The organism is Pseudomonas oryzihabitans (assembly GCF_014522265.1).
In the GTDB taxonomy this organism is placed as follows: Bacteria; Pseudomonadota; Gammaproteobacteria; order Pseudomonadales; family Pseudomonadaceae; genus Chryseomonas; species Chryseomonas aestiva.
The window spans coordinates 3,710,674-3,767,550 of the sequence record NZ_CP017024.1; the positions used below are offsets into that span (position 1 = coordinate 3,710,674).

A 56,877-nucleotide genomic window follows, 5' to 3' on the forward strand; every position below is an offset into this window, starting at 1 on the left:
GATGCGCTTGCTCATGTATTGCTCTCCTGTTGTCGTTCTTGTCGGGCGTGAGCCATGTAAGGCACGGTAAGACGAATCCAATTGTCTTGTAAATACACAAAATACAATTTAGGGATGAATGACCGGTCCAAGGTGGCTGTAGGGTTAGGGCCTCGGTGTACCGAGGCCCCTGGTTCAACTCCCTTGTTCGCCGAGGCTCTTGCGGATCACATAGGGCAGGATGCCGCCCTGACACAGGTAGAGCAGCTCCTGGCTGGAATCCAGCGGCAGTTCGAGGGCCACGCTGTCACTCCGGCCGTCCGGACGGATGATCTGCAGCGTGATGGAATTGATCCCTACCCGCAGTTCATCCAGGCCAGCGAAGTCCAGGCGCTCGTCGCCGGTCAGACACAGGCTCTCGGCGGTTTGCCCGGCCGGGAAGCGCACTGGAAAGATGCCCATGCCGATCAGGTTGCTGCGGTGGATCCGCTCGAAGCTCTGCGCCACCACCAGCCTGACGCCCAGGGTGGCCTGGGCCTTGGCCGCCCAGTCGCGACTGGAGCCGGCGCCATAGTTGATGCCGGCGAACACCACCAGCGGCGTGCCTTGGCGGACCCAGCTGAGGGCGGCGTCGTATACCGGCAATACCTCGCCGTCGGCTGCTCGCGCCCAGCCGCCCTGGCCCGGATGCGCCGGCAGCAGGCGATTCTTCACCGCGCGGTTGACGAAGGCACCGCGCATCATCACCTCGTGATTGCTGCGCCGGGTCGAGTATTGATTGAGGTCTTCCGGCGCCTCGCCATGGTCCACCAGCCAGCGACCGGCCGGGCTCTCCAGGGGAATGGCACTGGCGGGCGAGATGTGGTCGGTGGTGATGTTGTCGCCCAGCACCATCAGCGCCCGGGCGTCGCGCACGGCCAGCGACGCCGGCGGCTCCGGGGTTATGCCCTGCAGATAGATCGGACGGCGCAGATAGGTCGAGCTTGGCGACCAGGGAAAGCGCACGCTGCCCTCGGCCGACAACGCCTGCCAATGGTGGCTGCCGTCCCAGAGGGTGGCGTTGCGCTGGCGGAACAGTTCGGGCCGCACCGTTGCGCGAACCAGGGCCTGGACTTCGTCATCGTCCGGCATCAGGTCGCGCAGGTAGACCGGCTGCCCGGTTTGGTCCAGGCCCAGCGCGGCCTGTTCGAGATCGACGTCGATGCTGCCGGCGAGGGCATAGGCGACCACCAGAGCCGGCGAGGCCAGGTAGCCGAACTGCGCCTTGGGATTGACCCGGCCTTCGAAATTGCGATTGCCCGAAAGTACCACCACCGTCTTCAGGCCCTGGTCGGCGAAGGCCTCTACATGGGCTTCGAAGGTGCCCGAGTTGCCGATGCAGGTCATGCAGCCGAAGCCGGCCAGCTCGAAGCCGAGCGCGGCGAAGTCGCTCAGCAGATCGGCTTCACCCAGATAATCGGCCACCACCCGGGAGCCGGGTGAGAGCGAGGTCTTCACCCAGGGCTTGCGGGTCAGGCCGCGCATCCGTGCTCGTCGCGCCAGCAGCCCGGCCTGGATCATCTGGCTCGGATTGGCAGTGTTGGTGCAACTGGTGATGGCGGCGATGGAGATGGCGCCGTGGGTCAATGGCTGGCCAAAACTCGGCTCGAAGTAATCCGCTGCGGCTTGGCTGGAGCGGGCGATCAGTGCCGCAGCCGGTTCGGCGCGGAGCTCGGCGCGAAAGGAGTTGGCGGCTTCAGCCAGTGGCTGCCACTGGTGCGGCTGGTGCGGGCCAGCCACGCTGGGCTCTATGCTGGCGAGGTCCAGATGAATGACCTCGGTGAAAACCGGTTCGGGATCTCCGTCGTGGCGCCATAACGTTTGGGCCTCCAGGTAGGCGGCTACCCGCTCGCGCAGCTCGGGGCTGCGGCCGGTGAGCGCCAGATATTCCATGGTGACGGCATCGAACGGAAAGAACACCACGGTCGCGCCGTATTCCGGCGCCATGTTGGCCAGGGTGCCGCGGGCGGCCCAGCTCAGGCCCGACAGCCCCGGCCCGCAGAATTCGACGAACTTGCCCACCACGCCGCGCTGACGCAGCAACTGGGTGACTTTCAAGGAAAGGTCGGTGGCAGTCACTCCCGGACGCAGCGCGTTGGTCACGCGGATACCGATGACCTCGGGAAAGCTGATCGGTACCGGTTCGCCCAGCATGGCCGCCTGGCCTTCCAGACCGCCGACGCCCCAACCCAGGATGCCGATGGCATTGATCATCGGTGTATGGCTGTCGGTGGCGACCATGCCATCCGGGTGCAGCAGCGGCTGGCCGTCACTGGTCTCGCTCTCCCAGACCACGGTGCCCAAGGACTCCATGTTGACCTGGTGGATGATGCCGGTGCCTGGTGGCACCACCTTGAAGTTGTCCAGGCTCTTCTGTGCCCACTTGATGAACTGGTAGCGCTCGGTGTTGCGGCGATAGTCGATGTCCAGATTGGCTTCCACCGCACCTGGCTCGGCGAAGCGCTCGACGATCACCGAGTGATCGATGGTCAGCACCGCCGGGATGCGCGGATTCATCCGGCTCGGATCGCCGCCCAGTTCGGCCACCATGTCGCGCATGCCGGCGAAGTCGGCCAGGGCGGGCAGGCAGGTGGTGTCATGGAACATCAGGCGGTTGGGCAGGAAGGGCGCCTCGCATGGCGGGCCTTCACCGCGGGCCCGGGCCAGCACCGGCGGTAGCGCCTCGGGAAAGCAGCGGGCGACGTTTTCCACCAGCAGGCGCAGGGAATAGGGCAGGCGGGCCAGGGCGTCGGCGTCGAACAGGCGCTTGAGATCGGCATAGGCGTACTGCCGGTCACCGAGGGTGAGCTGGCCGGTATAGGCGGAATCCAGGGCAAACTTCATGGGCTATCCGGTCCAATTGCGAGAAGGTAGAGAGGTAGGGGAATGCTAGGAGAGCCGGCATCACCCAGAAATTGGTATCTGGCCAACGCAGCGTTCTCGGTCCGCGAACGCTGGATTTCAGGCTTGGCAAATATTGTTCTGTATTGATATAAAAGACAATATTAATGACCTGAAATCATTGCGGGCCGCTGCTGCCCAAGGGACGTCAGCCCCCAAATAGACGAGGTCCACCTTGCTTACCGCCCTGTCCGATCCGGTCTTCCTGACCAGTCTGCTCCAGATCGTCATCATCGATATCCTGCTTGGCGGCGATAACGCCGTGGTCATCGCCCTGGCCTGTCGGCGCCTGCCGGACGCGCAACGTCGCAAGGCCATCCTGGGTGGCGTGGCCGGGGCCGTCATCCTGCGCATCCTGCTGCTGTTCGTCGCCAGCTACGTGCTGGGCTGGCCGCTGCTCAAGGTGGTGGGCGGCGTGCTGCTGCTGTGGATCGGCATCAAGCTGCTGGTGCCCGAAGACGACGAGGCCGACGTCAAGGCCGGTACCACCCTGGGCCAGGCGATCTGGATCATCATGGTGGCCGATGTGGTGATGAGTCTGGATAACGTCATCGCCGTGGCCGGCGCGGCTCAAGGCCATCTGGGCCTGGCCGTCACCGGGGTGCTCATCAGCATCCCCATCATCATCTTCGGCAGCCAGCTCATCCTGAAGCTCATGGAAAGGTTTCGCTGGCTGGTGGTGGCCGGCGCGGCACTGCTCGGCTGGATCGCCGGCAAGCTGATTGCCAGCGATGAACTCCTGCAGGGGTGGCTCGGTACCGGTGACATGCACTGGGTCCCCTATGCCGCCGGCGTCCTCGGCGTCTTCATCGTGGTCGTGACCGGCCAGTTGCTGGCACGGCGAACGGTAACGGCCTGACCGATCTTTCGACCATCAAGGAGCACCACCATGACCTTCAAGACCACCGACCTCTGCGACGCGCATGGTGACCAGGCGCGGGTCCTGCAGCCGATCTTCCAGGACCTGGGCGGCCGCACCGATTTCGCCGGACCGGCGCTGACGGTCAGGTGCTTCGAGGACAACTCGCGTATCAAGGAACTCAGCCAGCAGCCGGGCGAGGGGCGCGTGCTGGTGGTCGATGGCGGTGGCAGCGACCGCTGCGCGCTGCTCGGCGACATCATTGCCGAGGACCTGGTGAAGAACGGCTGGGCCGGTGCGCTCATCTATGGTCAGGTTCGCGACAAGGCGGTGCTGACCGGGTTGCCGTTGGCCATCAAGGCGCTGGGCGTCTCGCCGCGCAAGTCGGTCAAGCGTAACGAAGGCCAGGTCGGCGAGCCGGTGACCTTCGCCGGGCAGACGATCCGCAGCGGCGATCAGCTCTACGCCGACGCCGACGGCGTGATCATCCTCGACGTCCGCTAGGCGCTTCCGCCAGCTACCCGTCGCCGTTCAGGCGGCCCTTCCTGGAGCGCTATCACCATGACCGCCGCCAAACGCATCTTTCTGATTCACGCCACCCGCATCGCCATCGAGCCCATCAACGCGGCCTTCGCCCAGGATTGGCCCCAGGCGCTGCGCTTCGATCTCTGGGACGATTCGCTGTCGAAAGACGCCAGCGCCGCTGGCGGCAGTACGCCAGCGCTGGACCAGCGCATTCAGGACCTGGCCGAGCATGCCTTTCGCGCCCAGGCCGACGCCGTGCTCTTTACCTGCTCGGCCTTTTCCAGCGCCATCGAAGCCTGCCAGCGCCGCTATCAGCGACCGATCCTCAAGCCCAACGAGGCCATGGTGCAGGAGGCCCTGGCCAGGGGCGGTCGCATCGCCGCCCTGACCACCTTCGGCCCGGCGGGCGCGGCCATCGTCAGCGACTTCGAGGTCGAAGCAAGCCGCCGCGGCCAGACGGTAGATATCTCACCAATCCTTTGCGAAGGCGCGCTGGAAGCCCTGCATGCGGGAGACCAGGCCCGCCACGACGCCCTTATCGCGGCGGCTGCAGAGCGGCTACGCGGCGACTATGACGTGCTCTGTTTCGCACAGTTTTCCATGACCGCCGCGCAATCGGCCAGCGAAGCCGCCTGGGGCGGCTCGGTGCTTACTACGCCGGCCAGCGCCGTGCGGCGCCTGCGACAGCTGCTTGAAGGCTAGGACCTTTCCAGCGGTCGAATTCACCCGGTCCTGCATCTCCGTGCATATGGTTAGTCAAATTCCGTCTTTACCAAAAGTTATAACAGCTCATTAGCCTATAACGCTTTCGGGTAGCCAGTCGGCACGGAGCGGGATGATGAGCAGGGTAGGGAAGGGATTGGCGGTTATCGCCGCGGTGGTGGGTGCCCTGGGTTTCGCGGGCAATGCCGCCGCCGAGGGCAGGATCAGCATCGCCCAGCAATTCGGCATCGGCTATCTGATCCTCGACGTGGTACGCGATCAGCAGCTGATCGAAAAGCACGGCAAGGCCGCCGGGCTGGACATCCAGGTGGACTGGAACAGCATCTCCGGCGCCACCGCCATGAACGAGGCGCTGCTGGCCGGCGCGCTGGACGTGGTCTCCGCCGGGGTACCGCCGATGCTGACCGTCTGGGATCGCACCCGCGGCCGGCAGAACGTCAAGGCCATCGCCGCCCTGGGCGCCATGCCCAACTACCTGTTGAGCAATCGCGCCGAGGTCAGGTCGATCAGCGACCTGACCGACCAGGACCGCATCGCCGTGCCGGCGGCGGGCGTGGGCTTCCAGTCGCGCACCCTGCAGATCGAGACGGCCAAGGTCTTCGGCGACGCCCAGTTCAAGAAATTCGACGCCATCAGCGTGAGTCTGCCGCACCCCGATGCCAGCGCCGCCCTGATGGCGGGCGGCGCGGAGATCACCACCCATTTCTCCAGCCCGCCGTTCCAGTACCAGGCGCTGGAGAATCCCCGAGTCCATCGCATCCTCAGCAGCTACGACGTCCTCGGCGGACCGGGCACCTTCAACGTGCTCTACACCACCGAGAAATTCCACGACGAGAATCCCAAGACTTATCGCGCCTTCTATGACGCCCTGGTGGAGGCCGCCGCCTTCATCCGCGCCAACAAGGCCGCGGCCGCCGAGGCCTATATCCGCGTCGAGCATTCCAAGCTGCCGCTGGCCCTGGTGCAGCGCATCGTCGAGGACCCGGAGATCGATTTCACCGTCGAGCCCCAGCGCACCTTCGTCTACGCCCAGAAGCTGCATGAGCTGGGCGTGCTGAAACACCAGGCTGCCGCCTGGCAGGACTACTTCTTCCCCGAAGCCCACGAGCGTCCCGGCAGCTGAGCTGGACCACCAAGGAGAACACTCCCATGACCCTCGCATCCCCCCGTCCGGCCGCCGGCGAGACTTTCGAGATCCGTCCCTTCGGCAACCTGGGGGCCGAGATCCTCGGCATCGATCTGGCCCAGCCGCTCAATGCCGAAGACTTCGCCCGTGTCCATCGCGCCCACCTGGACCACCATGTGGTGGTGTTCCGCGACCAGCGCATCACCCCCGCGGAGCAGATTGCCTTCAGCCGCCGCTTCGGCGAATTGCAGATCCATGTCCTCAAGCAATTCCACCTGGCCGGCCACCCGGAGATCCTCATAGTCTCCAACATCGTCGAGGACGGCCAGCCGATCGGCCTGGGCGATGCCGGCAAGTTCTGGCACTCGGACCTCTCCTACAAGGAGCTGCCGAGCCTGGGGTCCATGCTGCATGCCCAGGAGTTGCCGGAGGAGGGCGGCGATACCCTCTTCGCCAACATGCACCTGGCCTACGACACCCTGCCGGCGGCGCTGAAGCGCCAGGTAGAAGGTCTCCAGGCCGAGCATTCCTACACCGCCACCTACGCCAAACCCAAGTTCGAGGGTAACTGGCGGCCGACCCTGACCGCCGCGCAACTGGCCGAGGTCAAGGCGGTGGTGCATCCGGTGGTGCGCACCCATCCGGAAAACGGCCGCAAGGCGCTGTTCGTCAGCGAGGGCTTCACCACCCACATCGTCGGCCTGCCGGAAGACGAGAGTCGCGAGCTGCTGGCCGAGCTGCATGCCCACAGCGTCAAGCCCGAGCACCTCTATCGCCACCAATGGCAACCCCACGACCTGGTGTTCTGGGACAACCGCTCGCTGCTGCACCTGGCGGCCGGCTGCCCCAATTATCTGCGGCGCAAGCTGTATCGCACGACCATCCAGGGCGATGCACCTTTTTGAAAGCTTGCTCAAAGTCTGCTGCGCGTCGGCCAAACCGCGTTGAAAAGCCCGTCGGAATGCTCATTTACCACCCGTAAATTCCGCTTCCTCCGGTCTTTTCGCCTCGTTTGGCTCTAGCTCGCAAAACTTTGAGCAACCTTTAAATACCGGAGACGACCATGAATGCCCCTCTCGCTTCCCGTCCGCACCTGACCCTGGCGCAGACCCAGCCGCTGCTGCAGGTGCAGGATCTCGACCTCGAATACCACACCCGCGAGCGCCGGGTGCGGGCTACCCACCAGGTGTCCTTCGAGGTGCATGGCGCCGACCGTTTCGTGCTGCTCGGGCCGTCCGGCTGCGGCAAGTCGAGTCTGCTCAGGTCGGTGGCGGGTTTTCTGCCGCCGCTGCACGGCGAGATCCGCCTGGATGGCCAGCCGATCAGGGGCCCTGGACCGGATCGCATCGTGGTGTTCCAGGAATTCGACCAGCTGCCGCCGTGGAAGACGGTGCTGGAGAACACCATGTTCCCCCTGCTCGCCAGTCGCCAGGCCAGCCGTGGCGAGGCGCGCGAGCGGGCGCTGCATTACCTCGACAAGGTCGGCCTGGCGCGCTTCGTCGATGCCTATCCGCATCATCTCTCCGGCGGCATGAAGCAGCGGGTGGCCATCGCCCGCGCCCTGGCCATGCAGCCCAAGATCCTGCTGATGGACGAACCCTTCGCTGCGCTGGATGCCCTGACCCGGCGCAAGATGCAGGAAGAATTGCTGGCGCTCTGGGACGAGGTGCGCTTCACCCTGCTGTTCGTCACCCACTCCATCGAAGAGGCGCTGGTGGTGGGCAATCGCATCCTGCTGCTGTCGCCCCATCCGGGCCGGGTCCGCGCGGAACTCAACTGCCACCAGTTCGGCCTCGAAGACTTCGGCGGCGCCGAATTCCAGAGTACCGCGCTGCGCATCCACAACCTGCTGTTCCCCGACGACGTTCAGACCCTGCCACCGGAGGTCGCCGACGAGCGCCTGCGCCTGCAGCAGGCCATCGTCCAGGGGCGCATTTCCTACTAGTTTCGAGGTAGACCCATGACTCGACAGCCCCCGGTGCGGGCCGAATACCAACGCGACCTCGCGCCCCTCGACGACTTGCCGCTGGCGGTCGAACTGCCCCTGGTGACGCGCCTGTGGAGCCAGGCCTGGCTACGCAAGCTGGTGATTCTGGCGATCCTGATGCTGGCCTGGGAAGTGGCCGCCCGCTGGCAGGGCAACGACCTGCTGCTACCCAGCTTCCTGCAGACCGCCGCGGCCTTCTGGGATGGGCTGGTGACCGGCGAATTACCGGCCAAGGTCGCCATTTCCCTCGGCACCCTGCTCAAGGGCTATCTGCTGGGCGTGGTCCTGGCCCTGGCGTTGAGCGCCCTGGCCGTGTCCACCCAGTTCGGTCGCGACCTGCTCGGCACCCTGACCTCTATGTTCAACCCGCTGCCGGCCATCGCCCTGCTGCCCCTGGCGTTGCTCTGGTTCGGCCTCGGCGAGAACAGCCTGGTGTTCGTGCTGGTGCATTCGGTGCTCTGGCCCATGGCGCTCAACACCTACTCGGGCTTTCTCGGCGTTTCCGACACCCTGCGCATGGCGGGGCGCAACTACGGCCTCAAGGGGCTGAGGTACGTCGGGCTGATCCTCATCCCGGCGGCGCTGCCGGCCATCGTCTCGGGCCTGAAGATCGGCTGGGCTTTCGCCTGGCGCACCCTGATCGCCGCCGAGTTGGTATTCGGTGCCTCCAGCGGCAAGGGCGGCCTGGGCTGGTACATCTTCCAGAATCGCAACGAGCTCTACACCGACCGCGTCTTCGCCGGCCTCGCCGCGGTGATCATCATCGGCCTGCTGGTGGAAGGCCTGGTGTTCGCCACCCTGGAACGGCTGACGGTGAAGAAGTGGGGCATGCAGCGGTAGGGTCTTCCCCGGCCTGTTGGGCTTCGCTGCGCTCAACCCAACCTACGGGATAGCACCGTAGGTTGGGTTGAGACGGCTCCACCGTTGAAGGGCAACAGACCACCGGGTCTGCCGCGGTAGGAACGCCTCTCAAAGCTCGCTCGGACCGCCCTTTTTCCTTCTGGGAGAGGGCTGGGGTGAGGGCACCCTTCGCAGCGAAGTCCTCCAGTGGAAAAGGCTGCGCCGTTTTCCACACTACGGCGGCTGATCGCGGCCGTGGGCCGCTCCTACAGTAGCCGGATATCCCGTAGGAGCGGCCCATGGCCGCGATCAGCACAATGCTGAAGTCTCGTAGGAACGGCCACGTGCCGGACCGCCAAGACCGCGATAGAAAATCTAGTACTCCATGTCTTTAAATGCGCCTTATAAATAAATCTCGCATTAGGATATGCGCATAAGGAATTTCCTTCTTATGCCTTGCCTGCCTAAGGTGAACCCCAGCCAACGCCTTCCCGGAAGGCGTCCCCTTTACCTCGGCACGGGATTCACCACCATGAGCGTTCAGTTCCTCGGCATGATCGGCCATCGCCTCACCTCGGAGATCATCGCCCCCTCCGGTCCCATCTTCGACAAGGGCTATGTCACCCGCTTCGCCCAGGCCCACGAGCAGGCCGGCTTCGATCGCATCCTGGTGGGCTACTGGTCCGATCAACCCGATGGCTTCCTGGTCACTGCCCTGGCCGGGCAGGCGACGCAGACGCTCAAGTTCCTGCTGGCCCATCGGCCCGGGTTCGTCGCCCCGACCCTGGCGGCGCGCAAGCTGGCGACCCTCGACCATCTGCTCGACGGCCGCCTGGCGGTGCACATCATCAGCGGCGGCAGCGACGGAGAGCAGCGCAAGGATGGTGACTGGCTCGACCACGACCAGCGCTATGCCCGTACCGAGGAATTCCTCGACGTGGTGCGCCAGGAGTGGACCGCTACCCAACCCTTCGACCACGAGGGCGAGCACTACCGAGTGGCGAATGGCTTCTCCGCCATCAAGCCGTTGCAGCAGCCGAGCCTGCCGGTCTACTTCGGGGGCTCGTCGCCCGCCGCGCTGCGGGTGGCCGGCAAGCATGCCGACGTCTTCGCGCTGTGGGGCGAATCCCTGGCCCAGACCCGCGAGACCATCGCCGCGGTCCGTGCCGAAGCCGCCCGCCACGGTCGCACGCCCAGGTTCAACGTCTCCTTCCGGGTGATCCTCGGCGATACCGAAGACGACGCCTGGGCCAAGGCCGAGGTCATCCGCCAGCAGGCCAAGGCACGCCTGGCGGCCGACGGCGCCGTGCATCCGGCCAAGCCGGAAGCGGTCGGGGCCCAGCGTCTGCGCGACACCGTGGCCCTGGGCGACCGCGTGGATCGCCGCCTCTGGACCGGCATCGCCGCCCTGGTGGGCGGCGGGCACAACTCCACCGCTTTGGTGGGCACCGCCGAGCAGGTCGCCGATGCCCTGTTGGATTACTACGACCTGGGCGTCGACAGCTTCCTGATCCGCGGCTTCGATCCGCTCAACGACGCCGTCGAATACGGTCGCGAGCTGATCCCCCTGACGCGTGAGAAGGTCGCCGCGCGCCTGGCCGGCGCCCGTCGCACCGGCTGAAGCCTGCTGACCCACCCACCGCGCGACCGTACCCACGGAGCGCTCCCGAGCCCTTCGAGGAGACGCCTTCGTGATCAAGGGATTGCTACTCGCCGCCGGCCTGCTGGCCGGTACCTCCGCCAACCTGGCCCAGGCGGTCACCCTCACCATCGGTGACCAGTTTTACTACAGCAGTACCCTGCTGGAGCAGGCCGGCGAGCTGAAGGATCTGCCGTACCAGATCCAGTGGAAGAGATTCAACGCCGGGGGGGCCGGTGGTGGAAGCGCTCAATGTCGGCTCCATCGACCTGGGCATCGTCGGCGACACCCCGGTGATCGCCCTGGCCGCCCGCGGGGGACCGGTCAAGGTGGTGGCGGTGACCCGCAACCGCCCGGACGGCACCGCCATCGTCGTCGGCAAGGATTCGCCGATCAAGACGGTGGCGGACCTGCCCGGCAAGCGCGTGGCCATCTGGAAGGGCTCCTGGAGCCAGCAGCTGGTCTATTCGGCGCTGGAACAGGCCGGACTGCCCAGCGACGCCCCGCGCTACAGCTACCTGATGCCGACCGAGGCCGTGGCCGCCCTGAGCCAGGGCACCCTGGACGCCACCGCCACCTGGGAGCCCTATGTCAGCATGGTGGAACGCCAGGGCGGACGGGTGCTGGTCACCGCCAAGGACCTGATGCCGGGCCCGGTCTATGTGGTGGCCAATACCGGGCATCTGGAGGAGAACCGCGCCGCCATCGGCGATTTCGTCGCCCGCCTGCAACGCGCCCGCAGCTGGGCGCGGGACCACGTCGACGTCTATGCCCAGGCCTGGGCCAGGCGCAACAACTCCGATCCGGCCATCGCCGAACGCTGGTTCCGGCGCGACGCCACCTGGGTCGAACCAATCAGCGCCCAGACCCTGAGCGATGGCCAGAAGACCGCCGACTTCCTGGTCAAGGCCGGGGTGCTGCCGCAGCCCTATGACGTCAAGTCGCTCTATGACCAGAGTTTCAATCGCTACCTGCAAGCGCCCCGGGAGGCCAGCCGATGAGTCGCCACCTGCACCTCGCCGGCTTTCTGCTGGCCGGTCCTGTCGTCCATAGCCACGTCGTTTGGCGCCACCCCGAGACCCAGGGTGATTTCCTCGACCCGGCCTACTACGTCCGCGCGGCCAAGGCGCTGGAGGAGGGGCTGTTCGACTTCCTGTTCTTCGCCGACCGCCTGGCCGTGGGCGACCAGCTCGGCGGCTCACGGGAGACCGCCTTGTGCCTGGGCGCCCAGGACGCCACCCGACTCGATCCGCTGCCATTGCTGTCCTTCCTGGTGGCTCACACCCGCCACCTCGGGCTGGGTTGCACCCGCTCCACCACCTACTATGAACCGGCCCATGTCGCCCGGGCCTTCGCCACCCTGGATCACCTGTCCCGCGGGCGCGCCGCCTGGAACATCGTCACCTCGATGAACGACAGCGAGGGCCGGCTGTTCGGCAAGGAGCGCCACCTGGAACACGACCTGCGCTACGACCGCGCCGACGAATTCGTCGAGGTGGCCGTCAAGCTGTGGCGCAGTTGGGGACCCGCGGGGCTGCGCCTGGATCGGGACGCCGGCGTGCTGGCCGATCCCGCGCAGGTGCGCGCCCTCGATCACCAGGGCGACTGGTTCCGCGTGGAAGGCCCGCTCAATATCCCGCGCAGTCCCCAGGGGCGCCCGGTGCTGATCCAGGCCGGTTCCAGTGGTCGCGGCCGGCGCTTCGGCGCGCGCTGGGCCGAGGCCATCTTCACCATCCAGCCGAATCTCGCCGCCATGCGCGCCTTTCGCGACGACGTCCGCCGCCAGGTGCTGGAGCAGGGGCGGTCGCCGGATGGCTGCAAGATCCTTACCTCGGTCATGCCCTTCATCGGCGGCAGCGAAGCCGAGGCGCGCGCCAAGCAGGAAAGACACAACGCCCTGGCGCAACCGGAGGTGGGGCTGATCACCCTCTGCTCACAGCTCAATATCGACCTGTCGCGCTTCACTCTGGACACCGCCCTGGGCGAGGTGGTCGAGGTCGGCGACCTGCCGCCGGCCGCTGCCGAGAAGCTGCTGGCGCTGGGGCCGCGCATCACGCTGGCTGAACTGGGTCGTAGCTACGCCGCCAGCGTCCGGGTGCCGCAGCTGGTGGGTACCGCTGCCCAGATCGCCGACCAGCTGGCCGAGTGGTTCGAGGCCGGCGGCTGCGACGGCTTCGTGATTTCCCCCGGTTACCTGCCGGGTTCCTTCGTCGAATTCAGCGAGAGCGTGGTGCCGCATTTGCAGCGTCGCGGGCTGTTCCGGCGCCAGTACCAGGGTTCGACCCTGAGAGATCACCTGGGCCTCGGCCCCCTGGAGGACTAGATGAGCACGATCGAGGATGTCGCTGGCTGGCTGACACTGGCCCGCGAGATCGGCGCGGAATTCGCCGCGAGGGTGGTGGCCGACGAACGCGACCGCATTCGTCCCGACGCCCAGCTGCAACGACTCAAGGACAGCGGCCTGACCAACCTGGTCATACCCGTGCGGCTCGGGGGTGCCGGCCAGCCCTGGTCGCTGGCCATGCGGGTGCTGCGCGAGATCGCCGCCGGCGACGGCTCGGTCGGCCTGCTCTTTGGCTATCACCTGCTCAATACCGTGAACCTGCGCCGCGAACCCCAGCCGCGGCGCGATCGGCTGCTGGCGGAGATCGCCGAGGGACGGCTGTGGCTGGCCGGGGTGGTCAATCCACGCGACGACGACATCCTCGCCACGCCGAGCCCTGGCGGCGGTTTTCGCCTGACCGGGCGCAAGGGCTTCTGCAGCGGCGCCGCCTTTGCCGATCGACTCACCATCAGTGCCCGTGACCGGGAGCGCGGTGCGCGCCTGATGGTCACCCTGCCAGCGGACCGGCCCGGGCTGGCCTACGCCGGTGACTGGGACCACTTCGGCGTGGCCCGCAGCGACAGCGGCAGCTTCACCCTTGACGACGTCTGGGCCAGCGCGGAGGAGGTCCAGGTCTGCGACCTGGAAGACGCTGGCGATTTCGCCGCGGTCATCCGCACCCCGGTCAACCAGTCGGCCTTCACCCAGTACTACCTGGGCGCCGCCCAGGGCGCGCTGCGCGAGGCGCGGCGCTATCTGCATGCAGAAGCGCGACCCTGGGTGCATTCCCTGGCCGCCAGCGCCAGCGAGGACCCACTGGTGCTGGGCCAGATGGGCGAACTCTGGATCGCCCTACAGGGCGCCGTGGCCCTCGCCGACGTGGCGGCACGGCGGGTGGATGACCTGCTCGAGGCCGATGCCACCTTTACCGCCGACCTGCGCGGCGAGACGGCCATCGCCGTGGCCAGCGCCAAGGTGCTGGCTGCCCGTACCGCCCTGGACGTCACCACCCGGGTATTCGATGCCCTGGGTGCCCGCGCCACCCACAACCGCCTCGGTCTGGATCGCTTCTGGCGCGATGTGCGCACCCACAGCCTGCACGACCCCCTGGCCTACAAGGTGCTGGAGGTCGGGCGCTATGCGGTCAATGGTCAGTACCCTGCGATCCTTGCCTACACCTGACTAAAGCTGGTCTGCTCTGGATTCACCCATTAGCTGGCGCAACGCTAAACCCAAAACAGGCGAGGGGGGCTGCGTTATGCTTGAGGCGCATGTCCAGCCACGGGAAGTCAGACGCCTCCTCATGAAGACCGACGATATCGAAGCCTTTGTCGCGGTGCTCCGCAGCGGCTCCCTCAATGCCGCTGCCCTGTCCCTTGGGCTCACTCAGCCGGCCATCACCCGCCGGCTGCAGAGCCTGGAACAGGATCTGGGTGTCGAGTTGCTCGACCGCCACACCAAGCCGCTCAAGCCAACCCGTCTGGGTCAGGAGGTCTACGGCCACTGCCGCGCCATCCTGCGCGAGATGGACGCCCTGCGCGAACGGGTGGCGGGCGATGCCCCGCCGTCCGGGCTGTTGCGCCTGGGCGTGCCCCAGACCCTGGGCGATGCGCTGTTGCTGCAGGCGGTACGGGAGATCCGCGCCCGCTATCCGGAGTTGCGCCCCCAGGTGGCGACGGGCTGGGGCAGTGTGCTGGTCAGCCGTATCGAGCATGGCGAGCTGGACGGCGCCCTGGTGCTGTTTCCGGCCAACAAGGTGTTCCCCAACAACATCGAGGCCCAGGCCCTGGGCGCCATGCCGCTGCAGGTGGTCTGTGCCCGCGACCAGGCGCCGGCCAAGGCGCAGCGGCTGGCCGATATCCAGGGCCAGGGCTGGGTACTCAACCCCGACGGCTGTGGCTTTCGCGCCAGCCTGCAACGGACCCTGGCCGAGCAGGGCCAGGCGCTGCGCATCAACTTGGAAACCTATGGCACCGAACTCCAGCTCGGCCTGGTGGCGGACGGTCAGGGCCTCGGCCTGGTCCCGGCACCGCTGCTGGCCTGCAGCGCCCACCGCGAACGCCTGGCGGTGATCCCGCTGAAGGACTTCAAGCCGGAAATCCAGCTGTGGCTGATCCACCCACGCTTTCTCGGACCCTTGCAGGAGGTGGTCGAGGGGTTTGGGCGGGAGGCGAGTCAGCTGTTGGCAGCCTCCTGACAGCAGAACGCCCGGCAGCCAAGCTGCCGGGCGTCCGTTGACGCTGGCTTAGGCCGCAGGCTTCGCCAGGAACTCCCGCAACACGTAGTGCAGAATGCCGCCGGCCTTGAAGTAGCTCACCTCGTTGAGCGTGTCGATGCGGCAGAGCACCTCGACGCTCTCCAGGCTGCCATCCTCGCGGGTGACTTCCAGGGTTAGCGGCATGTGCGGTCGCAACTCGACGCCGTCGATGCCCAGCACGGCGATCTTTTCCTGGCCGGTCAGTCCCAGGGACTTGCGGTCCACGCCGTCCTTGAACTGCAGCGGCAGCACGCCCATGCCCACCAGGTTGGACCTGTGGATGCGCTCGAAGCTCTCGGCGACCACGGCCTTCACGCCCAGCAGATTGGTGCCCTTGGCCGCCCAGTCACGGGAAGAACCGGTGCCGTATTCCTTGCCGGCGATGATGACCAGCGGGGTGTTTTCCAGTTCGTACTTCATGGCCGCGTCATAGATCGACAGCTTTTCGCCCGTGGGGACGTGGAAGGTATTGCCGCCTTCCTCGCCACCGAGCATTTCGTTCCTGATGCGGATGTTGGCGAAGGTGCCTCTCATCATGACTTCGTGGTTGCCACGGCGCGAGCCGTAGGAGTTGAAGTCGGCATAGTCCACGCCATGCTCGGCCAGGTAGCGGCCGGCGGGGCTGTCCTTCTTGATGTTGCCGGCAGGGGAGATGTGGTCGGTGGTGACCGAATCACCCAGCAGCGCCAGGATGCGGGCATCGTGGATGTCGGCGATGCGTGGCGGATCGCCGGCTATGGTCTCGAAGAAGGGCGGATTCTGGATGTAGGTGGAGTCGGCATCCCAGACATAGGTCTCGGCGTCCGGCACCTGGATCGCCTGCCACTTCTCGTCACCGTCGAATACAGCGCCGTATTGCTTGTGGAACATGGCGGTGTCGAGCTTCTGCACGGCGTCGGCCACCTCCTGCTGGGTGGGCCAGACGTCTTTCAGATAGACCGGCTGACCGTCATTGCCGGTGCCCAGTGGCTCCTGGGTCAGATCGACCTTGACGCTGCCGGCCAGCGCATAGGCCACCACCAGCGGCGGCGAGGCCAGCCAGTTGGTCTTGACCAGCGGATGCACCCGGCCTTCGAAGTTACGGTTGCCGGAGAGTACCGAGGCTACGGTGAGGTCGGCGTCCTGGATGGCCTTTTCGATGGGATCGAGCAGCGGACCGGAGTTGCCGATGCAGGTGGTGCAGCCATAGCCGACCAGGTCGAAACCGAGGTCGTTGAGATAGGGGGTAAGGCCGGCGGCGTTGTAGTAGTCGGTCACCACCTTGGAGCCGGGGGCGAGGGACGACTTGACCCAGGGCTTGCGCATCAGCCCTTTTTCCGCAGCCTTCTTCGCCAGCAGACCAGCGGCCATCATCACGCTGGGGTTGGAGGTGTTGGTGCAGGAGGTGATGGCGGCGATCACCACGGCACCGTCCTCCAGCTGGAAGGTCTGGCCATCGAGCTGGACTTCCACGCCACTGCCAGCCTTGGGGGCCTCGGCTTTTTTCGGCGCCAGGGCAGTGAAATCGCCAAAGGTCTTGGCGACCTCGCCGAGCAGCACACGATCCTGCGGCCGCTTGGGGCCGGCCAGGCTGGACTGGACTTCGCCCATGTCCAGCTCCAGTACGTCGGTGAACACCGGCTCGTCACCGGGATTGCGCCACAGGCCCTGGGCCTGGGTGTAGGCTTCCACCAGTTGCACGGTCTCTTCGGGGCGACCGGACAGGCGCAGGTAATCCAGGGTGATCTGGTCCACCGGGAAGAAACCGCAGGTGGCGCCGTACTCCGGCGCCATGTTGCCGATGGTGGCGCGGTCGGCCAGGGGCAGGGTGGCCAGGCCATCGCCGAAGAATTCGACGAACTTGCCCACCACGCCCTTCTTGCGCAGCATCTGGGTCACGGTCAGCACCAGATCGGTGGCGGTGATGCCCTCGCGCAGCTTGCCGGTGAGCTTGAAGCCCACTACCTCGGGGATCAGCATGGACACCGGCTGGCCGAGCATGGCTGCCTCGGCCTCGATGCCGCCCACGCCCCAGCCCAGCACGCCCAGGCCATTGATCATGGTGGTGTGGGAGTCGGTGCCGACCAGGGTGTCGGGGAAGGCATAGGTGCGGCCGTCCTCGTCCTTGGTCCAGACGGTGCGGCCCAGGTACTCCAGGTTGACCTGGTGGCAGATACCGGTGCCCGGCGGGACCACGCGGAAGTTGTCGAAGGCGTTCTGGCCCCAGCGCAGGAAGGCATAGCGCTCGCCATTACGCTCCATCTCGATCTCGACGTTCTCGTGGTAGGCGTTTTCGCTGGCGTAGCGATCCACCATTACGGAGTGGTCGATCACCAGGTCGACGGGAGAAAGCGGATTGATCCGCTGCGGATCGCCACCGGCCTTGGCCACGGCTTCGCGCATGGCGGCCAGGTCGACCACTGCCGGTACGCCGGTGAAGTCCTGCATCAGCACCCGCGCCGGCCGGTACTGGATCTCGCGATTGGCGGAGCGGGTCTTGGTCCAGTCGGCCAGGGCCTGGAGGTCCTCGCCGGTAACGGTCTGGTTGTCTTCCCAGCGCAGCAGGTTCTCCAGCAGCACCTTGAGGGATTTGGGCAGCTTGTCGAGATTGCCCAGGGTCTGGGCCGCGTCGGGCAGGCTGTAATAGTGGTAGGTGCGCTCACCGACCTGCAGGGTCTTGAGGCTTTTGAGGCTGTCCAGGGCTGGCATCAGGGGTCTCCTTATCGACGCTTCGACGGTTGCCCGCTGGCCGTACGAGCCTCGAAACGTGAAGGAGACCCGTACCAGCGCTGGGCGGACTGATTTTTCTAGGTGTAGTACTGGACCGATAGGCGCCGCTGGCGTTCCCCAGCGGGCGCGCTGGGGTATAGTGCGCGCCCTGCGTGACCCCTTGAGGAAGCCCCGTCGTGAATACCCTGTTGCTGCTGTGCCGTACCGGATTCGAAGGCGAGGTCTGCGCCGAGCTCGGCGAGCGGGCGGCGCTGCTCGGCGTGGCCGGTTATGCCAAGGGCAAGCCGGGTGCGGCCTATGCCGAATTCGTCTGTGGCGACGCCGAGGGTGCCGCCCGGTTGATGCAGAACATCACCTTCGCCGAGCTGATCTTTCCCCGTCAGTGGTCCCGTGGCGCCTTTCTCAGCCTGCCCGAGCAGGACCGCATCGGCCCGCTGCTGGAGCTGCTGGCGGGCTATCCCGTCTGCGGCAGTCTGGCCCTGGAGATGCCCGACACCAACGATGGCAAGGCGCTCTCCACCTTCTGCAAGAAATTCGAGCGTCCCCTGACCCTGGCGCTGCGCAAGGCCGGCCGCCTGGTGGATGATGCCCGGGCGCCACGGCTGCAGCTGACCTTTCTCAGCGGGCGCGAGGTTTTCGTCGGCGTGGTCGAACCGGGCAACGCCGCGCTCTGGCCCATGGGCATCCCGCGGCTGAGGTTTCCCCGCGAGGCGCCCAGTCGTTCGACCCTCAAGCTGGAAGAGGCCTGGCACCACTTCATCCCGCGTGCCGATTGGGAAACCCGCCTGTCCTCCGAGATGCGCGCCGTCGATCTGGGCGCCGCCCGGGTGGCTGGACCTGGCAGCTGGTGGCCCGCGAGATGCTGGTGACGGCGGTGGACAACGGCCCCATGAACGAGGCGCTGATGGATACCGGCCTCGTCGAGCACCTGCAGGTCGACGGCTACGCCTTCGTTCCCAAGCGCCCGGTGGACTGGATGGTCTGCGACATCGTCGAGAAGCCCGCGCGCACCGCGGCGCTGATCGAACGCTGGATCGGCGAGGGACACTGCCGCGAGGCGGTGGTCAATCTCAAGCTGCCGATGAAGCAGCGCTATCGCGAAGTGGCCGGCATCCTCGAACGCCTGCACGCCCATTTCGCCGATCGCGGCCAGCGCGTCACCATCGGCTGCAAGCAGCTCTACCACGACCGCGAGGAAGTGACCTGTCATCTGCGCCGCCTGGATCGGAAACCCTAGGCCGCTATCAGGCTCTGAATGCAGATTGCTGTAACCGTTCTATCCCTGGAGACCCCATGACCCTCGAAGCCGATGCCACCCTCGACGCCAGCGGGCTGAACTGCCCGGAGCCGGTGATGATGCTGCACAACAAGGTGCGCGACATCGCCCCCGGCGCCCTGCTCAAGGTCATCGCCACCGATCCCTCCACCCAGCGCGACATCCCCAAGTTCTGCGTCTTCCTGGGCCATGAACTGGTGGAAAAGAGCGAAGGGGAAGGGCGTTATCTGTACTGGATTCGCAAGAAGGTGGAGTGAGGGTCGCGCGAAAGCTCGCTTTGCTAGCGAGATTCGGTTCACAATCAGCGATCTAGCAAGCAAGGAAGCCTCTTATGAAAGCCGGGATGCTGGGTGTTGTATCGCTCATTCTCGCGGGGTGCACGTCGGTACAGGTCCAGCCCGTCGCCGTACGCCCGGACTTGGTATGTATCCAGGAGAATCCTGCGGTTTGGGTGAAAGACTTTCTCCCCGTGGTCCGGGCCGGCTTTGCTCGGCACAGTGTGCCTACCGAAAGCTATACGCAGGTGCCACGCGAGTGCCCATACGTTCTTGAATACACTGCGCGGCAAACCTGGGACGGCGTACCTTACTTATCAGCTGCCGAGCTGACCCTGCGTGACGCCAGTGGGCGCCTGATGGGTCAGGCTGACTATCACCTGCGGGGTAAGGGCGGTTTCTCCCTTATGAAGTGGCAGGGGACCGCAACAAAGATCAATCCGGTGGTAGATGAGCTCTTGGGTCAGATGCGTCCCGCACCTGTAATCAGACCGATCACGACTGCTGTCCCGACCTCCGCACCTGCCGGGCTGACCTTTGAAGACGAATTGGCTGAGCTTCAGGCAAAAAACCTCAGCTATCAGGACTACAGCAATCGGTACCGTGCGCTTCGGCAGCGCTATGGTCTGGATCGCTGACTTCAATGTCGAGCCCGTAATGTTGGGCTTCGCCTGCGCTCAACCCAACCTACGCTGCCCCACGGCGCGGGCCCGGCTCTCGTAGGTTGGGTTGAGACGGCTCCATCGTCGAAGCCCAACGGACCGATGCCAAGGGAGCCGTAGCGTGGAAAACCGCGCAGCGTTTTCCACTGTGTGGTCTCGCGTCCGCGGACAAGGCTGCGCCGTTGTCCACGCTACGCTCAGGCGCTTGCGGCCGTTCTGACCACCCCCACCAGATGCTCCCCCAGCCGCCGATGCTGGTCCGCCTCGAAATGCACGCCGTCCACGGGACTCACTTGGATGATCTCGCCCGCATCGACGAAGGCCGCGCCCTGGGCCTCGGCCACCTGACGATAGCGCGCGGCCAATTGGCGGGACTTGGCCGCGCCGCCGGCGAAGATCTCGCCGAGAAAGCCCACTTCCTCGATGGGCGCCGGCGCCATGACAATCAGCCTGGGTGTGGCGCCGCCCGGGCCGGCATTGCAGCGCCTGATCTCTTCCAGCAGCACCTGCAACGCACTGGCGATGTCCGCGGGCGTCACCGACAGCCGCGCCTTGAGATCGTTGGTGCCGAGCATCAGCAGCAGGACGTCCACCGGCAGCTGACTCTCCAGGCAGGGTCGGAGATAGGTGAAGCCGTTCTTGTGGTGGCCGTCGATGGGATCGTCATGCACCGTGGTCCGTGCTGGCAGGCCTTCCTCGATCACCCGCCAATCGGCGCCCAGCCCGTGGGCCAGTACGCCGGGCCAGCGTTCGTCCCAGCCGAAGCGTTCGAGCACGCCGGGCTGGGTCAGGGGGCGGGTGCCATGAGTGTTGGAGTCGCCATAGCAGAGCAGGGTACGCAGGGGCATGTCGGGGACCTCGCCAGGACAGAGTAACGTCCACCCTAGAGGCTTTTCCGCAGCGCCGCGAGAACCGACGGTCGTGGCAGCGACTTCAGCCTTAGCTCGGCGCTTCTTTCCCCCGGGCCGCCTGATCCAGCGGCGAGCCGCCTACCTCGTAGCGCACGTTCATGCGCGGCGAGGCCAACTCGATGCCGGCGTCGTCCAGGTAGCGCTTGAGCCTGAGGTTGAAGGCCCGCGAGACCTCCCACTGCTTGATCGGCGCGGTCTTGAAGCGGAATCTCAGGATCGCCATGCCGGAATCGAAGCTCTCCACCCCCTGCAGCTCCAGCGGCGACCAGATGTCTCGGCCGATGAAGGGATCCTGGCGCAGTGTGCGACCCACTTCCTGGACCATCTCGATGGCCTTGTCCACCGACAGCGCCTGGGGAATCGGCAGGCGGAAGATGGCGTAGCCGAATTGCCGCGAGTAGTTCTGGATGCTCTTGATCTCGCTGAAGGGGATGGTGTGGACGATGCCATCGATATCCCTGAGTCGCACGGTGCGGATGGTCAGGCCCTCGACGGTGCCCAGGTGATTGCCGACGTCGACGTAGTCGCCGATGGCCAGGGAGTCCTCGATGATGATGAACAGCCCGGTGATGAGGTCGGCCACCAGGCTCTGGGCGCCGAAGCCCACCGCCAGGCCGATGACGCCGGCACCGGCCAGCAGCGGGGTGACGTTCACGCCCATGTTGGCCAGGGCGACGATCAGGGCGATGACGAAGATGGTCAGGAACAGCACGTTGCGGATCAGCGGCAACATGGTCTGGGCGCGGGCATTGTTCGGGCTGACGCGATGCAGATTGAGGCCGCGGTGGATGGCGGTGTCGGCCAGGATCCACACCAGCCAGGCCAGCAACAGGGTGCCACCCAGGCCAAAGAACTTGCTGGCGACCGCATGGCCGTCGCCCTGGCTGAATCTCAGCAGCGAGAGATTCCAGGCGCGCAGGGCCAGCTCGATCCCCACCAGCCAGATGACGATGCCCAGCACCAGCACGAAGAAGGCCCGCAGCCGTTCGGCATAGGCCTCCTGGATGCGGCCGTGCGGTCGCCGGCGCAGCAGCCGCGCCCGCACCAGGGCGTTGAGGCCCAGGGCGGCGCCCATGGTCACGGCGAACAGCAGCGCCCGGCGCAGGGCGTCGCTGGTATCGCCGGCGGAGACGAAGGTGGCCACCACCGAGACCGCCACCAGGATCAGCAGCGGCAGGTGCCAGAGGCGGGCGATCAGATGGCGCACGCCCTGCAGACCGTGCAGCGCCTGACGCTTGGCCAGCGGCTGGTTGCGGATCAGGTGGGCGATGGGCCGGCGGAATCTCAGGGCGAACTGGGCGGTGAGCAGCGCCGCGCAGATGTTGGCGCCGATGGCGATGACCGCCGCCAGGTGTGGCCCCAGGGTCTCGGCCAGGTGCGGATCGCTGGCGGCGCCACCCAGGGCGGCCAGGCTGCCGATGATCCATAGCGGGCGAAAGGCGCGGCGGCGCAGGATCAACAGCGCCCGGCTGCGATGGGCGCCGCTGGGCAGGGAGCAGATCACCACCACCGTTGCCGCGAACAGCGGGCCGATGACGGCGGCATAGGCCAGGGTGACGGCCACCGTCTTGCCCAGGGAGTCCGGCATCCACAGGGATACCAGCAGGGTGATGACGAACGCCAGCAGCCAGGGTGCCAGCTTGCGCAGGGCGAAACGCACCAGGTCCAGGGTCCGCGGTCTGAGCGGAAGCTCCTCGGAGAGCCTGAACCTGATGCGCAGCCGATGACTGATGCTTTTCAGGCCCAGGGCGCAACCGGCCCAGAAGGCCAGGGTGATGACGAAACCCGAAAGCAGGTTGAGGCGCTGCTCGGGCGCCGGCGCCAGGGCGGCCAGCTCGGCGCCCGCCTGGTCCAGCTGGTACTGCCAGCGCTCGCGCAGGTTGTCACGCTGCAGCTGTTGCTCGACCACCGTCATGGTGTCGGTGATCAACCCGATCACGCCCTGGGAGGCGCTGGGTTCGGCCTTGGCTTGGGCCGCCTGCAGCTTCTTGAGATCCGCCAGCAGACGATTGCGCTGCTGCTCGCTTTCCAGGGTCTTGATCACCTGGTCTAGGGACGGGCCGAATTGCGGATCGACCTGATCCTTCTGGGCGCCCGGCAGCCCGGGGAGGGCAGCCTGGACCGGGCCGATGAGCAGGAAGCAGAGGCAAAACAGCTGTAGCAGGCGAAAGATCATCGAAGCCGCACGCTCGCGAAAGGGGGAAACGCCCGTCCTGAACGGCCTGGGGCCGTCCGACGAGAGGGGGTCAGTGTAGCAAGGGCTTGGCGCTGTGGATGCGTCGCCGGGCACTGCGCGCCAGCCGCACCGACAGCAGGATGGCCGCGCAGGTCAGTCCCAGTACCAGACCCTGCCAGAGGCCGGCCGGACCCCGCGGTGCCCCGAACCAGTCGCTCAGCCCCAGCGCCCAGCCCACCGGCAGGCCCATGCCCCAGTAGGCCAGCAGGGTGATGACCATGGTCGCGCGGGTGTCCTGGTAACCACGCAGGGCGCCCGCGGCGGTCACCTGGATGGCATCGGAGAACTGGAAGATGCCGGCAAACACCAGCAGCGAGGCCGCCAGCTGGATCACCGCCTGGTCCTGGGAATAGAGGCCGGCGATAGCCGTGCGCGCGGTCAGCATCAGGGTGCAGGAAACGCAGGCGCAGAGCAGCCCGGCGGCCATGCCGACCCCGGCGGAAAAGCGCGCCTCGCGCGGCTCGCCGCGCCCCAGCGCCTGGCCAACCCGCACTGTCACCGCCATGCCCAGGGCCAGGGGCACCATGAACACCAGACCGGAGAAGTTGAGCGCCACCTGGTGCCCGGCGACCACGGTCGGACCCAGCTCGCCGATCAGCAGGGCCACCACGGAAAAGATGCTGGATTCGGCGAACACCGCGATGCCGATGGGCACGCCGATGGCCAGCAGGGCGCGCAGCGTTGGTCCGTGCGGTCGCTCGAAGCGGGCGAAAATGGCGCAGGCGCGATATCGCTCGGTGCGGATGATCGCCAGCATGGCCAGCAGCATCGCCCACATCACCGTGCCCGAGGCGAAGCCGCACCCGGCGCCGCCCAAGGCTGGCAGGCCCAGGTGCCCATGGATGAAGATCCAGTTCAGCGGCACGTTCAGTGCCAGCCCGGCAAGGCCCACCAGCATCGCCGGCCGGGTACGCCCGAGGCCGTCGCTGAAGCAGCGCAGCACATAGTAGAAGGCCGTGGCGGGCAGGCCCAGGGCGATGCCCTTGAGATAGAGCAGGGTCGGGCCGATCAGCTGGGCGTCGACATGCATCGCCACCAGCAGCGGTCGGGCATTGAGCAGCAGCAGGCTGGCGATGAGGCCACACCCCAGGGCCAGCCAGAGCGCCTGGCGCACCAGCGGACCGATCTCCTGGCTGCGCCCGCCGCCGTGGCGCTCGGCCACCTTAGGCGTGGTCGCCAGCAGGATGCCGGTCATCAGCAGGAACACCGGAATCCACACGGAGTTGCCCAGGGCGACGGCGGCGAGGTCCAGCGGGCCGACACGGCCGGCCATGACGGCGTCGACGAAGCCCATGGCCGAATGGGAGAGCTGGGCGATGACGATGGGCGCGGCCAGGGAGAGCAGGGCGCCGAATTCACGTCTGATGCGGGGCAGGGAGGAGGTCACTTGATCGTTCGGTCAGCTTCGGGGCCGATAGTCTAGTCCTCATGGCCCGAGTGGCAACCCTCGCGGCGACCGTTGCCGGCTGCCGCTGGCCTGCTAAAGTGCCGGTCCCCGCCCTTGCGAGTGCCCAGGCATGCACATTCTCGCCGACGAAAACATACCGCTGCTGGACGCCTTCTTCGGCCCCCACGCCACCCTCGAACGCCTTCCCGGTCGCGCCTTCGACCGCGCCGCCGTGAGTCGCGCCGATGCGCTGCTGGTGCGCTCCATCACCCGCGTCGACGAGACGCTGCTGGCCGGATCTCGGGTCGGCTTCGTCGGCACCTGCACCATAGGTACCGATCATCTGGACCTCGGCTATCTGGATCAGGCGGGTATCCGCTGGAGCAATGCGCCTGGCTGCAATGCCCGCGGCGTGGTGGACTGGGTGCTCGGCGCCTTGCTGGCGCTGGCCGATGGCGCTGGCGCCGACCTGGCCCGGCGCACCTATGGCATCGTCGGCGCCGGCCAAGTCGGGGGCCGCCTGGCCGAGGCGCTGCGCGGACTGGGCTGGACGGTGCTGGTCTGCGATCCACCACGTCAGGCGACCGAGCAGGGCGACTTCCACAGCCTGGACGAGTTACTGGAGCGCTGCGACGTGCTCTGTCTGCATACCCCGCTGATCCGTGACGGCGAACAGCGCACCCTGCACCTGTTCGAGGCGACGCGCCTGGCGAGGTTGCGTCCGGGCAGCTGGCTGCTCAATGCCTGCCGGGGCGAGGTAGTCGACAACGCCGCGCTGTGTGCCCATCTGGCTGGTGGCGCCGAGCTGGCGGTGGCCCTGGATGTCTGGGAAGGCGAGCCGGGTATCGATCCTGAATTGGCCCGTCTCTGTCAGCTGGTGACGCCCCATATCGCCGGGCACAGCCTGGAAGGCAAATGGCGCGGCACGGCGCAGATCTACGCGGCCTTCTGCGCCTGGACCGGGGAAACACCGCGGCTGGGTCTGAGCGACCTGTTGCCGCCGCAGCAGCTGGAGCGCCTGGTGTTTGGTGCGGATACGCCCGAGGCGACGGCCTTCAGGCGCGTCTGTCGTGCGGTCTATGACCCGCGCGACGACGATGCGGCGCTACGCGCGACCCTCGCCTTGCCGGCCCAGGCGCGGGCTCAGGCGTTCGACGCCCTGCGCAAGGGCTATCCTGTGCGTCGGGAGATTCCGGGGCTGGTGCTCGAAGGGACGGGCGTGGCTCGGCTGGCGAGGGCCCTGGGCTGCGACTGGCGACATGGCGACGACTCCGAAAGCGGCGGTGTCGCTTAGGACCGAGGCGAAGCGGAAGCGTTCAAGCGGGACAACGGACTCCCGCCACCCGGCCCACGCGGCCGAATGACGGAGCCCAAGACGAGGGAGCCGTACGGCTCCCCGAGCTTAGTGGTATTCGCAGAGATAGGCGGTGTCTTCCGCGACCTTGAGCTGGAACTTCGCATTGGCCGGCACGGTGAACTGGCTGCCCGCGGCGAAGGTTTCCCAGGTCTCGCTGCCCGGCAGCTTGACGGTCAGGGCGCCGGCCACCACGTGCATGACTTCCAGCTGGCTGGTGCCGAATTCGTATTCGCCGGGGGCCATGACGCCCAGGGTGGCAGGCTTGGACTTGAGGCTGAAGGCGATGGATTTGACGGTGCCGTCGAAGTATTCGTTGACCTTGAACATCGGATTTCCTTGTGCGAGAGCGGTTGGGACCGTCGGCGAGTATGCCCAAGGCCGAGGCCCACTGTCACCGCTCCAGACGAGGCTAGCGCGCGAGGGCCGGCAGGCTGGCGGGTATCAGCTTGGCGGTGTTGCGCGCGTCGGTCTCGGCGCGGTGCAGTACCCCGGTAAAGGCCAGTCCCGCCGATTCCAGGGCGGCGGTGAGGCCCAGCGGACGTGCCAGACCACGGGCCTTGGCGAAGGCCTGCTTGAGATTGCGATGCGGGACCCGGGCGAGGTGGGTGTGCAGATCGTATTCGCGCCAGGCCCGCTCCAGCAGACGGCGGTCGAAATCGCCCCAGCTGCACCAGCCGGCGAGAGTGGTCTCATAGGCGCCCAGCCAGGCCTCGAAGGTCGGCCAGGTGCTTTCCAGGGGCTCTGCGCTATCGACATCGGCCTGGCTGATATGGGTGAGATCGCGGCAAAAGGGCGTCAGCAGCGGCAGCCGCCGGGGCTGGACGAAACTCTGATAGCGATCGAGCTCCTGGCCCTCCGCATCCACCATCACCGCGCCGATCTCGATGATCTCCATCAACTCCAGTGGCCAGCCGCCTTCGTCGGTGGTCGCTTCCAGGTCCAGCACCAGCCAATGCTTCATCGTCACGCCCTCGGGCCAGCCGCCTCGCTCATCGCAGATAAGACGGTGGAAAGGCCGCGGGGTTGCGTGGCGAGGTGCGAATGAATGTTACATTCATGACTCGATGGCAGCATCTGGTCACGATTCGCTTGTGAGGCCCCGGCCTTGCTCTTAAGCTTGAAGCCTCTTTATCTGCGAGTTTCACCCATGGAGTGCCGTCCGGGTTGTGGCGCCTGTTGCATCGCGCCCTCGATCTCCTCACCGCTGCCACGCATGCCCCAGGGCAAGCCCTCCGGGGTGCGCTGCGCCCATCTGGACAGCACCAACCGCTGCGACCTGTTCGGCTCGCCGCTGCGCCCGGCGGTGTGCGGCGGCTTCCAGGCCGAGCTGGCGTTCTGCGGCACCAGCAGTGCCGAGGCCATGGCCATCCTGCTGCGCCTCGAAGGTGAAACCGCCGCCTGATCCGGTTTTGAATTGCGCTCTCCGACAACCACAACAACAAGGGACGTCCCATGCACAAGCCGCTTCGCTCCATCCTCGCCCTGACCCTGCTCGCAGCCACCGGCCTGGCCCAGGCCGAGGACTGGCAACTCGCCAAGCAGGAAGATGGCATCCAGGTCTATACCCGCGCCGTCGCCGGGTCCAAGTACAAGGCCTACCGCGGCGTGGTCCAGATCAAGGCCGATCCGGCCACCATCGCCAAGTTGCAGGACGATCCGCTGGGTTCCTGCAAATGGATCTTCCGCTGCCAGTCGCTGCAGGTGCTCAAGCGTCAGGACAACCAGGCCTGGACCTACATGCGCATCGACATGCCCTGGCCGGTGACCGCCCGTGACGTGGTGCTGCACATCACCGAGCAGAAGACTCCCGATGGCGGCTTCACCCGCACCCTCGAAGGCCAGCCGGACTATCGTCCCGCTGCCGACGGTTACGTACGGGTCGCGAGCTTCCAGGGCCAGTGGCGCGTGGTGCCGAAGAACGGCGGCTCGGAAGTGACCTACGAGGCCCAGAGCGAGCCGGGTGGCAGCGTGCCGTCCTGGCTGGCCAACAGCTTCGTGGTGGATGCCCCGCTCAACACCCTGAAGGGCTTGCGCCAGGCCGCGCAGCGCTGATCGACCGCCCTCGGGCAGCGGCCTGGCCCACTGGCGCCAGGCCCGTTCAATACCACCCCTTTGCCAAACCGTGGCTGTCCATCCGCATACCTCAACAGCTGTTTTTAATACCACCCCTTTAGATTCGAGGCATGGAGGGTCAACCCTCTGCCTGGGCGGTGGTAATCAGCGAGCAGGGACGGCCGCTGCCCGACTTCGCCTTTTACGGCGCCAGCCATCTACCAGGCGGAAGGCCAGCAGGGCGGCGCCGATAGCGGCGTAGAGCGCCCACTCTTCCAGGTCCGAGCGTACGATCCAGAGGTAGTGCAGCAGCCCAAGGCCCAGCACCAAGTAGGCCAGTCGATGCAGCTCCTTCCAACGCTTGCCCAGGCGGCGCATGGCGGGGCGGTTGGAAGTGACGGCCAGGGTCAACAGGATCAGCAGCGCTGCGGCACCCACGATGATGTAGGGCCGGCGCTGCAACTCCACGCCCAGTTGCGACAGGTCGAAGCCCAGCACGAACGCCAGGTAGCCGAGGAAGTGCAGCAGGGCATAGGTGAAGGTCCAGAGGCCGAGCTGGCGGCGGATCACCGGCCAGAGCTTCCAGCGGGTGAGGCGCGACAGCGGCGTCAGACTCAGCGTCAGCAGCAGCAGCACCAGGGCGCCGGTCCCCAGCTTGTCCACCAGCGCCTTGCCCGGGTCCGGACCTAGGGCGAAGATCCAGGCCTGGTACAGCCACCACAGCGGCGGGCAGAGTGCGGCGACAAACACCGCGACCCGCCAGAGCAGCAATCCCATCAGTAGTTTCTCCGCAGATCCATGCCGCTGTAGAGCGAAGCCACTTCCTCGCCATAGCCGTTGAACATCAGCGTCGGCCGCACGTTGGGGCTGAACAGGCCACTGGGCAGGCGCCGTTCGCGGGCCTGACTCCAGCGCGGGTGGTCCACTTCCGGATTGACGTTGGCATAGAAGCCGTACTCGTTGGGCGCCATGCCCTGCCAGGTGGTGCGTGGCTGCTCGGCCACCAGGCTGATGCGGACGATGGACTTGATGCCCTTGAAGCCGTACTTCCAGGGCACGATCAGCCGCAGCGGCGCGCCGTTCTGGTTGGGCAGCACGCGGCCGTACATGCCCACCGTCATCAGCGTCAGCGGATGCATGGCCTCATCCAGGCGCAGGCCTTCGACATAGGGCCAGTCCAGCAGGGCGAAGCTGGAATTCATGCCGGGCATGTGCTGCGGGTCCTTGAGCGTCTCGAACTTCACGTAGCGCGCCTTGCCGGTGGGTTCGACGCGCTTGAGCAGGCTGGCCAGCGGAAAGCCAAGCCAGGGGATGACCATGGACCAGGCCTCGACGCACCTCATGCGGTAGATGCGCTCTTCCAGGGTGTCGGGGCCGAAGAGGTCTTCCAGCCCGTAGGTGCCGGGCTTGCCCACCTCGCCATCGACTACCACGCTCCAGGGCTGGGTGGGCAACTGCGCAGCATGGGCGGCGGGATCGCTCTTGTCCGGCCCGAATTCATAGAAGTTGTTGTAGTGGGTAGCGTCCTTGAAGGGCGTGATGTCCTCGCCCTTGACCGTGGCCGCCTGCCAGCGGGTATCAGGCAGCTTGCGTTCGAACCAGTCCGGGCCCTTGGCGGCTTCGACGTCGCCATAGCTGGAAGCGGCCGCCAGCGCCCAGCCGGGCAGGGCGGCGCCGGCGAGCAGGGCGCCGCTGGCACCGAGGAGCTGGCGCCGGGACAGGTAGACGGCTTCGGGGGTGATCTCCGACCCCAGGCAGGCAGAGCGCGGAACGATCTTGATCGGCATGACGGACCTCGGTGGGGTGCGCTCCCAGGAGAGCGGCTGGCTAACAGCGTGAGACATCCCGGTCGTGAAAAGCTTCCGACGCCAACGATAGCCTGCCGTCCCGGTCCGGCGGAAGGCCGTTGCGCGCCTGTCAGCCGGCCGTTCAGGTCGCTGCCAGGCAGGCCCGGGACCCCGTGCCATACTGCGGCGACCTCTCGCCCTCAGGAGTCCCCGATGAAGAAGCTGATCAATAGCCCCACCGCTGTGGTTTGCGAACTGCTCGAAGGCCTCGTCAGCCTGGATCCCGGCCTGGCCCTGCTGGCCGAGGAGCAGGTCATCCTGCGCCAGCCCCTGGCCGCTACGGGAGATCGCCCGGTGGCGGTGATTTCCGGCGGCGGGAGACGTCTTCACCTCGCCCAGCGTCGATGCCGTGCTGGCGGCCATCCGGGCGGCGGCCGGTCCCGCGGGCGCCCTGCTGGTGGTCAAGAACTACACCGGCGACCGTCTCAACTTCGGCCTGGCCGCCGAACTGGCGCGCAGCGAAGGCATTCCGGTCGAGACGGTGCTGGTGGCGGACGACGCCGCCTTGCGCCATACCGTGGCGCCGGAAAGGCGCCGCGGTATCGCGGGTACCGTGCTGATCCACAAGCTCGCGGGCGCAGCGGCCGCCGCCGGGCGCCCCCTGGCCGAGGTAGCTGCGCTGGCCCGCGCCGCGAGTGCCGAATTGCGCAGCATGGGTGTCGCCCTGGGTGCCTGCACGGTGCCGGCGGCGGGGCATCCGGGTTTCCAATTGGCGGACGACGAGGTGGAATGGGGCCTCGGCATCCACGGCGAGCAGGGCGTCCAGCGCGGTCCCCGACTGGGCGCCGACGGCACCGTGGCGCGGCTGCTGGATACCCTCATCGAAGACGGCGGCTATCCCGCTGGCACGCGCCTGGCGCTGCTGGTCAATGGCCTGGGCGCGACGCCGCCGCTGGAACTCGCCCTGGTGGCGCGGGCGGCGCTGAGCCAGTTGCGCCAGCGAGGCCTGGTGGTGGAACGCGCCTGGACCGGTACCTTCCTCAGCGCCCTGGACATGCCCGGCTGTTCGCTGTCGCTGCTGCCGGTAGACGAGGCGCGCCTGGCGCTGCTCGATGCGCCGACCCGGGCGCGAGCCTGGCCGGGTGACGGCCGGGTCCCGGCGGCGCCCACCCTGTTGCCCGCACCCGCGGCAGCAGCCGAAACGACCCCTCGCACCCCAGGTCCCCTGGCAGAGCGGCTGCAGGCGACGGCAGATGCCGTCGTCGCCAGCCTGCTGGCCAACGGAGCCCGCCTCACCGAACTGGACAGCCGCGCCGGGGACGGCGACCTGGGCACCAGCCTGGCCCGTGGCGCTGAAGCCATGCGCGCCTTGCCCGCCAGCGTCTGGTACACCCCGGCCAGCGCCCTGGCAGCCACCGGCCAGGCACTGCGCCGGGCCATCGGTGGCAGCTCCGGACCCTTCTACGCCTGCGCCCTGATCCGCGCCGCTCAACTGCTGGACAGGGTGGAACGACCCACGCTGGCGCAATGGGCCCAGGCCCTGGATGGTGGCGTCCAGGCCCTGGCCGAACTGGGTGGCGCCCAGCCGGGCCAGCGCACCATGCTCGATGCCTTGCGCCCGGCAGCGGATGCCCTGCTGGCCGCTGCCCAGGCGGGCGCCAGCCCGGCACAGGCCTTTGCCGCGGCGCTCGCCGCCGCCCGCCAGGGCGCCGAGGCCACCGCGGAGATGCTGCCGGCCCAGGGCCGCGCCAGCTACCTGGGCGAACGCGTCCGCGGCATTCCCGATGGCGGCGCCGTAGCGGTGGTCTGTTGGCTGGAGGCCCTGGAGCCCGAGATCACCGGCTAGGCCATTTATCGCCCTGGCGGGTCGCGTGGCGATCGGGACAGCCAGGGCGCCCAGGAAGGTCGACACGCATCCCGGATCCACCTGGGCGCTCGGCCAGCCGCGCTATCCGGTCAGGCCCTGGAGCTCCTCGTGAAAAGCCAAGTGCCTCGCCTGGCGCCAGGTCAGCCAGGCCCCTGAGCGAACCGCTTATCAAAACATTTCAGCGCATCCTTAAAGCCCAGATGCAACATGCCGATAGTTAGTATGACGATAACCAAATGGTTACCGTTGGCGCCTGTGCCGGCAGTTGGCCACCATTGAACTGGTTGATGTCGCACGGAGTAGATAACCCGCTAGATAAGGCACCCGCATGCGCACGAATTTGCCGGTCACCCAGCAAGGCCGTACCTTCAAGCAAGAGGAACGACTCATCTCCACCACTGATCTGCAGGGGAACATCACCTACTGCAACGAGGCCTTCATCGCCATCAGTGGCTATACAAGGGAGGAGCTGATCGGCAGTCCGCACAATCTGGTGCGTCATCCCGACATGCCGCCACCGGTGTTCGGCCACATGTGGGCGACCCTCAAGGAGGGCAAGCCGTGGATGGGCATCGTCAAGAATCGCTGCAAGAACGGCGATTTCTACTGGGTGAGCGCCTATGTCACCCCGATCCTCGAACAGGGCCGGGTGATCGGTTACGAATCCGTGCGTTCGCTGCCCAGCACCAGCGAAGTCCGTCGCGCCGGCGAGCTCTATGCCCGCATCAATGCCGGCAAGGCCCCCGTGCCCATGACGCGCCGCCTGGGCAGCGCCATCGCCGCCTGCTGGTCGACGGTGGCGGCCACCGGGGTGATCCTGAGTGGCCACTTCCTGCTCGACGACACGACCCAGGCGGTCCTCATCGTCGCGGCGCTCCTGGGTATCAGCGGTCATCAGCTCTATCGCCAGCGCGCCAGCATCGAGCGCATCCTCGCCGATCATCCGAAGATGTTTTCCAGTGCCGTCGTGGCCCCGACCTACAGCGACCAGTGTGGTGCCCCGGCACGCCTGGATCTGGCGCTGCACAGCGAAGCCGCGCGCCTGCAGACGGCCCTGACCCGGCTGGCCGACGTGGGCGACAGCGTGCGCGTCAAGGCGCGCGAATCCTCCCAACTGGCCCAGTCCGAGGCCGAACTGCTGGATCAGCAGCGCCACGAGACCGACCAGTCCGCCGCGGCCATCACCCAGATGACCTCCACCATCCACGAGGTCTCGCAGAACGTCCAGGAGACCGCTCAGGCGGCGGCCAACGCCGAGAGCCTGGTGCACTCCGGGCGTGACAAGGCCGAAGAGAGCCTGACGTCCATGCGCGAACTCGGCGCGGCGGTCAGCGACATCGGCCAGGCCGTAGGCGAGCTGGCCAGTTCGACCCAGAGCATCGGCAGCGTCGCCGATGTCATCACCGCCATCGCCGAACAGACCAACCTGCTGGCGCTCAACGCCGCCATCGAGGCCGCCCGTGCCGGTGAGGCCGGTCGCGGCTTCGCCGTGGTGGCCGACGAGGTCCGCTCGCTGGCCTCGCGTACCCGTGAATCCACCGAGCAGATCCATCAGATCATCGCCAACCTGCAGGCCAATGCCGACCGCGCCGTGGCCACCGCCAGTCGCGGCGAAGAGACCTCGCGCCAGAGCGAACGCCATTCGGCGGCGGTACGCGAGTCTTTGGAAGGCATCAGCGAATCGGTCAGCCTCATCACCGCCATGAGCCAGCAGATGGCCACCGCGGTGGAAGAGCAGAGCCACGTCTCCGAAGACATCAACCGGCAGATCAGCCGCATCGCCGATCTTTCCGATCACAGCTCGGCCCAGGCCCGTCGCGGCTCGGAGCTGAGTCGTGAACTGGAAGGCATGGCCGACTACCTGCACGACCTCACCGCCCGCTTCAATCGCTGAGTCGGGGAGGGCGGCGGTGATCCGGTATGATCGCCGCCCCGATTCGCTCCGGAAGTCCCGATGTCCCGTCCCGCTTGCGCGCGCTGTCAGCGTCCCCTGTCACTCTGCCTGTGCGCGCTGATCCCGTCGCTGACCAGCCGCACGCGGGTGCTGTTGCTGCAGCATCCCAGCGAGCGGCGCCATCCGCTCAATACGGCGCGCCTGGCCGCCCTGGGGCTCGGCAATGCGCAGCTGGAGATTGGCGAGACCTTTCCCGACCTGCCGCTCTGGCTCGCCGATCATGACGCCTGGCTGCTGTTTCCCGGCCCCGAGGCGATCACGGTCGATCTCTTGCCGCCTGCTGCCGTGACCAAGGCACCACGGCTGCTGGTGATTCCCGACGGCACCTGGCGCAAGGCGCGCTTGCTGCTGCACGTCAATCCACTGCTGGCGGCCCTGCCCAGGCTCACCCTGCCGCCTGGCGCGCCCTCGCGCTACCGGGTGCGCAAGGCCCCGGCGCCGGATGCGCTGTCGACCGTGGAGGCCGTGGTCGCGGCGTTGAATGCGCTGGAGGCGCCGCGCCGCTTCGATGCCCTGCTGGCGCCGTTCGAGGCGCTGATCGACGGCCAGATCGCCGCCATGGGCCCGGAAACCTTTGCACGCAATCATGGCGGAGCAGAGCCGCGCGACTGAGGGAATTACCCGGGTGCCGGACCACTCTACCTAGAGAGTCAGCAGAGGAGTCACCCCATGTCCCGCTTTCCGATCCGCCAGCTCGACGCTTTCTCCCGCTTTGTCGCCCTTGCCATGCCCCGTGCCGGCGGCGAGCCCGATCAACCTGATCCGGCGCCCATCCAGCCCAGCGAGCCGGGCGAGCCCACCGTTCCCGATCAGGCACCGCCCACCCCCATGGCCAGGGCCGCCTGACGCCGCCAGCGTCACCCACGAAAAAGGGCGATCATCGCTGATCGCCCTTTTTCATGCCTGACGGTGGCTAGCGCCGGGTCTTCTGCCGGAGCAGGTAGACCGTTACCGCCGCGCAACTGGTGAAAGCCGCCACCCGGGCCCAGACGTAGGGCACCAGCCAGCAGGAAAACCCGACGCTGATCCACATGGCGACAATGGCGTAAACCTTGCCCTTGAGCGGGATGCCGTCGCCTTCCAGATAGGGTTTGACCCAGGGCCCCAGCCACCTGTGGTTAATCAGCCACAAGTAGAACCGCTCCGAACTGCGCATGAAGCAGGCTGCGGCCAGCAGCAGGAAGGGCGTAGTGGGCAGCAGCGGCAGAAAGGCACCGATGATGCCCAGGGCCACGCTCAGCCAGCCGATGCCCAGCAGCAGGTAGCGGACCCAGCCCTTGCGCTGGCGGGGTCTCGGAGTGGCCTCATCCATTGCTCAGTGACGCGGCTTCAGCAGCGCCGGCTTTTCATCGGGGGAATGGCAGAGCAGGAACAGCTGGGTCAGCAATTCCGGAATCTGCACCATCATGTCGGCAACCAGGCGGCGGTCCTGGGCGATCTCGGCGAATTCCGGCTGCTCATCGAACAGACCCGAACCCACCATGATCGGCAGCAGCAGCTCGCTGACTTCGTCTTCGGCGTCCTCGAACCACACGGCTTCGCGCAGGAACACCCCTTCCATGAAACCGATGCACCAGCCGCGCAACTCGGAATCGTCCGGCTCCGGACCGAGCTCCAGGTCGCACGGCAGGTCCAGCTCTTCGTCGCTGCCCAGCACGCGCAGGATATGCGCCTTGAGCTGCACCAGGGAGCGCTCGATCTCTTCCTGCTGGGCGGCATCGCGATACTGCGGTGGCTCGGCGAAGAGCGCATCGATCCACTCGCGTTCGGGAACCTCTTCCGGGCAGATGGACAGGGCGGTCAGGTAGCCATGGGCGGCTACGTAGTCGAGCGCTTCTTCGTGCAGATCGTCTGCATCGAGAAAATCGCGCAGACGGGTCAATTGTTCGGCGAAGGACATCGGCTACTTACCTCGGAAAGGATTCGAAAGGGCGGAACGGCCGGAATTGTAGACGAGCGCCCGGGTCACGTCGAACTCGACGGCCTGGGGCCGGCCGATGGAAAAGCACCGCCGCAGTGACCCCGGCATCCGTATAATGGCCTTTCCATTCGAGGAGGCTTCATGTCAGAACCCGCGCTGCGCATCCTTAAAGACGTCTTTGGCTACGACGCGTTCCGTGGCAACCAGGCCCGGATCATCGAGCGTGTGGCCAGCGGTGGCGATGCGCTGGTGCTGATGCCCACGGGCGGCGGCAAGTCCCTGTGCTACCAGGTGCCGGCGCTCCTGCGGCCCGGCGTGGCCGTGGTGGTCTCGCCGCTTATCGCGCTGATGGACGACCAGGTCGCCACCCTGCTGGAACTGGGTGTGTCGGCGACCGCGCTCAACTCCACCATGACCGGCGAACAGCAGCGAGCCGTCGCCGCGCAGCTGGAGCGCGGCGAGATCAAGCTGCTCTATCTCGCGCCCGAGCGCCTGGTCCAGCCGCGCATGCTGGACTTCCTCAAGCGCCTGCCGATCGCCCTGTTCGCCATCGACGAAGCCCACTGCGTATCCCAGTGGGGGCATGACTTCCGTCCGGAATACATGCAGCTCGGACAACTGGCCGAACACTTCCCCGGCGTGCCGCGCCTGGCGCTCACCGCCACCGCGGATTCCCGCACCCGCGAAGAGATGGCCAGCCGCCTGCATCTGGAAGAGGCCGAGCGTTTTCTCTCCAGCTTCGATCGCCCCAACATCTTCTACCGCATCGTGCCCAAGGAAGCGCCGCGCAAGCAGCTGCTGGCCTTTCTCGCCGAGCGTCGCGGCGATGCCGGCATCGTCTACTGCATGTCGCGCAAGAAGGTCGAGGAGGTGGCCGAGCAGCTCAGCAACCAGGGCTTCCCCGCCTTGCCCTATCACGCCGGCCTGCCCAACGACGTGCGCGCCGCCAACCAGAAGCGGTTCCTCAACGAGGAAGGGCTGATCATGGTCGCCACCATCGCCTTCGGCATGGGCATCGACAAGCCCAACGTGCGCTTCGTCGCCCACCTCGATCTGCCAAAGAGTCTGGAAGCCTACTACCAGGAAACCGGCCGGGCCGGTCGCGATGGCCTGCCCGCTGACGCCTGGATGGCCTACGGCCTGCAGGATGTGCTGCTGCTGCGGCAGATGATGCAGAACTCCGAGGGCGACGAGCGCCACAAGCGCATCGAGCGGCACAAGCTCGAAGCCATGCTGGCGCTGTGTGAGGAAACCCGTTGCCGGCGCCAGGTGCTGCTGGCCTATTTCGACGAGCACCTGCCCCAGCCCTGTGGCCATTGCGACAACTGCATCGACACCGTCGAGACCTGGGATGCCACCGAGCCGGCGCGCCAGGCGCTGTCGGCCATCTACCGCAGCGGTCAGCGCTATGGGGTAGGGCATCTGGTCGACATCCTGCTCGGTCGCGAGACCGAAAAGATCACCAGCCTCGGCCACCAGCGGCTGGCCGTGTTCGGCCTGGGCAAGGCCCGTGGCGAAGACGAGTGGCGCACCCTGTTCCGCCAGCTGGTGGCCCGCGGCCTGGCCGAGGTGGATGTCGACGGCTATGGCGGCCTGCGCCTGACCGAGAGTTGCCGGCCGCTGCTGCGCGGCGAGGTGCGCATCGAATTGCGCCGTGACCCCAAGCCCCAGCGTGGCCGGAGCGGCAGTGGCAGCGGCTCGGCCAGTGCCGCCAGCCAGCTGGTGCGCGCCGACGAGCGCGAACTCTGGGAGGTCCTGCGCACCCTGAGACGCAAGCTGGCCGAAGAGCATTCGGTGCCGCCCTATGTGATCTTCCCCGACGCCACCCTGCTGGAGATGCTGCGCAGCCAGCCGCGCTCGCTGGACGAGATGAGCCGCGTCAGCGGCGTGGGCGCGCGCAAGCTGGAGCGTTATGGCCAGGCTTTCCTCGACGTCCTCAATGACGGCGACGCCGCGCCGCCTCCGGTCGCTGACGTGCGCCACGAGGTGCTGACGCTGGTACGCGCCGGCATGACGCCCGAGCAGGCTGCGCGGCAGCTCAATTGCTCGGAAAAGAATGTCTATGCACTATTGGCCGAAGCCATCGCCGGGCAGCAGATCGCCCTGGAACAGGCCCTCGACCTGCCAGAGGATCTGCTGGCGGAAATCCAGGATGCCTTCCTCGAAGACGAGGGCGAGTTGCCGCCGGTCGCCCATGTCGCCGCGCGCTTCGAGGGGCGGGTGGCGAGTGGCGCGCTGTACTGTGTGCGGGCAGCCTTGCAGGCGGAATTGGCGGACTAGCGAGGCGCGGCGGTTGCCCCGCCCTGCCTGTAACCAGAATAATGAGAAAATCCAAGTACAAGGTTTAGCCTGAATGACCCCTACCGATCCACACCTGTTTGGCCGCCAGATCTTCCACGTCTCCCGTGCCTGGCGCGCCGAGCTAGACCGGCGCCTGAGCCACCTGGGGCTGTCTCAGGCGCGCTGGCAGGTGTTGCTGAACCTGGCCCGGATGAAGGGTGTCCAGCCTACCCAGCGTGAGCTTGCCCAGAGCATCAGCATCGAGGGGCCGACCCTGGCACGGCTGCTGGACGGCCTGGAAAAGCAGGGTCTGGTCAAGCGTCTGGCGGTCACCGAGGACCGTCGCGCCAAGCGCATCATGCTGACCCAGGAAGCCGGTCCGCTGATCGAGAAGATCGAGACCATCGCCGAAGCCCTGCGCAAGGAACTGCTCAGCGGCCTCGATGATGAAGAGATCGCCATCTGCCAGCAGGTGCATCAGCGCGTCCTGGCCAATCTCGAGCGCGGCTGACCGCCGTCTGGCGGCTGGCGTCGCCCGGGTGCCTCCGCCCAGCCCCGGGGTCGGATCTGGCCGGAGCGTCTGGCATCGCTACTGGCGCCAGACGCCACCCCCCGGCCGCTTTATTGCGTGCGGGGCCATCGGTTTGCCGTCTGTCGGTATCGATGCTACGTTCCAGCGTAGCGGAGGCGATTTTTGTGAGCCACCGCGCTAAAACACCGGTTTCCTCGAATACCTGACGCAGCGGTATCCATGGTCGCGAAACGCCGTCCCCTTGCCTTTGTTCTTCTGTCGGCCGCCGCGCTGACCCCTCTTCCTCAAGCGGCGTTCGCGCTCGGCCTGGGGGCATCACCCTGCAGTCTTCGCTCAACGAACCTCTGCGTGCGCGGATCGAGCTGGTCAACATTGGCGATGCCGGTGCCGAGGACTTCCGCATCCATCTGGCGGCGAACGAGGCCTTCGCCCAGGCCGGCGTGGATCGCACCCAGTTCCTCGACGATCTGAAGTTCACCCCACACCTGCGCACGGCGGCGGGCAGCTATGTCGAGGTGACCTCGCGCCGCTCCCTGGTCGAGCCCTATCTGGGTTTCATCGTTCAGCTGGAACAGCCGGGCGGCAAGCAGCTGCGCGAGTTCACCCTGCTGGTGGATCCGCCGCGCAGTGGTGGCGCACCCACCAGCGTTGCCAGTACCGCCCCGGCGCGCGTCCCGGCGGCACCCGCTCGCGCCGCCGCCCCGGCCGCCGATCCGGTGGTCCGCCAAACCGTATCTGCACCGCGCCAGGGGCTGACGCCTTCGCCAGACCTGGCCGCCGGGGAGGGCTTCTACCAGACGCGTTCCAGGGACACCCTCTGGAGCATCGCCAAGCGCCTGGGGCCAATGGCCAATCGATCGGCCGAGCAGCTCATGGCCGATCTGTTCGCCCTCAATCCGGCGTCCTTCGCCAACAATGATCCCGGACGGCTCAAGGCTGGCCAGCGCCTGCGCCTGCCCGTGGGTGTCAGCGAACCTGCGCCGCGACAGTCGGTAGCGGCCAGGACCACGCCGCCCGCGCCCAGCCCGGTACCCGCCGCACCGGTCGCCACGGCACCCGCCTTGGCACCGGCACCGGCACCTGCTGCGCCAGCGCCTGCCGCAGCACCTGTCGCTGCGCCGGCACCGGCACCGGAATCAGTGGCGCCGCCAGTAGCGGCGCCGCAGCCGGCCGGAAGCTCTGCGGAAGCCACCAAGCCCCTGCTGGTGACGCAGGATCTCGGGCGTCAGGTCGGCGATCTGGAAGGTCAGCTGACTCAGCTGCAGGAGCGTTACGACGCACTGCTGGCCCAGAAAGAGGTGATGATCGAGCAGCTCCAGCAGGACCGTGAAGGTCTGCAGCAGCAATTGAAGCAGGCGCGTTCGGTGGCCCTGTCCACGCCGACGCCCGCCCCCGCGCCGCCGTCACCGGAAAGCCCTGCCGCTCAGGCGGCGCCCGCCGCCTCCAGTCCTGCCGCGGGCAGTACCGACGAAGGTCTGTTGTCACTGCGCTCGCTGTTGTTGGCGGGTGGCGCGGCCCTGCTGGCCCTGGCCGGTGTGCTCTGGTGGCGCCGGCGGAAGGCGGAAGGCGTCGTCTTCGACGACGCGGATGACGTCGAAAATGTCGAAATGGTCGAGCCATTGCCCGAGCCGGTGCTGGCCGCTACCCAGCCGGTGGTTGCCAAGTCCAGGGCCAAGCCTGCAGCCGTCGCCGCCACCCCGGCGCCGGTCGACGATCATGCCGGTCGTGCGGAGATCTACATCGCCTATGGCCGCTACGGCCAGGCGCGGGAAGTGCTGGAAAGCGGCCTGGCCGAAGATGATCGGCGGCAGGATCTGCGGCTGCTGCTGCTCCGGGTGCTGGCCACCCTGGGCGAGGCTCCGGCATTCAGGGAGCACGAACAGCGTTTTCTGGCGCTGGGAGGCGTGGCGGCGAGTCTGGCGGTGCTGCACGCCCAGTTTCCCGGGATGTCCGCCGATCCGGTGGAGCCCCTGCTGGAGGACGATCTGGATCTCGACCTGCCGGCCTTCGATGCGCCGGCCAGTGGATGGTCGGCGGAATTGCAGTTTGCCGAGCCGGCGGTACCTGCGCCGGTGACCGAAGAGCACTACGATCTGGATCTGGCGGATCTGAGTCTCGATGAGGCCATCGCCCTGACCGAAGAGCTGGACGCCGATTCCGGGTGGAAGCAGGTCGATGCCCTGGAAGTCTCCCTGGAAGACGACTTCCCTGAAGGCCTGGGCGAGTTGCCGGCGGTCATGGAGCTGGACCTGAGTCTCGACGAGCACTTCATGGCCGATGCCATTGCCCGGCGGTTTGCCGAGGCCGAGGCCTGTCTCGATCAGGGCGACGTCCAGCACGCCACCTCGCTGCTGCAGGAAATCGTCAGCGAAGGCAGCGACAGCCAGCGCGAGCGGGCCGAGATCCTGCTCTCGCGCATCGCCTGATCAGAAGCTATTGCCCAGGTTGATGTAGAAGGCATGTTCGCCCTGGTCGCTCAGGCCATAGGTGAACCTGAGTGGTCCCAGCGGCGTGTCCAGTCCGAGGAACAGGCTGGCCGCGCTGATGTTGCCGCTGTCGTAGTCGTCATCCCGATTCCAGATGCGTCCCTGTTCCAGGCTGCCGCCCAGATAGACCGGGGTGTCCAGCGGGAACAGCGAGCGCTGCGTAAGCTGGTGGTAGTAGATCAGCCGCGCCAGGCCGTAGTTCTGGCCGGACAGGGCATCCTGCCGATAGCCCGAGAGCTGCCAGGCACCTCCCAGCAGGAAGCTGCTGGTTACCACGTTGGTGTCGCTGTCCGTCGACAGGGTGCGCCCCAGGCCGCCCCCCAGCACGAAGGTGTTGTAGCCATAGCTGAGCGCCTTGTTCAGGTGCAGGTCCAGCTGCCGGTAACGCGAATCCGAGCCCAGACTCGGATCGAACTGCTTGAGCGTCAATGCCAGGTCCTGGCCCTCCCGCGGGAAGTTCACGTCGTCCAGATCGTCCAACGAATAGCGCAACTCGTAGAAGCCTTCGGTGAAGGATTCCTCCGGCGTGTCGCGCGGTCCGACATGCACCTTGGTACTGCCCCAGTCATGGCCGATACCCAGGCGCACCTCGGCCTTGTTGCCGATCTGCCGACCCACGTTGAGGCCGAAGCCATAGCGCTCGCGGCGGTATTCGGCGATGGGGTCGTTCCGCTCCAGTTGCTCGATGTTGCGGGCCTCGCCGCCGACGTAGGGTGCGATGAAGTAGCGTGAGCCCACATCCAGGGGTTGGTAGAACTCGCTGTAGAGCTCCTGGTGATCACCGATCTGCATTCGGGTCAGCCATTCGCCGCCCAGGCGGTTGAGCCCATTGATGCGATAGCTGGCGCCGAAGTTGAAAGCGCTGTCGCCCCGCAGGTCGTCAGACAGATTCAGGCCCAGCCGCAGGAAGTCCGTACCGCTGCGCTTGCCGCGGGCATAGATCACCAGCACGTTGTCGCCAGGGCCGTCCCGGCGGATGCGGTATTCCACCTGGTCGAAATAATCCAGCCCGTAGAGGGTGCTCATGTCGTCCTGCAGCCGCTCGACATTGAGGGGTTCGCCCAGGCGCTGGCGGATGTAGTGACGAATGACCTCGTCTTCGACCTTGGAGTCGTTCTCGATGCGGATGGCGTCGATGACCGGAGTGCGGCTGCTGGGCGCGCGAGCCGCTGCCACGGCCGTGGAACGCTCGCTTTTCGCGTCCTTGCGCAACACCGCCAGTTCGCTCGCCATGGCCATGGTCGCCCGATAGCCGGCATCGATCAGCGCCCTGACCTCGGTGAAGTCGGCGCTGGTGTAGCTGGCCAATGGCGGCTGGATCAGCAGGTCCTGCTTGCCCAGAGTCGCCAGCTGCGCCTGGGAATTGTTGCGCGTCATCAGGGTGGTGGACTGATTGAGCACGTCCAGCACCGTGGTCAGGTCCCGGCGCTTGAGCAGGGGAGTGCCGATGTCGACCACCACTACCCGCTGCGCGCCCATGTCCCGCGCCACGTCGATGGGGATGTTGTCGACCATGCCGCCATCCACCAGCAGCCGACCGTCGATTTCCACCGGCGCGAATACCGCCGGAATCGACATGCTGGCGCGGATCGCTCGGGGCAGATGACCATGATCGAAGACCACCTTCTCGCCGGTGGTGATGTCCGTGGCCACGGCGCGGAAGGGAATGGCCAATTGGTTGAAGTCCCGGGTATCGCTGGTATGCACGAACAGCTTTTCCAGCATCATCCCCAGGTTCTGGCCCTGGATCACCCCGATGGGCAGGCCCAGGGTGCCGTCGTCACGAAAGCTGAGCTTCTGCTTGACCAGGAAGTCCCGGTCATCCTGCTTGCGCCGGAAGGGCACGTCCTTGCGTGGCGGCTGGTCGGACAGTACCTGGCCCCAGTCCATGTCCAGCGCGATGCGTTCCAGTTCCTCAACGCTGTAGCCGGCGGCATAGAGGCCGCCGATTACCGCACCCATGCTGGTGCCGGCAATGGCGTCGACCTGGATGCCCTGTTCCTCCAGCGCCTTCAGCACGCCGATATGCGCCAGTCCCCGGGCGGCACCGCCAGACAGCACTAGGCCGACCTTCGGCGGCGGAGCACTCCAGGCCAGGGTGGACAGGAGAAGGCAGGCTACCAGCAGCAACAGGCGCATAGGACGGACCACATGGCGGATGGAATCGGGGGCTGCGTATTATAGGGAGCCCAGGCCTTGTGAGGTGTACCGTGGCGGACGCCAGACCTATCATCACCATCCACTACTGCACCCAGTGCCAATGGCTGCTGCGCTCGGGCTGGTTGGCCCAGGAGCTGCTCAGCACCTTCGGTACCGATCTGGGTGGAGTGACGTTGCTACCGGGAACCGGTGGCGTGTTCGAGGTCGCCTGTGGCGGAGAGGTGCTCTGGGAGCGGAAGAGGGATGGCGGCTTTCCCGATGCCAGAGCGCTGAAGAATCGGGTCAGGAACCTGCTGTTTCCGGAGCGCGACCTGGGGCACAGCGAAGGTCAGCGGCGCGAAGGGGGAGATGGCGCCCCCGAAGGGGCGTGAGATCAGGCTTCCGTACTGACCGTATCCCGCACATCGAGGGTATTGGTGGCCGGCGCTGCGGCGGGTGCGCTCACTTCGGCCGCGCGAATCTCGACCGCGTGCAGGCCCTTGGGGCCCTGCACGATATTGAAGTTGACCGCCTGGCCCGCCTTCAGCGTGCGGTAACCGTCCATCTGGATGGCCGAGTAATGAGCGAATAGGTCTTCATCACTGTTATCTGCAACGATGAAGCCATATCCTTTGGCGTTATTGAACCATTTGACCTTGCCACTGAGCATACCGGCTCCCTCTGCAAAGGACTCCAAGCCTGGAGTATCATTCGACTACAGTTCCAGTGAATCCACACAGACGCCACTACAACGGAACCCTTGGTACCTCGTCGGTACAGGATGTTTGTAACACCCTTTCAGCCTTAGTCAAGGCAAGGCACTAGGCGGCTGAGACGTGGATCAAGCTCTTTTTTTCCTGCTATTCATCCCGTAATTCGGAATCGATCAGAATGCGTGTAATCGACCCCATCCGACTGGCGGCGGACGACAACGAACATCAGGACGGCGACAACGGCGGCCTGGCGGTGCAGGAGGCAAAACCTGCACTAAAACGGCCAGCCAGATATCGAGTTCTGATGTATAACGATGACTACACCCCGATGGAGTTCGTCGTCGAGGTGCTGGAGCGCTACTTCAGCATGAACCGCGAAGCGGCTACCCAGGTGATGCTTACTGTGCATACTCAGGGAAAGGCAGTCTGCGGAACATTTACTCGCGATGTCGCTGAAACCAAGGCCATGCAAGTCAATCAATATGCCAGGGAGTGCAACCACCCGCTGCTGTGTGAAATCGAAATCGAAAGTTAGATCTGTGCTGCTTGGGCTACTGTGCTGCTTGGGCTATGAGGTGAAGCTATGTTGAATCGTGAGCTCGAAGTCACCCTGAATCTCGCCTTCAAGGAGGCGAGGACGAAGCGTCATGAATTCATGACCGTTGAGCACCTCCTGCTGGCGCTGCTGGATAATGAAGCGGCGGCCACCGTGTTGAGAGCCTGCGGCGCCAACATCGATCGTCTGCGACGCGATCTGTTGGAATTCATAGATTCCACCACACCCCTGATCCCACAGCAGGACGACGAGCGCGAAACCCAGCCGACGCTGGGTTTTCAGCGTGTCCTTCAGCGTGCGGTCTTCCACGTGCAGAGCTCGGGTAAGCGCGAAGTGACCGGGGCCAACGTCCTGGTCGCCATCTTCAGCGAGCAGGAAAGCCAGGCGGTGTTCCTGCTCAAGCAGCAGAGCGTGGCGCGGATCGACGTGGTCAATTTCATCGCACATGGCATCTCCAAGGTGCCAGGGGCAGCACCCGAAGCCGAGCAGGATCAGGACGCTGCCGAGGAGGAGGGTGCCGAACCCAGCTCCTCCAACAATCCGCTGGAAGCCTATGCCAGCAACCTCAATGAGCAGGCTCGCCAGGGCCGTATCGATCCGCTGGTGGGGCGTGAGTCGGAAGTCGAGCGCGTAGCCCAGATCCTTGCCCGGCGCCGCAAGAACAACCCGCTGCTGGTGGGCGAGGCTGGCGTCGGCAAGACCGCCATCGCCGAAGGTCTGGCCAAGCGCATCGTCGACGGTCAGGTCCCTGATCTGCTGGCCGACAGCGTGGTTTATTCGCTCGATCTCGGCGCGCTACTGGCCGGGACCAAATATCGCGGCGATTTCGAAAAGAGATTCAAGGCTCTGCTGGCGGAGCTGAAGAAGCGGCCCCATGCCGTGCTCTTCATCGACGAGATCCATACCATCATCGGTGCCGGCGCGGCCTCGGGTGGGGTGATGGATGCCTCCAACCTGCTCAAGCCGCTGCTGTCCTCCGGTGAGATTCGCTGCATCGGCTCCACCACCTTCCAGGAATTCCGCGGCATCTTCGAAAAGGATCGGGCACTGGCTCGGCGCTTCCAGAAGGTCGATGTCGTCGAGCCTTCGGTAGATGATACCTACGGCATCCTGCGCGGCCTCAAGGGGCGCTTCGAGCAGCATCACCACATCGAGTACACCGACGAGGCGCTGCGTGCAGCAGCCGAGCTCGCTGCGCGCTACATCAACGACCGGCACATGCCCGACAAGGCCATCGACGTCATCGACGAAGCCGGTGCCTACCAGCGCCTGCAGCCCGAAGACCGTCGTGCCGAGCGGATCGACGTGCAGCAGGTCGAGGACATCGTCGCCAAGATTGCGCGGATTCCCCGAAGACCGTCAACAGTTCCGACAAGGAGCTGCTGCGCAACCTGGAGCGCGACCTCAAGCTGACCGTCTTTGGTCAGGACCTGGCCATCGAATCCCTGTCCACCGCCATCAAGCTGTCCCGTGCGGGCTGAAATCACCGGACAAGCCGGTTGGTTCCTTCCTCTTCGCCGGCCCTACCGGCGTGGGCAAGACCGAGGTTGCCCGGCAGCTGGCCAAGGCCATGGGTGTCGAGCTGGTGCGCTTCGACATGTCCGAGTACATGGAGCGGCATACCGTGTCGCGCTTGATCGGTGCGCCTCCCGGCTATGTCGGTTTCGACCAGGGTGGTCTGCTGACCGAAGCCATCACCAAGACGCCGCACTGCGTGCTGCTGCTTGATGAGATCGAGAAGGCCCACCCCGAGGTCTTCAACCTGCTGCTGCAGGTCATGGACCACGGCACCCTGACGGATAACAATGGTCGCAAGGCCGACTTCCGCAACGTGATCCTGATCCTGACCACCAACGCCGGTGCCGAGACCGCTTCCCGTGCCTCCATCGGTTTCACGCTGCAGGATCACACCACGGATGCCATGGAAGTCATCAAGAAGAGCTTCACGCCCGAGTTCCGCAACCGTCTGGATACCATCATCCAGTTCGGCCGCCTGAGCACGGAAGTCATCAAGAGCATCGTCGACAAGTTCCTCACCGAACTCCAGGCGCAGCTCGAGGACAAGCGTGTCCAGCTCGAAGTCACAGATGCCGCCCGCAGCTGGCTGGCGGAGCGTGGCTACGATGTGCAGATGGGTGCTCGTCCCATGGCGCGCCTCATCCAGGACAAGATCAAGCGGCCGCTGGCCGAGCAGATCCTGTTCGGGGAGCTGGCCGACCACGGCGGTATCGTCCACATCGACGCGGTGAACGACGAGCTGGAATTCGAGTTCGAGACCACCGCCGAACCTGCCTGAGGGCAGGTCGCGATTTACCATCGCTCATGAAAAAGCCCGGCATAGCCGGGCTTTTTCATGAAAGGATTCGCTTAACGCGCGCGGTAAGTGATCCGGCCCTTGCTCAGATCGTAAGGCGTCAGCTCCACGCGAACCTTGTCGCCGGTCAGGATGCGGATGTAGTTCTTACGCATCTTTCCGGAGATGTGCGCGGTGACGACGTGCCCATTTTCCAACTCCACGCGAAACATGGTGTTGGGAAGGGTGTCGACGACAGTACCTTCCATTTCGAAGCTGTCTTCTTTCGACATATATAGAAAAGCCCTCGGTGACAAGATAGGCCCAGAGCAGTCCGGGCGAAAAAGGCCCATATTCTGACAGAAATTCAGAAAAAGCGCTATTTCGTCAGGCCAGGGCAACCCAGCGCTGATTGACGAAGAGCTCAATGGGGCGATACTCGGTCTTATAGGACATCTTGCGACACCCTTTGATCCAGTAGCCGAGATAAACCGCATCGAGACCGAGGCGGCGGGTTTCGGCGACCTGCCAGAGGATGCCGAATACACCCAGGCTGCGCTTCTCTTCGCTAGGGTCGTAGAAGGTGTAGACCGCCGACATGCCGTTGGGCAGCACATCGGTCACCGCGATGCCGATCAGGCGGTCTTCCACCCGCATCTCGTAGAAGAAGGCGTAGGGCAGGTGGCTGACCAGGAAGGTGGAGAACTGGCCGCGGCTCGGCGGGAACATGTCGCCGTCGGCGTGGCGTTCGCTGATATAGCGGGCGTAGAGCTGATAGCGCTCTTCGGTAAAACCCGGGTCGCAGCGCGTGACCCTGATGTCAAGATTGCGCTTGAGTACGCGCGTCTGCTTGCGGCTGGGGCGAAAGCGAGCGACGGGGATGCGGGCGGGAACGCAGGCTTTGCAGAGCTGGCAGTGGGGGCGGTAGAGGTGATCGCCGCTGCGGCGGAAGCCCAGTTCGGACAACTCGGCGTAGATCTGACCGTTCATGGGCTGCGAGGGGTCGAGAAACAGCGTGGTCGCCTGCTCGTTGGACAGGTAACTGCAAGCGTGAGGCTGGGTTGCGTAAAACTTGAGTCTCGCCAGCTCGGTCATGTCGAATCTCTACATAAGCCTGGCTTGAGTGTAAGTCACCCGTGGAAGGTAGGCCAGGCGGCCATGCTGGCCTGATCCAGGTATTTGGCCAGGTATTCAGCAAAGCGTTCCCGAGAGAGACTGCTCGCGCCGAGACTCTCCAGGTGCGCGGTTTGCATCTGGCAGTCGATCATCACGAAGCCCCAGGCGGCCAGGTCCCGTACCAGGGTCACGAAGCCGATCTTGGAAGCGTTGTCAGCGTGGCTGAACATGGACTCGCCAAAGAACAGCTTGCCCATGGCGATGCCGTAGAGACCGCCGACAAGCTGGTCGCCGTCCCAGACTTCCACGGAATGAGCCCAACCCTGGGCGTGCAGCTCCTGGTAGGCCTGGCGCATCTCCACGGTGATCCAGGTGCCGTCGGCATCGCGTCGCGGACCGGCGCAGGCCTGGATTACCCTGGCGAAGGCCTGATCATAGGTGACGCGCAGCGGCGTCTTGCGCAGCGTCTTCGCCAGGCTGCGGGAGACGTGCAGGTCCGGCGGGAACAGTACCGTGCGGGGATCCGGCGACCACCAGAGCAAGGGCTGACCGGCCTGGTACCAGGGAAAGCAGCCGTGACGATAGGCGCCGATCAGGCGTGCCGCGCTCAGGTCGCCACCGATGGCCAGGAGGCCGTTGGGTTCGCGCAGCGCCTGCTGCAGGGGCGGGAAGTCAGGGCTTGCGCGGGTCAGCCATTTCACCATGGTAGGGGAGGGCGCCTTCTGATGGGTGGAGCCGAAGGGGTGCGGCTTGTGCGTAACAAGCTCAAGAAATCGTCATAACTCTTTGTCAGGACAACGAAAGAATGCTCCAATGTTGTGCCTGAAGGCGGTTCCGGTACGGCCGTCCGCTATCGTGCCATGTTTCGCCGCGGGACTGTAGAAGCAGGGCCCGGGCGATCTAGAATGGCGCACTGTTTTTGATTCACGGTCACACGTTCCGTGTGCGGGAAAAGCGCGCTTGAAGCAATCCAGTTCTGTCAGCCACGTCAACCAATGGCGTGAGCATCTGCATTATCGTCTCAAGGAGGTGGTGCTCATCGCACTGGCCGCCTTGTGCCTGTATCTGCTCATGGCTCTGCTGAGCTACGACCCCTCCGATCCGGGCTGGACCCACACCAGCCGCATCGATCAGGTCCATAACACCGCAGGCCGCGCCGGCGCCTGGCTGGCCGACGTGCTGTTCATGGCACTCGGCTACTTTGCCTTCGTGTTCCCCGTCCTGCTCGCCGTCAAGACCTGGCAGATCTTCCGCAAACGGCACCTGCCCTGGGAGTGGAGCGGCTGGCTGTTTTCCTGGCGGCTGACCGGTCTGGTCCTGCTGGTGATCTCGGGTTCGGTACTGGCCTATATCCATTTCCATGCGGTCTCGGCGCTGCCGGCGTCCGCTGGCGGCGCGCTGGGCGAGAGCCTGGGGCAGCTGTCGGTCGCCGCCCTCAATGTCCAGGGCAGCACGCTGCTGTTCCTCGCGCTCTTCCTGCTGGGATTGACAGTCTTCACCGATCTGTCCTGGTTCAAGGTGATGGATTTCACCGGCAAGGTCGTACTCGACTTGCTGGACCTGGTGCAGGGTGGCTTCAGCCGCCTGGCCGGCGGTCGCCGTCAGGCTCCGGAACTTGACGTCTTCGACGAGCCGGTGTCGCCGCCGGTTGCGCGCAAGAGCAAGGCCCGCGAGGTACCGATTCCCGTCGCCGATGAAGACCTCGACGATCTGCTCGATGTCGCGCCGCCGCCACGGGTGGAGCGTGCTGCGCCGCGCATCGAGATGCCCGCGCCCAGTCGCTTTGTCGCCGAAGCACCCGAGTCCGCGCCTGTGGCTGCCGCGCCTGTCCCAGCGCCGGCCAGTGTCGCCATGCCCACGCCGCCGCCGCGCAAGGCGGCGCCTGTACCGGCTGCGGCGTCCTATTCGCCCGCGGCTGTCGTGGTCCGGGTCGACGCGGATCTGGAAGGTACCCTGCCGCCGCTGTCGATCCTGGATCGCGCGGAGAAGAAACAGCAGAGCTATTCGCCGGAATTCCTCGAGAACATGTCGCGCCTGCTCGAGGTCAAGCTCAAGGAGTTTGGTGTCGAGGTCATCGTGGAGAGCGTGCATCCCGGTCCGGTGATCACCCGCTTCGAGATTCAGCCGGCGGCCGGCGTCAAGGTCAGCCGCATTTCCAACCTGGCCAAGGACCTGGCGCGTTCGCTCGCCGTGTTCAGTGTCCGGGTGGTGGAAGTCATTCCCGGCAAGACCACCGTGGGTATCGAGATCCCCAACGAGGATCGCCAGATGGTGCGCTTCTCCGAGGTCCTCGAATCGCCCGAGTACGCGGCGGCCAAGTCGCCCGTCACCCTGGCCCTGGGTCATGACATCGGTGGCAAGCCGGTTATCACCGACCTGGCGAAGATGCCGCACCTGCTGGTGGCCGGTACCACGGGTTCCGGTAAGTCGGTGGGCGTGAACGCCATGCTCCTGTCGATCCTGTTCAAGTCGAGCCCGGAAGACGCTCGCCTGATCATGATCGATCCCAAGATGCTGGAGCTCTCGATCTACGAGGGCATTCCACACCTGCTGTGTCCGGTGGTCACCGACATGAAGGAGGCCGCCAACGCCCTGCGCTGGAGCGTGGCGGAGATGGAGCGGCGCTACAAGCTGATGGCGGCCATGGGCGTACGTAACCTGGCCGGCTTCAACCGCAAGGTGAAGGACGCCGAGGACGCGGGTACGCCGCTGACCGATCCGCTCTATCGTCGCGAGAGCATGGACGACGAGGCACCGCTGCTGAAGACGCTGCCGACCATCGTGGTGGTGGTGGACGAATTCGCCGACATGATGATGATCGTCGGCAAGAAGGTCGAAGAGCTGATCGCGCGGATCGCGCAGAAGGCGCGGGCGGCCGGCATCCACCTGATCCTGGCCACCCAGCGGCCCTCGGTGGACGTCATCACCGGTCTGATCAAGGCCAACATCCCGACGCGGATGGCCTTCCAGGTGTCGAGCAAGATCGACTCCCGGACCATTCTCGACCAGGGCGGCGCCGAACAGTTGCTCGGGCACGGTGACATGCTCTATCTGCCGCCGGGTACCGGCCTGCCGATCCGCGTCCATGGCGCCTTCGTGTCCGACGACGAGGTCCATCGCGTCGTCGAGGCCTGGAAGGAGCGCGGCGCCCCCGACTACATCGAAGACATCCTCAGCGGTCCGGACGAGGGCGGTGGTGCGGGCTTCGACGGCGGCAGCGGCGAGGGTGGCGACAGCGACGAGGACGATCCGCTCTATGACGAGGCCGTGCGCTTCGTCACCGAGAGTCGTCGGGCCTCGATCTCCGCGGTCCAGCGCAAGCTCAAGATCGGTTACAACCGGGCGGCACGGATGATCGAAACCATGGAAATGGCCGGTGTCGTATCGCCCATGAACACCAACGGCTCGCGCGAGGTCACAGCGCCTGCCCCGGTGAGAGACTGACATCCATGAGGACCTCGATGCACAAGCTGCGTTGCTTCGCCCTGGCCGCCCTGGCCGTAAGCTTTTCCGCCCATGCCGACCAGGCGTCGGTGGGTCGCCTGTCGCAACTGCTGGACAAGGCCCAGACCCTGACCGCGCGCTTTTCGCAGCTGACCCTGGATGGTTCGGGTACTCGCCTGCAGGAAACCGCCGGCAACATGAGCCTCAAGCGTCCCGGGTTGTTCCGCTGGCATTCCGATGCGCCCCAGGAGCAGCTGCTGGTGTCCGACGGCAAGCAGGTCTGGCTGTACGATCCGGACCTGGAACAGGTCACCATCCGCAAGCTGGACCTGCGCCTGACCCAGACGCCGGCGTTGCTCTTGTCGGGTGACATTTCCAAGATCGAAAGCAGCTTCGACGTCACCAGCAAGGATGCCGGCAACGTCGTCGACTTCGTGCTCAAGCCCAAGACCAAGGACACCCTGTTCGACAGCCTGCGGCTGTCGTTCCGCAACGGCGTGATCAACGACATGCAGTTGATCGACGGTGCCGGTCAGAGAACCAACATCCTTTTCTTCAACGTCAAGCTCAACGAGCCGGTGGCCGCGTCCCAGTTCACCTTCCAGGTGCCCAAGGGAGCCGACGTCATCCAGGAGTGATCGCACCCCATGGATCTCTTCAGCAGCGCACCCGTCGGGCAGCCCTTGGCTGCCCGCATGCGTCCCGCGAGCCTCGATGAATACGCGGGTCAGCAACACCTGCTGGCGCGGGGCAAACCCCTGCGCGAGGCGCTGGAGCAGGGCGCGCTGCATTCGATGATCTTTTGGGGGCCGCCAGGGGTGGGCAAGACCACCCTGGCGCGGCTGCTGGCCCAGGTTTCCGATGCCCATTTCGAAACGCTCTCGGCGGTGCTTTCCGGGGTCAAGGAGATCCGCCATGCGGTGGAGGTGGCCAAGCAGCAGGCCGCGCAGTATCGCCGCCGCACCATCCTCTTCGTCGACGAGGTGCATCGCTTCAACAAGTCGCAGCAGGATGCCTTCCTGCCCTATGTCGAAGACGGCACCCTGATCTTCATCGGGGCGACCACCGAGAATCCCTCCTTCGAGCTCAACAACGCGCTGCTCTCGCGGGCGCGGGTCTATGTGCTCAAGAGTCTGGACGACGAGGACCTCGGCGGCCTGGCACGCCGGGCTCTGACCAGTGCCAAGGGGCTGGGTGAGCGACGGCTGAGTCTGCCGGACGACGCCCTGGCGCTGCTGCTGGCCGCCGCCGACGGCGATGGCCGGCGGCTGCTCAATCTGCTGGAGAATGCCGCGGACCTGGCCGAGGACGGTGGCGTCCTGGACGCCGAACTGTTCCAGAGTCTGCTGGGCGATCAGCGCCGCCGCTTCGACAAGGGCGGCGAAGCCTTCTACGACCAGATCTCCGCGTTGCACAAGTCGGTGCGCGGCTCCAATCCCGATGGCGCCCTCTACTGGTTCGCCCGGATGATCGACGGCGGCTGCGATGCGCTGTACATCGCCCGGCGCGTGGTGCGGATGGCCAGCGAAGACATCGGCAACGCCGATCCGCGCGCCCTGAGCCTGTGCCTGGACGCCTGGGATGTCCAGGAGCGCCTGGGCAGTCCGGAAGGCGAGCTGGCCATCGCCCAGGCGATCGTCTATCTGGCCTGCGCGCCCAAGAGTAACGCCGTCTATATGGGCTACAAGGCCGCCCTGGCCGACGTGCGCCAGAACGGCTCGCGCGAGGTGCCACTGCACCTGCGCAATGCGCCGACCAAGCTGATGAAGAACCTCGGCTATGGCGACGAATACCGCTATGCCCACGATGAGCCCGAAGCCTATGCCGCGGGTGAGGACTACTTTCCCGAAGAACTCGAGCCGCGCCGCTACTATGAGCCGGTTCCCCGTGGGCTGGAGCTGAAGATCCGCGATAAACTGCAGCATCTGGCGGACCTTGACCGGTCCAGCCCGCGCCAGCGCCGACCGCGTTCCTGACGCCCCGCCCGCGCGGCTGCCCCCATTCCTAAGCAAGAGACACGGACATGCTTGATTCGAAACTGGTTCGCACCCAAACCGAGGAGGTGGCCGCACGTCTGGCGACCCGTGGCTACGTTCTCGACGTCAGCCTGGTGGAGTCGCTGGAAGCCCGTCGCAAGGCCGTGCAGACCCGTACCGAGACCCTGCAGGCCGAGCGCAATGCCCGCTCCAAGGGGATCGGCCAGGCCAAGGCACGTGGTGAGGACATCGCGCCGCTGCTGGCCGAGGTCGATCGCATGGGCAGTGAATTGGAAGAAGCCAAGCGCGAGCTGGATCTGGTCCAGGGCGAACTGGATGCCCTGCTGCTGGGCCTGCCCAACCTGCCCGATGCCTCGGTGCCGGTCGGCAAGGACGAAGACGACAATGTCGAGGTCCGTCGCTGGGGCGCCCCGCGCGACTTCGATTTCGAGATCAAGGACCACGTTGCCCTGGGCGAGACCCACGGCTGGCTGGATTTCGAGACCGCTGCACGGTTCTCCGGCGCCCGCTTCGCCGTGATGCGCGGCCCCATTGCCCGCCTGCACCGAGCCCTGGCGCAGTTCATGCTCAACCTGCACACCGGTGAGCATGGCTACGAAGAGACCTATACCCCCTATCTGGTGCAGGCCGAGACCCTGCAGGGCACCGGTCAGCTGCCCAAGTTCGAGGAAGACCTGTTCAAGATCGGCCGCGAAGGCGAGAGTGATCTCTACCTGATCCCCACCGCCGAGGTGACCCTGACCAATCTGGTCGCCGGCCAGATCCTCGATGCCAAGCGCTTGCCGCTGAAGTTCACCGCCCATACCCCGTGCTTCCGCAGCGAAGCCGGGGCCTCGGGTCGCGACACCCGCGGCATGATCCGTCAGCACCAGTTCGATAAGGTGGAGATGGTCCATATCGTCGAGCCGAGCACCTCCTTCCAGGCCCTGGAAGAGCTGACCGGCCACGCCGAGACCGTGCTGCAGCGGCTGGAACTGCCCTACCGGGTGCTGTCACTGTGCACCGGCGACATGGGTTTCGGCGCCACCAAGACCTACGACCTGGAAGTCTGGGTGCCGAGCCAAGGCAAGTATCGCGAGATCTCGTCCTGCTCCAACTGCGGTGACTTCCAGGCGCGCCGCATGCAGGCCCGCTACCGCAACGCCGAGGGCAAGCCCGAGTTGGTGCACACCCTCAACGGCTCCGGCCTGGCCGTGGGTCGTACGCTGGTCGCCGTGCTGGAGAACTATCAGCAGGCCGACGGCAGCATCCGCGTCCCCGAGGTGCTCAAGCCCTACATGGGTGGCCTCGAGGTCATCGGCTGATGGATTACCTGCCGCTCTTCCACAAGCTCGATGGTCGTCCGGTACTGGTGATCGGCGGGGGCGATATCGCCTTGCGCAAGAGCGTGCTGCTGGCCGAAGCCGGCGCACGCATCACCCTGGTGGCGCCGGAAATCGAGCCGGAGGTACGTGCCTTCGTCGAGGCGCGGGGCGGCAGTTGCCGGGTCGAGCGCTATGCGGCTGGCCATCTCGCCGGGCATTGCCTGGTGATTGCGGCCACCGACGATGACGAGGTCAACGAGACCGTGTCCCACGACGCCCAGGCCCTGGGCCTGCCGGTCAACGTGGTGGATGCGCCCAAGCTGTGCACCGTGATCTTCCCGGCCATCGTCGATCGCTCGCCCCTGGTGATCGCCATTTCCAGCGGCGGTGACGCCCCGGTGCTGGCGCGCCTGGTGCGCGCCAAGCTGGAGAGCTGGATTCCAGCGACCTATGGCCAGCTGGCACAACTGGCCCAGCGCTTTCGCGCCCGGGTGAAGACCCGCTTCGCCGATCTGCAGGCGCGGCGGATCTTCTGGGAAGAGGTGTTCCAGGGCGAGGTCGCGGAAAAGGTCTTTTCCGGCCAGCCCCAGGCTGCCGAGCAACTGCTGGAAGCCAAGCTGAGCAGCGAAACGGCCAGTTTTCGCGGCGAGGTCTATCTGGTCGGCGCCGGTCCCGGTGATCCGGACCTGCTGACCTTCCGCGCCCTGCGGCTGATGCAGCAGGCTGACGTGGTGCTCTACGATCGCCTGGTGGCGCCGACCATCCTCGACATGTGCCGGCGCGATGCCGATCGCATCTATGTCGGCAAGCGGCGCGCCGAACATGCGGTGCCCCAGGACGATCTCAATCGCCTGCTGGTCAAGCTGGCCCGGGAGGGCAAGCGGGTGCTACGGCTGAAGGGAGGTGATCCCTTCATCTTCGGCCGCGGTGGCGAAGAAATCGAAGAACTGGCAGCCGAAGGCATTCCCTTCCAGGTGGTGCCGGGCATCACCGCGGCCAGTGGTTGTGCCGCCTATGCCGGCATTCCCCTGACCCACAGAGACCATGCCCAGTCGGTGCGCTTCGTTACCGGCCATCTCAAGGACGGCTCGGCCGATTTGCCCTGGACCGATCTCGTGGCGCCGGGGCAGACCCTGGTGTTCTACATGGGCCTGGTGGGGCTGCCGACCATCTGCGCGCAACTCACTGCCCATGGCAAGGATCCGGCGACGCCGGCGGCGCTGGTGCAACAGGGCACCACGCTCAATCAGCGGGTGTTCACCGGTACCCTGCAGGATCTGCCGCAACTGGTGGCCGAGCACGAGGTCCACGCGCCGACCCTGGTGATCGTCGGCGAGGTGGTCGCGCTACGCGAGAAGCTGGCCTGGTTCGAAGGCGACCAGGCGGCGGTCTGATCTCAGGCTGCGCCCTGGATGCCGGCACTGCTCAGGGCCTCGCGGCCATGGGGAAGGTCCAGCTCCAGGGCCGGCCCCTTGGGCACGATAGCGGTCGGGTTGATCTGCGCATGACTGCCGTAGTAGTGGTGCTTGATGTGCTGGAAGTTCACGGTCTCGGCGATACCCGGCCACTGATACAACTCTCGCAGCCATCCCTGTAGCGCCGGATAATCCCGAATGCGCCGCAGGTTGCACTTGAAGTGGCCGTGATAGACGGCGTCGAAGCGGATCAGGGTGGTGAACAGGCGCCAATCGGCTTCGGTCAGCCATTCGCCGGTGAGATAGCGCTGGGTCTGCAGCAGCTTTTCCAGGTCGTCCAGGGTGGCGAAGACCTCGTCGAAGGCCTCTTCGTAGGCCTCCTGGGTGGTGGCGAAACCGGCCCGGTAGACACCATTGTTGACCGTCGGATAGATACGGTCGTTGAGGGCATCGATGCGACCGCGCAGGGCCTGTGGGTACAGATCCAGGCGATTGCCGGTCAGGTCATCGAAGGCGCCATTGAACATGCGGATGATCTCGGCGGATTCGTTGCTGACGATGCGCTCTTGCTGGCGATCCCAGAGCACCGGGACGGTAACCCGCCCGGTGTAGTCGGCCTGGTCGCGCTGATAGAGCTGGTAGAGGCGGTCGAGGTGATAGAGATCGTCACCACTGGCGCCCCTGGCCAGGTCGAAGGTCCAGCCTTCCTCACGCATCAGCCAGCTGACCACCGAGACGCCGATCAGATCTCTGAGGCCCTTGAGCTGGCGATAGATCAGGGTGCGGTGCGCCCAGGGGCAGGCCAGGGACACATAGAGGTGGTAGCGACCGGCTTCCGGGGCATGGCGTGCGGCGCCTTGCGGAATGGCTTGCTCAGGGCGGGCGATCCAGTCGCGACGCTGCGCTTCTTCCCGTTTGAAATGGCCATCCTTGCCATTGTCATACCACTGGTCCTGCCACTGTCCATCGACCAACAAGCCCATATCGTCATCCTCCGCTGCGTTGCGGTT

General features: G+C 66.0%; 49 protein-coding genes and 3 pseudogenes (1 of these 52 only partly in view). 34 read left to right on the forward strand and 18 right to left on the reverse strand.

Going from position 1 to position 56,877, the window contains the following annotated elements; translation table 11 throughout:
• A protein-coding gene (gene phbB / locus BGI51_RS17225) for an acetoacetyl-CoA reductase (protein ID WP_187979117.1) crosses the window boundary here: on the reverse strand, positions 1-15 show its beginning. 729 nt of this gene lie to the left of the window's left edge; the window shows 15 of its 744 coding nt (coding positions 1-15); its start codon is at positions 13-15; the stop codon falls past the left edge of the window.
• 159 nt (positions 16-174) lie between these two features.
• Positions 175-2,862, reverse strand: a complete 2,688-nt coding sequence (gene acnA, locus BGI51_RS17230) for an aconitate hydratase AcnA (RefSeq protein ID WP_187979118.1) — start codon at positions 2,860-2,862, stop codon at positions 175-177.
• Between the two features lie 232 nt (positions 2,863-3,094).
• On the opposite strand from acnA (BGI51_RS17230), the gene BGI51_RS17235 reads away from it, so the two are divergent.
• From BGI51_RS17235 to BGI51_RS17290, 12 genes are all read left to right on the forward strand, one after another.
• Positions 3,095-3,778, forward strand: coding sequence for a TerC family protein (locus BGI51_RS17235; RefSeq protein ID WP_187979119.1), 684 nt, complete (start codon positions 3,095-3,097; stop codon positions 3,776-3,778).
• Positions 3,779-3,808: 30 nt separating this feature from the next.
• Entirely contained in the window at positions 3,809-4,282 is a 474-nt protein-coding gene (gene rraA / locus BGI51_RS17240) for a ribonuclease E activity regulator RraA (RefSeq protein ID WP_187979120.1), read from the forward strand.
• A gap of 57 nt (positions 4,283-4,339) precedes the next feature.
• Positions 4,340-5,005 (forward strand): aspartate/glutamate racemase family protein, encoded by a 666-nt coding sequence (locus tag BGI51_RS17245; protein ID WP_187979121.1) that lies wholly within the window; start codon positions 4,340-4,342, stop codon positions 5,003-5,005.
• A 136-nt stretch (positions 5,006-5,141) separates the two neighbouring features.
• On the forward strand, positions 5,142-6,149 hold the full coding sequence (locus BGI51_RS17250; protein WP_252977110.1) for an ABC transporter substrate-binding protein: 1,008 nt from the start codon (positions 5,142-5,144) through the stop codon (positions 6,147-6,149).
• A gap of 26 nt (positions 6,150-6,175) precedes the next feature.
• Positions 6,176-7,057 (forward strand): TauD/TfdA dioxygenase family protein, encoded by an 882-nt coding sequence (locus BGI51_RS17255; protein ID WP_187979123.1) that lies wholly within the window; start codon positions 6,176-6,178, stop codon positions 7,055-7,057.
• A gap of 158 nt (positions 7,058-7,215) precedes the next feature.
• A complete protein-coding gene (locus tag BGI51_RS17260; protein ID WP_187979124.1) occupies positions 7,216-8,097 on the forward strand; it encodes an ABC transporter ATP-binding protein in 882 nt (293 codons plus the stop codon).
• Between the two features lie 15 nt (positions 8,098-8,112).
• Positions 8,113-8,979, forward strand: a complete 867-nt coding sequence (locus BGI51_RS17265; protein ID WP_158896882.1) for an ABC transporter permease — start codon at positions 8,113-8,115, stop codon at positions 8,977-8,979.
• Between the two features lie 532 nt (positions 8,980-9,511).
• A complete protein-coding gene (locus BGI51_RS17270) occupies positions 9,512-10,600 on the forward strand; it encodes an LLM class flavin-dependent oxidoreductase (RefSeq protein WP_187979125.1) in 1,089 nt (362 codons plus the stop codon).
• A gap of 257 nt (positions 10,601-10,857) precedes the next feature.
• On the forward strand, positions 10,858-11,619 hold the full coding sequence (locus BGI51_RS17275) for an aliphatic sulfonate ABC transporter substrate-binding protein (RefSeq protein ID WP_356592796.1): 762 nt from the start codon (positions 10,858-10,860) through the stop codon (positions 11,617-11,619).
• Positions 11,616-12,941 (forward strand): LLM class flavin-dependent oxidoreductase, encoded by a 1,326-nt coding sequence (locus BGI51_RS17280; protein ID WP_187979126.1) that lies wholly within the window; start codon positions 11,616-11,618, stop codon positions 12,939-12,941. The genes BGI51_RS17275 and BGI51_RS17280 overlap by 4 nt, the downstream gene beginning before the upstream one ends.
• Positions 12,942-14,123, forward strand: a complete 1,182-nt coding sequence (locus tag BGI51_RS17285) for an acyl-CoA dehydrogenase family protein (protein WP_187979127.1) — start codon at positions 12,942-12,944, stop codon at positions 14,121-14,123. It abuts the gene before it with no gap.
• 121 nt (positions 14,124-14,244) lie between these two features.
• The gene (locus tag BGI51_RS17290) at positions 14,245-15,138 is read left to right on the forward strand and encodes a LysR family transcriptional regulator (protein ID WP_187979128.1); all 894 of its coding nucleotides are present in this window, start codon (positions 14,245-14,247) and stop codon (positions 15,136-15,138) included.
• Positions 15,139-15,186: 48 nt separating this feature from the next.
• Here BGI51_RS17290 and acnA (BGI51_RS17295) read toward each other — a convergent pair whose 3' ends face one another.
• Positions 15,187-17,886 carry an aconitate hydratase AcnA gene (gene acnA / locus BGI51_RS17295; RefSeq protein WP_187979129.1) on the reverse strand — a complete coding sequence of 900 codons (2,700 nt, stop codon included), beginning with the start codon at positions 17,884-17,886 and terminating at the stop codon, positions 15,187-15,189.
• Positions 17,887-18,083: 197 nt separating this feature from the next.
• Between acnA (BGI51_RS17295) and rlmM the strand changes: the two are divergent.
• From rlmM to BGI51_RS17310, 3 genes and pseudogenes are all read left to right on the forward strand, one after another.
• Positions 18,084-19,144, forward strand: a pseudogene (gene rlmM / locus BGI51_RS17300) (23S rRNA (cytidine(2498)-2'-O)-methyltransferase RlmM).
• 56 nt (positions 19,145-19,200) lie between these two features.
• Positions 19,201-19,440 (forward strand): sulfurtransferase TusA, encoded by a 240-nt coding sequence (gene tusA / locus BGI51_RS17305; protein ID WP_027597771.1) that lies wholly within the window; start codon positions 19,201-19,203, stop codon positions 19,438-19,440.
• A 74-nt stretch (positions 19,441-19,514) separates the two neighbouring features.
• Positions 19,515-20,096 carry an Sbal_3080 family lipoprotein gene (locus BGI51_RS17310; RefSeq protein ID WP_187979130.1) on the forward strand — a complete coding sequence of 194 codons (582 nt, stop codon included), beginning with the start codon at positions 19,515-19,517 and terminating at the stop codon, positions 20,094-20,096.
• 221 nt (positions 20,097-20,317) lie between these two features.
• Here the strand turns inward: BGI51_RS17310 and BGI51_RS17315 are convergent, their stop codons facing one another.
• The 3 genes from BGI51_RS17315 to BGI51_RS17325 form a co-directional block, all read right to left on the reverse strand.
• Complete coding sequence (locus BGI51_RS17315) at positions 20,318-20,968, reverse strand: SGNH/GDSL hydrolase family protein (RefSeq protein ID WP_187979131.1); 651 nt, start codon at positions 20,966-20,968, stop codon at positions 20,318-20,320.
• 91 nt (positions 20,969-21,059) lie between these two features.
• Positions 21,060-23,207, reverse strand: coding sequence for a mechanosensitive ion channel family protein (locus tag BGI51_RS17320; RefSeq protein WP_187979132.1), 2,148 nt, complete (start codon positions 23,205-23,207; stop codon positions 21,060-21,062).
• A gap of 70 nt (positions 23,208-23,277) precedes the next feature.
• Entirely contained in the window at positions 23,278-24,654 is a 1,377-nt protein-coding gene (locus BGI51_RS17325; protein ID WP_187979133.1) for an MATE family efflux transporter, read from the reverse strand.
• 130 nt (positions 24,655-24,784) lie between these two features.
• Here BGI51_RS17325 and pdxB point away from each other — a divergent pair, with 130 nt between their 5' ends.
• A complete protein-coding gene (gene pdxB, locus BGI51_RS17330) occupies positions 24,785-25,948 on the forward strand; it encodes a 4-phosphoerythronate dehydrogenase PdxB (protein WP_187979134.1) in 1,164 nt (387 codons plus the stop codon).
• Between the two features lie 108 nt (positions 25,949-26,056).
• Here pdxB and BGI51_RS17335 read toward each other — a convergent pair whose 3' ends face one another.
• Both BGI51_RS17335 and BGI51_RS17340 read right to left on the reverse strand, forming a co-directional pair.
• Positions 26,057-26,338 carry a pyrimidine/purine nucleoside phosphorylase gene (locus BGI51_RS17335; protein ID WP_027597776.1) on the reverse strand — a complete coding sequence of 94 codons (282 nt, stop codon included), beginning with the start codon at positions 26,336-26,338 and terminating at the stop codon, positions 26,057-26,059.
• An 82-nt stretch (positions 26,339-26,420) separates the two neighbouring features.
• Positions 26,421-26,972, reverse strand: a complete 552-nt coding sequence (locus BGI51_RS17340; RefSeq protein WP_187979135.1) for an exonuclease domain-containing protein — start codon at positions 26,970-26,972, stop codon at positions 26,421-26,423.
• Positions 26,973-27,158: 186 nt separating this feature from the next.
• Here BGI51_RS17340 and BGI51_RS17345 point away from each other — a divergent pair, with 186 nt between their 5' ends.
• A complete protein-coding gene (locus BGI51_RS17345; RefSeq protein WP_027597778.1) occupies positions 27,159-27,413 on the forward strand; it encodes a YkgJ family cysteine cluster protein in 255 nt (84 codons plus the stop codon).
• Positions 27,414-27,463: 50 nt separating this feature from the next.
• Positions 27,464-28,063, forward strand: coding sequence for an START domain-containing protein (locus BGI51_RS17350; protein ID WP_187979136.1), 600 nt, complete (start codon positions 27,464-27,466; stop codon positions 28,061-28,063).
• 165 nt (positions 28,064-28,228) lie between these two features.
• Here the strand turns inward: BGI51_RS17350 and msrQ are convergent, their stop codons facing one another.
• Positions 28,229-28,840, reverse strand: coding sequence for a protein-methionine-sulfoxide reductase heme-binding subunit MsrQ (gene msrQ, locus BGI51_RS17355; RefSeq protein ID WP_187979137.1), 612 nt, complete (start codon positions 28,838-28,840; stop codon positions 28,229-28,231).
• Entirely contained in the window at positions 28,840-29,850 is a 1,011-nt protein-coding gene (gene msrP / locus BGI51_RS17360; protein WP_183630263.1) for a protein-methionine-sulfoxide reductase catalytic subunit MsrP, read from the reverse strand. The genes msrQ and msrP overlap by 1 nt, the downstream gene beginning before the upstream one ends.
• A gap of 409 nt (positions 29,851-30,259) precedes the next feature.
• Between msrP and BGI51_RS17365 the strand changes: the two genes are divergently transcribed.
• The 5 genes and pseudogenes from BGI51_RS17365 to BGI51_RS17380 all read left to right on the forward strand — a co-directional run bounded on the left by BGI51_RS17365 (position 30,260) and on the right by BGI51_RS17380 (position 34,517).
• Positions 30,260-31,696: a dihydroxyacetone kinase family protein gene (locus tag BGI51_RS17365; RefSeq protein ID WP_252977111.1), complete on the forward strand. Its 1,437-nt coding sequence runs from the start codon at positions 30,260-30,262 to the stop codon at positions 31,694-31,696.
• Positions 31,697-32,045: 349 nt separating this feature from the next.
• Positions 32,046-32,375, forward strand: a pseudogene (locus BGI51_RS24125) (PAS domain-containing protein); the annotation flags it as partial.
• 93 nt (positions 32,376-32,468) lie between these two features.
• Entirely contained in the window at positions 32,469-33,611 is a 1,143-nt protein-coding gene (locus BGI51_RS17370; RefSeq protein ID WP_405046469.1) for a methyl-accepting chemotaxis protein, read from the forward strand.
• A 60-nt stretch (positions 33,612-33,671) separates the two neighbouring features.
• Positions 33,672-34,283 (forward strand): tRNA-uridine aminocarboxypropyltransferase, encoded by a 612-nt coding sequence (locus tag BGI51_RS17375; RefSeq protein ID WP_187979139.1) that lies wholly within the window; start codon positions 33,672-33,674, stop codon positions 34,281-34,283.
• A 57-nt stretch (positions 34,284-34,340) separates the two neighbouring features.
• Positions 34,341-34,517 (forward strand): hypothetical protein, encoded by a 177-nt coding sequence (locus BGI51_RS17380; protein ID WP_187979140.1) that lies wholly within the window; start codon positions 34,341-34,343, stop codon positions 34,515-34,517.
• Between the two features lie 67 nt (positions 34,518-34,584).
• On the opposite strand, the gene BGI51_RS17385 is transcribed toward BGI51_RS17380, so the two are convergent.
• Entirely contained in the window at positions 34,585-34,983 is a 399-nt protein-coding gene (locus tag BGI51_RS17385; RefSeq protein ID WP_133859233.1) for a YbaN family protein, read from the reverse strand.
• Positions 34,984-34,986: 3 nt separating this feature from the next.
• A complete protein-coding gene (locus BGI51_RS17390; RefSeq protein ID WP_133859232.1) occupies positions 34,987-35,571 on the reverse strand; it encodes a YecA family protein in 585 nt (194 codons plus the stop codon).
• Between the two features lie 162 nt (positions 35,572-35,733).
• Between BGI51_RS17390 and recQ the strand changes: the two genes are divergently transcribed.
• The 3 genes from recQ (at position 35,734) to BGI51_RS23795 (ending at position 40,830) form a co-directional block, all read left to right on the forward strand.
• Positions 35,734-37,872, forward strand: a complete 2,139-nt coding sequence (gene recQ, locus BGI51_RS17395; RefSeq protein WP_187979141.1) for a DNA helicase RecQ — start codon at positions 35,734-35,736, stop codon at positions 37,870-37,872.
• Positions 37,873-37,945: 73 nt separating this feature from the next.
• Positions 37,946-38,383, forward strand: a complete 438-nt coding sequence (locus BGI51_RS17400; RefSeq protein ID WP_007162293.1) for a MarR family transcriptional regulator — start codon at positions 37,946-37,948, stop codon at positions 38,381-38,383.
• Positions 38,384-38,844: 461 nt separating this feature from the next.
• Complete coding sequence (locus tag BGI51_RS23795) at positions 38,845-40,830, forward strand: FimV/HubP family polar landmark protein (protein ID WP_187979142.1); 1,986 nt, start codon at positions 38,845-38,847, stop codon at positions 40,828-40,830.
• On the opposite strand, the gene BGI51_RS17410 is transcribed toward BGI51_RS23795, so the two are convergent.
• Positions 40,831-43,029 carry a patatin-like phospholipase family protein gene (locus tag BGI51_RS17410; protein ID WP_187979143.1) on the reverse strand — a complete coding sequence of 733 codons (2,199 nt, stop codon included), beginning with the start codon at positions 43,027-43,029 and terminating at the stop codon, positions 40,831-40,833.
• A gap of 71 nt (positions 43,030-43,100) precedes the next feature.
• Between BGI51_RS17410 and BGI51_RS17415 the strand changes: the two genes are divergently transcribed.
• On the forward strand, positions 43,101-43,421 hold the full coding sequence (locus tag BGI51_RS17415) for a SelT/SelW/SelH family protein (RefSeq protein ID WP_133859228.1): 321 nt from the start codon (positions 43,101-43,103) through the stop codon (positions 43,419-43,421).
• 2 nt (positions 43,422-43,423) lie between these two features.
• Here the strand turns inward: BGI51_RS17415 and cspD are convergent, their stop codons facing one another.
• Positions 43,424-43,699: a cold shock domain-containing protein CspD gene (cspD, locus tag BGI51_RS17420; RefSeq protein ID WP_133859227.1), complete on the reverse strand. Its 276-nt coding sequence runs from the start codon at positions 43,697-43,699 to the stop codon at positions 43,424-43,426.
• A 221-nt stretch (positions 43,700-43,920) separates the two neighbouring features.
• Between cspD and clpS the strand changes: the two genes are divergently transcribed.
• Together clpS and clpA are read left to right on the forward strand one after the other, a co-directional pair.
• On the forward strand, positions 43,921-44,277 hold the full coding sequence (gene clpS / locus BGI51_RS17425; protein WP_007162298.1) for an ATP-dependent Clp protease adapter ClpS: 357 nt from the start codon (positions 43,921-43,923) through the stop codon (positions 44,275-44,277).
• Positions 44,278-44,325: 48 nt separating this feature from the next.
• A pseudogene (gene clpA, locus BGI51_RS17430) lies at positions 44,326-46,594 on the forward strand (ATP-dependent Clp protease ATP-binding subunit ClpA).
• 71 nt (positions 46,595-46,665) lie between these two features.
• Here the strand turns inward: clpA and infA are convergent.
• From infA to aat, 3 genes are all read right to left on the reverse strand, one after another.
• On the reverse strand, positions 46,666-46,884 hold the full coding sequence (infA, locus tag BGI51_RS17435) for a translation initiation factor IF-1 (RefSeq protein WP_002553999.1): 219 nt from the start codon (positions 46,882-46,884) through the stop codon (positions 46,666-46,668).
• Between the two features lie 94 nt (positions 46,885-46,978).
• Positions 46,979-47,686 carry an arginyltransferase gene (locus tag BGI51_RS17440; protein ID WP_133859225.1) on the reverse strand — a complete coding sequence of 236 codons (708 nt, stop codon included), beginning with the start codon at positions 47,684-47,686 and terminating at the stop codon, positions 46,979-46,981.
• Between the two features lie 35 nt (positions 47,687-47,721).
• Positions 47,722-48,411, reverse strand: a complete 690-nt coding sequence (aat, locus tag BGI51_RS17445) for a leucyl/phenylalanyl-tRNA--protein transferase (RefSeq protein ID WP_158895064.1) — start codon at positions 48,409-48,411, stop codon at positions 47,722-47,724.
• Between the two features lie 256 nt (positions 48,412-48,667).
• Here aat and BGI51_RS17450 point away from each other — a divergent pair, with 256 nt between their 5' ends.
• Genes BGI51_RS17450 through cysG form a run of 5 tightly spaced genes read left to right on the forward strand, consistent with a single transcriptional unit; the run spans position 48,668 to position 55,846 of the window.
• Positions 48,668-51,151, forward strand: a complete 2,484-nt coding sequence (locus BGI51_RS17450) for a DNA translocase FtsK (protein WP_187979144.1) — start codon at positions 48,668-48,670, stop codon at positions 51,149-51,151.
• A gap of 17 nt (positions 51,152-51,168) precedes the next feature.
• Positions 51,169-51,789, forward strand: coding sequence for an outer membrane lipoprotein chaperone LolA (lolA, locus tag BGI51_RS17455; RefSeq protein WP_187979145.1), 621 nt, complete (start codon positions 51,169-51,171; stop codon positions 51,787-51,789).
• Positions 51,790-51,798: 9 nt separating this feature from the next.
• Positions 51,799-53,127 carry a replication-associated recombination protein A gene (locus BGI51_RS17460; protein ID WP_187979146.1) on the forward strand — a complete coding sequence of 443 codons (1,329 nt, stop codon included), beginning with the start codon at positions 51,799-51,801 and terminating at the stop codon, positions 53,125-53,127.
• Between the two features lie 47 nt (positions 53,128-53,174).
• On the forward strand, positions 53,175-54,452 hold the full coding sequence (gene serS / locus BGI51_RS17465) for a serine--tRNA ligase (protein ID WP_187979147.1): 1,278 nt from the start codon (positions 53,175-53,177) through the stop codon (positions 54,450-54,452).
• Positions 54,452-55,846, forward strand: a complete 1,395-nt coding sequence (gene cysG, locus BGI51_RS17470) for a siroheme synthase CysG (protein ID WP_187979148.1) — start codon at positions 54,452-54,454, stop codon at positions 55,844-55,846. Before serS ends, cysG begins: the two co-directional genes overlap by 1 nt.
• Before the next feature lie 2 nt (positions 55,847-55,848).
• On the opposite strand, the gene BGI51_RS17475 is transcribed toward cysG, so the two are convergent.
• Positions 55,849-56,850, reverse strand: a complete 1,002-nt coding sequence (locus BGI51_RS17475) for a glutathione S-transferase family protein (protein ID WP_187979149.1) — start codon at positions 56,848-56,850, stop codon at positions 55,849-55,851.
• Between the last annotated feature and the right edge of the window lie 27 nt (positions 56,851-56,877).

Bases quoted from the DNA above. Each gene is read 5' to 3' on its own strand.
- acnA (WP_187979118.1), bottom strand. From the start codon at position 2,862: ATGAAGTTTGCCCTGGATTCCGCCTATACCGGCCAGCTCACCCTCGGT.
- rraA (WP_187979120.1), top strand. From the start codon at position 3,809: ATGACCTTCAAGACCACCGACCTCTGCGACGCGCATGGTGACCAGGCG.
- BGI51_RS17245 (WP_187979121.1), top strand. From the start codon at position 4,340: ATGACCGCCGCCAAACGCATCTTTCTGATTCACGCCACCCGCATCGCC.
- BGI51_RS17250 (WP_252977110.1), top strand. From the start codon at position 5,142: ATGAGCAGGGTAGGGAAGGGATTGGCGGTTATCGCCGCGGTGGTGGGT.
- BGI51_RS17255 (WP_187979123.1), top strand. From the start codon at position 6,176: ATGACCCTCGCATCCCCCCGTCCGGCCGCCGGCGAGACTTTCGAGATC.
- BGI51_RS17260 (WP_187979124.1), top strand. From the start codon at position 7,216: ATGAATGCCCCTCTCGCTTCCCGTCCGCACCTGACCCTGGCGCAGACC.
- BGI51_RS17265 (WP_158896882.1), top strand. From the start codon at position 8,113: ATGACTCGACAGCCCCCGGTGCGGGCCGAATACCAACGCGACCTCGCG.
- BGI51_RS17270 (WP_187979125.1), top strand. From the start codon at position 9,512: ATGAGCGTTCAGTTCCTCGGCATGATCGGCCATCGCCTCACCTCGGAG.
- BGI51_RS17280 (WP_187979126.1), top strand. From the start codon at position 11,616: ATGAGTCGCCACCTGCACCTCGCCGGCTTTCTGCTGGCCGGTCCTGTC.
- BGI51_RS17285 (WP_187979127.1), top strand. From the start codon at position 12,942: ATGAGCACGATCGAGGATGTCGCTGGCTGGCTGACACTGGCCCGCGAG.
- BGI51_RS17290 (WP_187979128.1), top strand. From the start codon at position 14,245: ATGAAGACCGACGATATCGAAGCCTTTGTCGCGGTGCTCCGCAGCGGC.
- acnA (WP_187979129.1), bottom strand. From the start codon at position 17,886: ATGCCAGCCCTGGACAGCCTCAAAAGCCTCAAGACCCTGCAGGTCGGT.
- tusA (WP_027597771.1), top strand. From the start codon at position 19,201: ATGACCCTCGAAGCCGATGCCACCCTCGACGCCAGCGGGCTGAACTGC.
- BGI51_RS17310 (WP_187979130.1), top strand. From the start codon at position 19,515: ATGAAAGCCGGGATGCTGGGTGTTGTATCGCTCATTCTCGCGGGGTGC.
- BGI51_RS17315 (WP_187979131.1), bottom strand. From the start codon at position 20,968: ATGCCCCTGCGTACCCTGCTCTGCTATGGCGACTCCAACACTCATGGC.
- BGI51_RS17320 (WP_187979132.1), bottom strand. From the start codon at position 23,207: ATGATCTTTCGCCTGCTACAGCTGTTTTGCCTCTGCTTCCTGCTCATC.
- pdxB (WP_187979134.1), top strand. From the start codon at position 24,785: ATGCACATTCTCGCCGACGAAAACATACCGCTGCTGGACGCCTTCTTC.
- BGI51_RS17335 (WP_027597776.1), bottom strand. From the start codon at position 26,338: ATGTTCAAGGTCAACGAATACTTCGACGGCACCGTCAAATCCATCGCC.
- BGI51_RS17340 (WP_187979135.1), bottom strand. From the start codon at position 26,972: ATGAAGCATTGGCTGGTGCTGGACCTGGAAGCGACCACCGACGAAGGC.
- BGI51_RS17345 (WP_027597778.1), top strand. From the start codon at position 27,159: ATGGAGTGCCGTCCGGGTTGTGGCGCCTGTTGCATCGCGCCCTCGATC.
- BGI51_RS17350 (WP_187979136.1), top strand. From the start codon at position 27,464: ATGCACAAGCCGCTTCGCTCCATCCTCGCCCTGACCCTGCTCGCAGCC.
- msrQ (WP_187979137.1), bottom strand. From the start codon at position 28,840: ATGGGATTGCTGCTCTGGCGGGTCGCGGTGTTTGTCGCCGCACTCTGC.
- msrP (WP_183630263.1), bottom strand. From the start codon at position 29,850: ATGCCGATCAAGATCGTTCCGCGCTCTGCCTGCCTGGGGTCGGAGATC.
- BGI51_RS17370 (WP_405046469.1), top strand. From the start codon at position 32,469: ATGACGCGCCGCCTGGGCAGCGCCATCGCCGCCTGCTGGTCGACGGTG.
- BGI51_RS17375 (WP_187979139.1), top strand. From the start codon at position 33,672: ATGTCCCGTCCCGCTTGCGCGCGCTGTCAGCGTCCCCTGTCACTCTGC.
- BGI51_RS17380 (WP_187979140.1), top strand. From the start codon at position 34,341: ATGTCCCGCTTTCCGATCCGCCAGCTCGACGCTTTCTCCCGCTTTGTC.
- BGI51_RS17385 (WP_133859233.1), bottom strand. From the start codon at position 34,983: ATGGATGAGGCCACTCCGAGACCCCGCCAGCGCAAGGGCTGGGTCCGC.
- BGI51_RS17390 (WP_133859232.1), bottom strand. From the start codon at position 35,571: ATGTCCTTCGCCGAACAATTGACCCGTCTGCGCGATTTTCTCGATGCA.
- recQ (WP_187979141.1), top strand. From the start codon at position 35,734: ATGTCAGAACCCGCGCTGCGCATCCTTAAAGACGTCTTTGGCTACGAC.
- BGI51_RS17400 (WP_007162293.1), top strand. From the start codon at position 37,946: ATGACCCCTACCGATCCACACCTGTTTGGCCGCCAGATCTTCCACGTC.
- BGI51_RS17410 (WP_187979143.1), bottom strand. From the start codon at position 43,029: ATGCGCCTGTTGCTGCTGGTAGCCTGCCTTCTCCTGTCCACCCTGGCC.
- cspD (WP_133859227.1), bottom strand. From the start codon at position 43,699: ATGCTCAGTGGCAAGGTCAAATGGTTCAATAACGCCAAAGGATATGGC.
- clpS (WP_007162298.1), top strand. From the start codon at position 43,921: ATGCGTGTAATCGACCCCATCCGACTGGCGGCGGACGACAACGAACAT.
- infA (WP_002553999.1), bottom strand. From the start codon at position 46,884: ATGTCGAAAGAAGACAGCTTCGAAATGGAAGGTACTGTCGTCGACACC.
- BGI51_RS17440 (WP_133859225.1), bottom strand. From the start codon at position 47,686: ATGACCGAGCTGGCGAGACTCAAGTTTTACGCAACCCAGCCTCACGCT.
- aat (WP_158895064.1), bottom strand. From the start codon at position 48,411: ATGGTGAAATGGCTGACCCGCGCAAGCCCTGACTTCCCGCCCCTGCAG.
- lolA (WP_187979145.1), top strand. From the start codon at position 51,169: ATGCACAAGCTGCGTTGCTTCGCCCTGGCCGCCCTGGCCGTAAGCTTT.
- BGI51_RS17460 (WP_187979146.1), top strand. From the start codon at position 51,799: ATGGATCTCTTCAGCAGCGCACCCGTCGGGCAGCCCTTGGCTGCCCGC.
- serS (WP_187979147.1), top strand. From the start codon at position 53,175: ATGCTTGATTCGAAACTGGTTCGCACCCAAACCGAGGAGGTGGCCGCA.
- cysG (WP_187979148.1), top strand. From the start codon at position 54,452: ATGGATTACCTGCCGCTCTTCCACAAGCTCGATGGTCGTCCGGTACTG.
- BGI51_RS17475 (WP_187979149.1), bottom strand. From the start codon at position 56,850: ATGGGCTTGTTGGTCGATGGACAGTGGCAGGACCAGTGGTATGACAAT.